Source organism: Methylocapsa acidiphila B2 (assembly GCF_000427445.1).
Taxonomy (GTDB): domain Bacteria; phylum Pseudomonadota; class Alphaproteobacteria; order Rhizobiales; family Beijerinckiaceae; genus Methylocapsa; species Methylocapsa acidiphila.
Map to the genome: position 1 here is coordinate 3,441,347 of NZ_KE386496.1, position 55,786 is coordinate 3,497,132.

General features: G+C 62.2%; 53 protein-coding genes, 2 tRNA genes and 1 pseudogene (2 of these 56 cut by a window edge). 20 read left to right on the top strand and 36 right to left on the bottom strand.

From position 1 onward, the window contains the following. A protein-coding gene (locus METAC_RS0118975) for an Hsp20 family protein (protein WP_026608225.1) crosses the window boundary here: on the bottom strand, positions 1–261 show its 5' portion. It extends 219 nt beyond the left edge of the window; only the first 261 of its 480 coding nucleotides appear in the window; it begins with the start codon at positions 259–261; its stop codon lies beyond the left edge, outside the window. 360 nt (positions 262–621) lie between these two features. Here METAC_RS0118975 and METAC_RS24560 point away from each other — a divergent pair, with 360 nt between their 5' ends. Beyond that, entirely contained in the window at positions 622–1,611 is a 990-nt protein-coding gene (locus tag METAC_RS24560; protein WP_051335690.1) for an alpha/beta fold hydrolase, read from the top strand. Between the two features lie 20 nt (positions 1,612–1,631). On the opposite strand, the gene dprA is transcribed toward METAC_RS24560, so the two are convergent. The 5 genes from dprA to METAC_RS0119010 all read right to left on the bottom strand — a co-directional run bounded on the left by dprA (position 1,632) and on the right by METAC_RS0119010 (position 4,971). Then, positions 1,632–2,966 (bottom strand): DNA-processing protein DprA, encoded by a 1,335-nt coding sequence (gene dprA / locus METAC_RS0118990; RefSeq protein ID WP_051335691.1) that lies wholly within the window; start codon positions 2,964–2,966, stop codon positions 1,632–1,634. Next, positions 2,967–3,548, bottom strand: a complete 582-nt coding sequence (gene plsY / locus METAC_RS0118995; RefSeq protein WP_026608227.1) for a glycerol-3-phosphate 1-O-acyltransferase PlsY — start codon at positions 3,546–3,548, stop codon at positions 2,967–2,969. It lies immediately after the preceding gene. 79 nt (positions 3,549–3,627) lie between these two features. Then, positions 3,628–3,963: a hypothetical protein gene (locus tag METAC_RS0119000; protein WP_026608228.1), complete on the bottom strand. Its 336-nt coding sequence runs from the start codon at positions 3,961–3,963 to the stop codon at positions 3,628–3,630. A gap of 129 nt (positions 3,964–4,092) precedes the next feature. Continuing rightward, entirely contained in the window at positions 4,093–4,494 is a 402-nt protein-coding gene (locus tag METAC_RS0119005; protein ID WP_026608229.1) for a nuclear transport factor 2 family protein, read from the bottom strand. A gap of 57 nt (positions 4,495–4,551) precedes the next feature. After that, positions 4,552–4,971, bottom strand: coding sequence for a hypothetical protein (locus METAC_RS0119010; RefSeq protein WP_026608230.1), 420 nt, complete (start codon positions 4,969–4,971; stop codon positions 4,552–4,554). Positions 4,972–5,240: 269 nt separating this feature from the next. Here METAC_RS0119010 and METAC_RS0119015 point away from each other — a divergent pair, with 269 nt between their 5' ends. Next, a complete protein-coding gene (locus tag METAC_RS0119015; protein ID WP_026608231.1) occupies positions 5,241–7,265 on the top strand; it encodes an ATP-binding protein in 2,025 nt (674 codons plus the stop codon). 106 nt (positions 7,266–7,371) lie between these two features. On the opposite strand, the pseudogene METAC_RS27235 reads toward METAC_RS0119015, so the two are convergent. From METAC_RS27235 to METAC_RS0119030, 3 genes and pseudogenes are all read right to left on the bottom strand, one after another. After that, positions 7,372–7,581, bottom strand: a pseudogene (locus METAC_RS27235) (amidohydrolase family protein); the annotation flags it as partial. 23 nt (positions 7,582–7,604) lie between these two features. After that, complete coding sequence (locus tag METAC_RS0119025) at positions 7,605–8,216, bottom strand: c-type cytochrome (RefSeq protein ID WP_026608233.1); 612 nt, start codon at positions 8,214–8,216, stop codon at positions 7,605–7,607. A gap of 35 nt (positions 8,217–8,251) precedes the next feature. After that, entirely contained in the window at positions 8,252–8,902 is a 651-nt protein-coding gene (locus METAC_RS0119030; RefSeq protein ID WP_036255724.1) for a c-type cytochrome, read from the bottom strand. Between the two features lie 788 nt (positions 8,903–9,690). Here METAC_RS0119030 and METAC_RS27240 point away from each other — a divergent pair. After that, on the top strand, positions 9,691–10,074 hold the full coding sequence (locus METAC_RS27240; RefSeq protein WP_245257524.1) for a c-type cytochrome: 384 nt from the start codon (positions 9,691–9,693) through the stop codon (positions 10,072–10,074). A 400-nt stretch (positions 10,075–10,474) separates the two neighbouring features. Here the strand turns inward: METAC_RS27240 and METAC_RS0119045 are convergent, their stop codons facing one another. The 3 genes from METAC_RS0119045 to METAC_RS0119060 form a co-directional block, all read right to left on the bottom strand. Further along, complete coding sequence (locus tag METAC_RS0119045) at positions 10,475–11,959, bottom strand: arylsulfatase B (protein WP_026608237.1); 1,485 nt, start codon at positions 11,957–11,959, stop codon at positions 10,475–10,477. 232 nt (positions 11,960–12,191) lie between these two features. Further along, positions 12,192–12,267, bottom strand: a tRNA-Phe gene (locus METAC_RS0119055). Between the two features lie 140 nt (positions 12,268–12,407). After that, positions 12,408–13,301 (bottom strand): alpha/beta fold hydrolase, encoded by an 894-nt coding sequence (locus METAC_RS0119060; RefSeq protein ID WP_026608239.1) that lies wholly within the window; start codon positions 13,299–13,301, stop codon positions 12,408–12,410. A 256-nt stretch (positions 13,302–13,557) separates the two neighbouring features. Between METAC_RS0119060 and METAC_RS0119070 the strand changes: the two genes are divergently transcribed. Beyond that, a complete protein-coding gene (locus tag METAC_RS0119070) occupies positions 13,558–13,938 on the top strand; it encodes a response regulator (RefSeq protein WP_026608240.1) in 381 nt (126 codons plus the stop codon). 86 nt (positions 13,939–14,024) lie between these two features. Here the strand turns inward: METAC_RS0119070 and METAC_RS24565 are convergent, their stop codons facing one another. After that, positions 14,025–16,205 carry a lytic transglycosylase domain-containing protein gene (locus METAC_RS24565; protein ID WP_051335692.1) on the bottom strand — a complete coding sequence of 727 codons (2,181 nt, stop codon included), beginning with the start codon at positions 16,203–16,205 and terminating at the stop codon, positions 14,025–14,027. A gap of 247 nt (positions 16,206–16,452) precedes the next feature. Here METAC_RS24565 and dapA point away from each other — a divergent pair, with 247 nt between their 5' ends. The 5 genes from dapA to METAC_RS0119100 all read left to right on the top strand — a co-directional run bounded on the left by dapA (position 16,453) and on the right by METAC_RS0119100 (position 19,764). Continuing rightward, entirely contained in the window at positions 16,453–17,346 is an 894-nt protein-coding gene (gene dapA / locus METAC_RS0119080) for a 4-hydroxy-tetrahydrodipicolinate synthase (protein WP_026608241.1), read from the top strand. 25 nt (positions 17,347–17,371) lie between these two features. After that, on the top strand, positions 17,372–17,848 hold the full coding sequence (smpB, locus tag METAC_RS0119085) for an SsrA-binding protein SmpB (RefSeq protein WP_026608242.1): 477 nt from the start codon (positions 17,372–17,374) through the stop codon (positions 17,846–17,848). A 203-nt stretch (positions 17,849–18,051) separates the two neighbouring features. Next, positions 18,052–19,155 (top strand): chorismate synthase, encoded by a 1,104-nt coding sequence (gene aroC / locus METAC_RS0119090; protein ID WP_026608243.1) that lies wholly within the window; start codon positions 18,052–18,054, stop codon positions 19,153–19,155. Further along, positions 19,152–19,577 carry a GFA family protein gene (locus METAC_RS0119095; RefSeq protein WP_026608244.1) on the top strand — a complete coding sequence of 142 codons (426 nt, stop codon included), beginning with the start codon at positions 19,152–19,154 and terminating at the stop codon, positions 19,575–19,577. The genes aroC and METAC_RS0119095 overlap by 4 nt, the downstream gene beginning before the upstream one ends. A gap of 19 nt (positions 19,578–19,596) precedes the next feature. Beyond that, a complete protein-coding gene (locus tag METAC_RS0119100) occupies positions 19,597–19,764 on the top strand; it encodes a hypothetical protein (RefSeq protein ID WP_156898280.1) in 168 nt (55 codons plus the stop codon). Positions 19,765–20,493: 729 nt separating this feature from the next. Here METAC_RS0119100 and METAC_RS26025 read toward each other — a convergent pair. Then, positions 20,494–21,260 (bottom strand): IS5 family transposase gene (locus tag METAC_RS26025; RefSeq protein ID WP_245257393.1). Its coding sequence is split into 2 segments (ribosomal slippage): positions 20,494–20,948 and positions 20,948–21,260, totalling 768 coding nucleotides; the frame shifts between segments, so codons are not numbered across the junction. Positions 21,261–22,119: 859 nt separating this feature from the next. After that, positions 22,120–22,527, bottom strand: coding sequence for a hypothetical protein (locus METAC_RS0119125; protein WP_026608246.1), 408 nt, complete (start codon positions 22,525–22,527; stop codon positions 22,120–22,122). A gap of 27 nt (positions 22,528–22,554) precedes the next feature. On the opposite strand from METAC_RS0119125, the gene METAC_RS26615 reads away from it, so the two are divergent. Beyond that, the gene (locus METAC_RS26615) at positions 22,555–22,854 is read left to right on the top strand and encodes a hypothetical protein (RefSeq protein WP_156898281.1); all 300 of its coding nucleotides are present in this window, start codon (positions 22,555–22,557) and stop codon (positions 22,852–22,854) included. Between the two features lie 254 nt (positions 22,855–23,108). Beyond that, the gene (ribB, locus tag METAC_RS0119130) at positions 23,109–24,398 is read left to right on the top strand and encodes a 3,4-dihydroxy-2-butanone-4-phosphate synthase (protein ID WP_026608247.1); all 1,290 of its coding nucleotides are present in this window, start codon (positions 23,109–23,111) and stop codon (positions 24,396–24,398) included. Positions 24,399–24,423: 25 nt separating this feature from the next. Here the strand turns inward: ribB and METAC_RS0119135 are convergent, their stop codons facing one another. Then, a complete protein-coding gene (locus METAC_RS0119135; RefSeq protein ID WP_026608248.1) occupies positions 24,424–25,353 on the bottom strand; it encodes a histone deacetylase family protein in 930 nt (309 codons plus the stop codon). A gap of 255 nt (positions 25,354–25,608) precedes the next feature. On the opposite strand from METAC_RS0119135, the gene METAC_RS0119140 reads away from it, so the two are divergent. Continuing rightward, on the top strand, positions 25,609–26,226 hold the full coding sequence (locus METAC_RS0119140) for a L,D-transpeptidase (RefSeq protein WP_051335693.1): 618 nt from the start codon (positions 25,609–25,611) through the stop codon (positions 26,224–26,226). Positions 26,227–26,250: 24 nt separating this feature from the next. Here the strand turns inward: METAC_RS0119140 and METAC_RS0119145 are convergent, their stop codons facing one another. The 3 genes from METAC_RS0119145 to METAC_RS26030 form a co-directional block, all read right to left on the bottom strand. Continuing rightward, positions 26,251–27,213, bottom strand: a complete 963-nt coding sequence (locus METAC_RS0119145) for a metallophosphoesterase (protein ID WP_026608250.1) — start codon at positions 27,211–27,213, stop codon at positions 26,251–26,253. A 78-nt stretch (positions 27,214–27,291) separates the two neighbouring features. Beyond that, entirely contained in the window at positions 27,292–27,486 is a 195-nt protein-coding gene (locus tag METAC_RS0119150) for a hypothetical protein (protein ID WP_026608251.1), read from the bottom strand. A gap of 159 nt (positions 27,487–27,645) precedes the next feature. Beyond that, a protein-coding gene (locus METAC_RS26030; protein WP_245257393.1) for an IS5 family transposase occupies positions 27,646–28,412 on the bottom strand; the annotation gives its coding sequence in 2 pieces (ribosomal slippage) (positions 27,646–28,100 and positions 28,100–28,412; 768 coding nt in all). 566 nt (positions 28,413–28,978) lie between these two features. Between METAC_RS26030 and METAC_RS24570 the strand changes: the two genes are divergently transcribed. Then, complete coding sequence (locus METAC_RS24570; protein WP_036256830.1) at positions 28,979–30,025, top strand: lysylphosphatidylglycerol synthase domain-containing protein; 1,047 nt, start codon at positions 28,979–28,981, stop codon at positions 30,023–30,025. A gap of 116 nt (positions 30,026–30,141) precedes the next feature. Here the strand turns inward: METAC_RS24570 and METAC_RS0119170 are convergent, their stop codons facing one another. Continuing rightward, positions 30,142–30,744 carry a hypothetical protein gene (locus METAC_RS0119170; protein ID WP_156898282.1) on the bottom strand — a complete coding sequence of 201 codons (603 nt, stop codon included), beginning with the start codon at positions 30,742–30,744 and terminating at the stop codon, positions 30,142–30,144. Between the two features lie 207 nt (positions 30,745–30,951). Between METAC_RS0119170 and METAC_RS0119175 the strand changes: the two genes are divergently transcribed. The 3 genes from METAC_RS0119175 to METAC_RS0119185 all read left to right on the top strand — a co-directional run bounded on the left by METAC_RS0119175 (position 30,952) and on the right by METAC_RS0119185 (position 33,718). Beyond that, entirely contained in the window at positions 30,952–31,902 is a 951-nt protein-coding gene (locus METAC_RS0119175; protein WP_026608253.1) for an aspartate carbamoyltransferase catalytic subunit, read from the top strand. Positions 31,903–31,916: 14 nt separating this feature from the next. Beyond that, a complete protein-coding gene (locus tag METAC_RS0119180) occupies positions 31,917–33,236 on the top strand; it encodes a dihydroorotase (RefSeq protein WP_026608254.1) in 1,320 nt (439 codons plus the stop codon). Between the two features lie 194 nt (positions 33,237–33,430). Next, entirely contained in the window at positions 33,431–33,718 is a 288-nt protein-coding gene (locus METAC_RS0119185; protein WP_026608255.1) for a heavy metal-binding domain-containing protein, read from the top strand. A 55-nt stretch (positions 33,719–33,773) separates the two neighbouring features. Here METAC_RS0119185 and METAC_RS0119190 read toward each other — a convergent pair whose 3' ends face one another. Then, on the bottom strand, positions 33,774–34,166 hold the full coding sequence (locus tag METAC_RS0119190) for a winged helix-turn-helix transcriptional regulator (protein ID WP_245257525.1): 393 nt from the start codon (positions 34,164–34,166) through the stop codon (positions 33,774–33,776). Between the two features lie 80 nt (positions 34,167–34,246). On the opposite strand from METAC_RS0119190, the gene METAC_RS0119195 reads away from it, so the two are divergent. Beyond that, on the top strand, positions 34,247–34,870 hold the full coding sequence (locus METAC_RS0119195; protein ID WP_026608257.1) for an FMN-dependent NADH-azoreductase: 624 nt from the start codon (positions 34,247–34,249) through the stop codon (positions 34,868–34,870). 11 nt (positions 34,871–34,881) lie between these two features. On the opposite strand, the gene METAC_RS24575 is transcribed toward METAC_RS0119195, so the two are convergent. The 8 genes from METAC_RS24575 to fabA form a co-directional block, all read right to left on the bottom strand. Further along, on the bottom strand, positions 34,882–36,192 hold the full coding sequence (locus tag METAC_RS24575) for an alpha/beta hydrolase (protein ID WP_051335695.1): 1,311 nt from the start codon (positions 36,190–36,192) through the stop codon (positions 34,882–34,884). A 139-nt stretch (positions 36,193–36,331) separates the two neighbouring features. Next, positions 36,332–37,198 carry a transglutaminase-like domain-containing protein gene (locus METAC_RS0119205; protein WP_026608258.1) on the bottom strand — a complete coding sequence of 289 codons (867 nt, stop codon included), beginning with the start codon at positions 37,196–37,198 and terminating at the stop codon, positions 36,332–36,334. Positions 37,199–37,390: 192 nt separating this feature from the next. Beyond that, a complete protein-coding gene (locus METAC_RS0119210; protein WP_026608259.1) occupies positions 37,391–37,828 on the bottom strand; it encodes an EamA family transporter in 438 nt (145 codons plus the stop codon). 5 nt (positions 37,829–37,833) lie between these two features. After that, positions 37,834–38,907 (bottom strand): peptide chain release factor 1, encoded by a 1,074-nt coding sequence (gene prfA / locus METAC_RS0119215; RefSeq protein WP_026608260.1) that lies wholly within the window; start codon positions 38,905–38,907, stop codon positions 37,834–37,836. 552 nt (positions 38,908–39,459) lie between these two features. Then, positions 39,460–39,549 (bottom strand) — tRNA-Ser (locus tag METAC_RS0119225). A gap of 105 nt (positions 39,550–39,654) precedes the next feature. Further along, positions 39,655–40,500, bottom strand: coding sequence for an enoyl-ACP reductase FabI (gene fabI / locus METAC_RS0119230; RefSeq protein WP_051335696.1), 846 nt, complete (start codon positions 40,498–40,500; stop codon positions 39,655–39,657). Further along, positions 40,487–41,710 carry a beta-ketoacyl-ACP synthase I gene (gene fabB, locus METAC_RS0119235; protein WP_026608262.1) on the bottom strand — a complete coding sequence of 408 codons (1,224 nt, stop codon included), beginning with the start codon at positions 41,708–41,710 and terminating at the stop codon, positions 40,487–40,489. The genes fabI and fabB overlap by 14 nt, the downstream gene beginning before the upstream one ends. A gap of 181 nt (positions 41,711–41,891) precedes the next feature. After that, positions 41,892–42,404 (bottom strand): bifunctional 3-hydroxydecanoyl-ACP dehydratase/trans-2-decenoyl-ACP isomerase, encoded by a 513-nt coding sequence (fabA, locus tag METAC_RS0119240; protein ID WP_026608263.1) that lies wholly within the window; start codon positions 42,402–42,404, stop codon positions 41,892–41,894. A 475-nt stretch (positions 42,405–42,879) separates the two neighbouring features. Here fabA and METAC_RS0119245 point away from each other — a divergent pair, with 475 nt between their 5' ends. Continuing rightward, a complete protein-coding gene (locus tag METAC_RS0119245; RefSeq protein WP_342446955.1) occupies positions 42,880–43,701 on the top strand; it encodes a Tim44 domain-containing protein in 822 nt (273 codons plus the stop codon). Positions 43,702–43,808: 107 nt separating this feature from the next. Here METAC_RS0119245 and METAC_RS25405 read toward each other — a convergent pair whose 3' ends face one another. From METAC_RS25405 to mntR, 3 genes are all read right to left on the bottom strand, one after another. Continuing rightward, positions 43,809–44,411 carry a hypothetical protein gene (locus METAC_RS25405; RefSeq protein ID WP_051335697.1) on the bottom strand — a complete coding sequence of 201 codons (603 nt, stop codon included), beginning with the start codon at positions 44,409–44,411 and terminating at the stop codon, positions 43,809–43,811. Between the two features lie 631 nt (positions 44,412–45,042). Beyond that, positions 45,043–45,879, bottom strand: a complete 837-nt coding sequence (locus tag METAC_RS0119260) for a tetratricopeptide repeat protein (protein WP_051335698.1) — start codon at positions 45,877–45,879, stop codon at positions 45,043–45,045. A gap of 752 nt (positions 45,880–46,631) precedes the next feature. Then, on the bottom strand, positions 46,632–47,102 hold the full coding sequence (mntR, locus tag METAC_RS0119275; protein WP_051335699.1) for a manganese-binding transcriptional regulator MntR: 471 nt from the start codon (positions 47,100–47,102) through the stop codon (positions 46,632–46,634). A 220-nt stretch (positions 47,103–47,322) separates the two neighbouring features. Between mntR and METAC_RS0119280 the strand changes: the two genes are divergently transcribed. Next, positions 47,323–48,645, top strand: coding sequence for an Nramp family divalent metal transporter (locus METAC_RS0119280; RefSeq protein WP_026608269.1), 1,323 nt, complete (start codon positions 47,323–47,325; stop codon positions 48,643–48,645). A 30-nt stretch (positions 48,646–48,675) separates the two neighbouring features. Here METAC_RS0119280 and METAC_RS0119285 read toward each other — a convergent pair whose 3' ends face one another. The 4 genes from METAC_RS0119285 to METAC_RS0119300 all read right to left on the bottom strand — a co-directional run bounded on the left by METAC_RS0119285 (position 48,676) and on the right by METAC_RS0119300 (position 54,969). Next, entirely contained in the window at positions 48,676–51,423 is a 2,748-nt protein-coding gene (locus METAC_RS0119285; RefSeq protein ID WP_026608270.1) for a valine--tRNA ligase, read from the bottom strand. 400 nt (positions 51,424–51,823) lie between these two features. Continuing rightward, on the bottom strand, positions 51,824–52,339 hold the full coding sequence (locus tag METAC_RS0119290; protein ID WP_245257526.1) for a PopZ family protein: 516 nt from the start codon (positions 52,337–52,339) through the stop codon (positions 51,824–51,826). A 253-nt stretch (positions 52,340–52,592) separates the two neighbouring features. Next, positions 52,593–54,014, bottom strand: coding sequence for a TolC family outer membrane protein (locus tag METAC_RS0119295; RefSeq protein WP_026608272.1), 1,422 nt, complete (start codon positions 54,012–54,014; stop codon positions 52,593–52,595). A 238-nt stretch (positions 54,015–54,252) separates the two neighbouring features. Next, positions 54,253–54,969, bottom strand: a complete 717-nt coding sequence (locus METAC_RS0119300) for a protein-L-isoaspartate O-methyltransferase family protein (RefSeq protein WP_026608273.1) — start codon at positions 54,967–54,969, stop codon at positions 54,253–54,255. 338 nt (positions 54,970–55,307) lie between these two features. On the opposite strand from METAC_RS0119300, the gene METAC_RS0119305 reads away from it, so the two are divergent. Further along, positions 55,308–55,786, top strand: the 5' portion of a protein-coding gene (locus METAC_RS0119305; RefSeq protein WP_026608274.1) for a DUF4337 family protein. The gene runs 85 nt beyond the window's last position; the window shows 479 of its 564 coding nt (coding positions 1–479); it begins with the start codon at positions 55,308–55,310; its stop codon lies beyond the right edge, outside the window.

Here is a 55,786-nt window from a genome sequence, read left to right on the forward strand (position 1 = left end):
CTTGACGCCGCCGTTCTCGCTCACCGCCTCGCGTGAACCCTTGACCGTCAAAGTGTTCTCGCGGGTCTCGATCGAAAGGTCTTTTTCGGCGAAGCCAGCGACCGCGATCGAGATTCGATAGGCGTCATCCCCGGTGCGCTCGATGTCATAAGGCGGATAGCTCGGCGCGGCCTCGACGCCCGCGGCTTGGTCGATCAAGCTGAACAGACGATCAAAGCCGATGGTCGAGCGATAAAGCGGGGAAAGATCAAACTGACGCATTACGCATCCTCCATGATGAAGCGATTCGATACGGACCCGGCGATTCGCCCATGGCCCTGCTCACTTTTCAGCGCGTCCTCGATCGGCCCGCGCCAGAATGATGTGGGAGCGCCGGGCGCCGTTGCAAGAGGTCGCGGCGCGCGAAATTCGGCCTATTCAAATCGAGACAGCGCCCTAAGTCCGGGCTAAATAACGAAACGCCGAGCCGGCTTTCGCTCCGCCGCTTCACTCTTCTCGAGGGTGGATGAGACGGCCGGAACGCCGCGCTCGACGGCGTGAGATTTCGAAGCTAGGCGAGATCTTCGGAGCCGTTCGGTCCGCGGAGGTCGTCGCTCCAACTCTTGGAACGCGAATTTCCCTATGGATCTCCGTTCGACCGCCGATAATCCCGTTCCGCCCGACGCCGCTGTCGCTTGGATGAGAACGCGCGACAAGCTGACCCTCCGCGCCGCGTGCTGGACAAGCGGCCCGGCCGCGCGCGGCACGGTCGCGATTCTGCCTGGGCGCGCCGAATTCATCGAAAAATATTTCGAGGTCATCGGCGAATTGATCACGCGCAATTTCGACGTGGCGATCCTCGACTGGCGCGGGCAAGGCCTTTCCGACAGGCTCCTCGGCAATCGCCGCAAAGGCCATGTCCGGCGTTTCGGCGACTATGAAGCGGATCTCGACGCGCTGCAGGACGAGGTTCTCGCGCCTTTTTGTCGCAAGCCCTGGTTCGCGCTTGGCCATTCCATGGGCGGGGCGATCGCGCTGGCCCAGGCCCGCGCGGGCCGATCTCCTTTCGATCGCATTGTCGCGACGGCCCCCATGATCGATCTCAAGGGGCTACGATTCCCGCGCATGTCTCGATTTTTGGCGCGCGCCCTTTCGCTATGCGGCTTCAAGACCGCTTTTGTGCCGGGCGGCGGCGGCAGGCCTTACATGTCCTCCGGATTCCAAGGCAACTTGCTGACCTCGGACCCGGAGCGTCATGTCCGTTTCGCCTCGATCCTCGATTTCGCCCCGGAACTTGGCATTGGCGACCCAACGATCGGATGGGTGGACGGAGCCTTCCGGCTGATGCGCGGCTTCGAGGACGCCGAGTTTCCACGCCGGATCCTGACTCCGACCTTGATCATGGCCGCTGGCGACGACAAAATCGTCGACACGGTGGCGACAGAAACCTTCGCCGGCCGGTTGAAGGCTGGGCGGTTCATCACGCTGCCGCATGCGCGGCATGAAATTCTAATGGAGCGCGACGCCTTTCGGGAACAGTTCTGGGCGGCCTTCGACGCTTTCGTTCCGGGTCAGGACGAACCCAAGCAGCGTCGGATCCGCGCCGCCGGAGACCAGCGCGCTTCGGCCTGAGCGACGTCCCTCGGCCTTGCTCACGAGGCGCGGCCGCCAGAGTCTCCGCGAGGCTGAAAGTTCCCCAGCATGGCGACCAGATCGCCGCCGCGCCATTCGAGCCGACCGGCGAGCTCGAGTTCGAGCAATATGGCGCGAACCTCGCGCGCTTGACCTTCCGAGGCGCGCACCAACTCGTCGACCGAAACGGGCGTCGGCCCGAGCAGCTCGACGACGCGGGCCGCGAGATCCGTCGGCGATGGCGCGGGCCGCGTTTCGGCGGGGACGGTCCATGGACCAGGGGCCTCTACGGGCGTCGGGCTCCTGATGGCGCGCGGCGGAGCAAGATCGCGGAGCGTCGGATCTGCGCTGGCGTCGAGGGCTGCGCCGGCCTCGCCCGGCAGATCGAGCTCCTCCCAGAGCGGCGCGTCGAGCCCTTCGGCGAGGCCCGGCTCGAAAAGGCTGAAATGCTCATCCAAATCCCAGTCCTGCTTGGCGAGCGCCTCAATCACGTCTTGCGCGCTGGTGCAGAAGGTCGCCCCGTCGCGCAGCAGATCGTTCGTCCCTTCCGCGCGCGGATCGAGCGGCGAGCCGGGCGCGGCGAAAATCTCGCGGCCTTGCTCGGCGGCGAAGCGCGCGGTGATGAGAGAGCCAGACCGGCGGGCGGCCTCGATCACGACGACGCCGCGCGACAATCCGGCGACGATCCGATTGCGGCGCGGAAAATCGCGTCCGCGCGCTTCCCAGCCGAAGGGCATTTCGCTGATCGCCGCGCCCTGATCGACAAGCCGCTCCAGCAGCCCCGCGTGGTCGGTCGGATAAATATTGCCTAAGCCTCCGACCAGCACCGCAATCGTGCCGGTTTCGATCGTCGCTTGGTGCGCCCGCGCATCAATTCCGCGCGCGAGCCCCGAGACCACGACATGGCCGGCTCGCCCGACGCCGCGGGCGATCTGCTCCGTGAAGGCGAGCCCGGCCGCCGAGGCGTTGCGCGAGCCGACGATCGCGACTTTGGAGCGGGCGAGACAGGCAAGGCTGCCGCGCAGGGCGATCAAGGGCGGCGCGGCGTCGATTCGGCGCAGCAGCGCCGGATAGGCGGGCTCGCAAAATCCGATCAAAACGGCGCCAGCGCGCCGCATCGCCTCCAATTCGCGCTCGATGTCCTCGAAGGTTGCAAGGCGAATGGGCCGGCCCGGCCTGCCGCGCGCGATCAGATCCGGCAAAGCCTCGAGCGCGGCGGCGGCGGCGCCATAGCGGTCCAAAAGGACGCGAAACGTGCGAGGCCCGATATTCTCGCTGCGCGCGAGCCGCAGCCAGTCGAAGCGCTCCGCCTCGGTCAACGCTCTGGCGGCGACGGAGGCGAGGGGCTCGGCCATTCAGCTTCGCCCGATCTTGGTCTCGGAGCCGGCGCGAAGGCGATTGATATTCGGCGCATGCTTGGCCCAAAGGAGGACCGCTAGAAGCGCAAAAAGCGCCGCGGCTTCCGGCCGGTGGAGGGCGAGCAGAACCAAGGGCGTCGCCGCGCTCGCCGAAAGCGCGGCGACCGAGGAATAGCGCGTGGCCCAGGCGACGGCGAGCCAGCTCAGGCCGAAAGCGAAAGCGGCTGGCCAAGCAAGGCCCAAAAGGCAGCCGATGAAGGTCGCGACGCCCTTGCCGCCCTTGAACCCGAGCCAGACGGGAAATAAATGGCCCAAAAACGCGCCGAGCGCCGCCGCGAGCGGGGGGTGGCCAGGCGCAAGGGCCGCGACGAGCAGGACCGCGGCGGTTCCCTTCAGCAGGTCGAGCAAGAGGGTCAGCGCCGCCAGGTCCTTGCGCCCCGTGCGCAGGACATTAGTCGCGCCGATATTGCCCGAGCCGATCGAGCGCAAATCCGCCGTGCCGCCGAGGCGCGTGAGGATCAGGCCGAACGGAATCGAGCCCAGGGCGTAGCCAAAGAGGAAGGCGAGGAGGAAAGGCACGTCGGCGACCGGTTTTCAGAGGCGAGGGACGGCTAGAGCCTAACCTTCCCGCGCCGGCGCGGCAACCGCGCGCCTCCGCTCAGTCGTTGGCGACCGTCCGCGTCTCGTAGGACGAGCCTTCGAGGGCGGTGAAAACGGAGAGGCTGTCGATCGCGCTGCGCAGGGCGCTGAGCGCCGTCGCCACGGCTTCCAGGTCCTCGCCGACATTGGCGTCGTCGAGATGGGCGGTGATCGCCTCCTCGGATTCGGCGGCGAGGTCGCCGATCTGCTTCAAGGAGTCGGCGAGAGGCTGCGGCATGTCGCGGCGGCCTTCGGCGGCGCGAAAGATCGTCTCGGCGAGCCTTTCGAGCCCTTTGGATTTTTCGAGCAGCGATCGCCGCGCCTCGGCTTCTTCTTCGCTATGCTGTCCGCTCATTCTATCCACTCCGCTTGATCGAAACGCCGGGCGCGGTCGCGCTGGCGCGCCCAATTTAATGGGGCTTGAAGACAATCGGTTCGGCGCCTGTCGTCTTCCGCGCTGCTGTAGCAGTCTCCAGGACGCGCCTCAATTGAGCCGCCCCGACGCCGGCCGCTCCGGCTCCTCGACAAAGACGGCGAGCGGGCTCGCCTGATGATGGACGAGCCGCCATGCGCCGCCGACGCGCCGGAACCAATTGGTCGAGGCGAGGGCCGAGCCGCCGACGATCTCGACGCAAAAGACCCGCGCCTCGTCGCCCGAGGCCATGACCTTTTCGTCGCGATGCTCGATCGGCTCCTGCATGGGATTGCTCAGGATCTCGCGATAGGAGTCGAGCACCGCCTTGCGGCCGATCAGCACCGGCCAGCCGGGATGGATGCAGGAAATCTCATCCTCGGCCCAGATGCCGCTCATGCGCGCGAAATCGGCGCCGACGAAGGCCTGGTAATAGGCGGAATTGGCCGCCAGGATCGCATCCAAATCTTTCATGGCGGGCAGGGCGCCTCAAACAGTCGAGGAAATCAAGCGGGGAGGCGTTTTTTCATCTTATAAAGAGGCGACCGCTTCCCGCGCCTTGGCGATGAGATCCTCCGCGCTGAGGATGGCGTCGGCGTCGGGGTCATGCAGGACGGCGCCGAACGACTTGGCGAGAGCCGCGCCGACGATCATGGCGCTGGCGAATTCCCGCACATCGCCGCTCCAACGAAAGGCGATCGCCGCGTCGCGCGCGCCGATCTGCGCCTGAAGGGCTGGAAATTTGGACAGATCCGCGTCGACGTCCTGAAAGCGCATGTCGAAGCCCGCGTCCTCGCCTTCGAGCGTGCAAGGCAGATAGCCCGCGGTTTTGAAGGGCGCATAGGCGTGATCAAGCTCGAGCTTGAATTTGAGGCCCGTGATCGCCTGCTGCAGATCCTTGCGGCTCGGCGCGTCCTTGCGGTCCAGATAGGCGGTTTGGCTGCGCGGCATTGGCTCTCCCTTTGTCGATGGGCCGCCAAGCTGAAGCAAGAAGCTGGCCGGGAGTGGGCGGATAGAGGGCCACACGGCGGATCTGTTCGTTTTTGGTGTGGAGGTGCCAGAAGCGGCTCTTCGACCGCTTGGCGGGATCCATTTCAGCTCCAGTAAAGGATCCCCGGCTCGAGCCGATTCATTTCCGAAAACATTGGAAATCTGTAGAATGCCGCGCTTGCGGCGGAAGACGCATGTCGCCAGCTTCGGAAGCGCCGTAGGACATTGTCATGAACCCGGTTGAAACCGTCGAACCACTTGTCGAGGCCACCTTCGAATTCGATCTCGTCGGTCGGGTCCGCAACCTCGGTCTGCCAGCCTCCGCCACAAACTCATTGCTCCCATTGTTCGAAGCAGTAAGCAATGGGCTCCACGCCATTGATAGCCGCTGGAAGGACATGGCGTCCTCCGCTGGCGAGATCAAGATCACAATCCTACGGCGTGGTGACAGGGAAGACGGCGGCATTGTGGGATTTAAGGTCACCGATAATGGCGTCGGTTTAACAGAGGAGAACTGGAAGTCATTCCGGACATCCGACTCAGACTTGAAGATCACTCGGGGCGGTAAGGGCATAGGTCGGCTTGCTTGGCTCAAGGCATTCAGCGATTGTGAGATAATCAGTCAATTCGAGGGCGTCGACGGCTGTATGCAACGGTCGTTCTCGTTTACACTGCATAAGGGGCGGAATCCCATCCATTCTCACGAACTGAAGCGGATGACACCGCAAAGAGAGATTGGCACCACTGTTCATCTCTGTCCGTTTGAGATAAGTTTCGAAGCGCATTGCCCCAGGAAGGCATCGACTATCGCCGCAAAGTTGGTTGGACACTTCCTAAGCTACTTCGTGACTGGAAGCCTCCCGCGGATAACGCTGATCGATGGCGTAGAGACTATCAACCTGCAAACCTACTACTCAGACAACCAACAGCGGCATGACCATAAAATACTTGAAGTTACCCTCGACCTACTAGAAAAGCCGTCGAAATTTGACATCTACCATGTGCTCCTCCGCAAGCAGCTCAAATTCCAAGAGGGTGGGCATCATTGGATTTTCTATGCAGGGAACGAGCGCGTCGCTGACCAGGAGATGATTGACAGTCAACTCGGGCTCAAATACCTCGGTGAAAACGGTGATTGCGTATATGTCGGACTGGTCACTGGGGAATACCTAGATAACCATGTGAATCAAGAGCGGACTAGCTTCACCTTTTCTAGGGAGCAGATGGCCGAGATCCACAAGGCGGCGATCGCGTCGGCCAAGGAATTTCTTAAACAATACATCGACCGCATCCGCGAACAGCAGGTCGAGACGACGGATCGCATCATTCGGAATAACCCGCAGTTTCTACCGTTCCGTGATGCCCTCGCTGATTTCGTGGAAAACAACTTGTCGTTGAATACCCAGGGCGAGGAAGAGAAATTTCTTGAGCTGAGCCGCAGGAAACTACGTGCAAAACGCCGGCTGGATGGGCAACTAAAGACGCTGAAAGATGAAGGTCCTGATAGCGTTCAGGCCAGCGTCGAGCAGATCACGAAGGCTCTCAACGATGAGAAAAAAGGCAGTCTTGCTGAATATGTCGTTCGGCGTAAGGCGATTCTCGACCTGCTGGATTCTTCATTGGCTTTCAAAGACCAAGCAAAACGAAAGCACTACAAGGAAGAGGTGATTCACGATCTAATTGTCCCTCTACGATCAAATTCAGAAGATCTAGACTACAACCAACATAACCTTTGGATACTTGACGATAGATTGGCGTTTTATTCGTTTTTCCGTAGTGACAAGCCATTCAGCACCTTCACCGACGGAGACAGCGGGCGGGAACCTGATCTCGCTATCATTTTTGAGCAGTCTCTTGCCTTTCGTCGGGAGGGGAGGGATGAGCCGGTTGTAATCATCGAATTCAAGCGACCAGGCCGAACCGAATATGACGGCAACTCAAACCCTGTGACTCAGGTACTTGAGTACGTAGACCTTTTTCGTGCTGGAAAAGCAGTAATGGACAAGAACGGTAACCTAATTAAGCCGATCACTATGGCAACCCGGTTCGTCTGCTTCATCGTGGCTGACTTTACCGACAACCTGAAAAAAGTCCTTCGTTACTCGATCGCCTCACATCCGACAGCCGACGGTGAGGGCTTCTTCGGAGTGTCGACGGAGCACAACGCCAGCATCGAGGTTCTGCCGTACTCGAAAATACTCCGCGATGCAAAAATCAGAAACGAAGCATTTTTCAAGCATCTCGGTTTGGATTGATAGCTGGACGAGCGACGCAGGAATTCGCAAGCCTGAACCCAAAATTTTGTACCGTCTGGTTTGCCTCCTTTAGACCGACCCTCACTCCCCGCCAAACACAATCTCCCCCCGCCACGAGCGTCAGCTTCACTTTTCTCTCCATCCGCGCCTCATCGAACGGCGTGTTCTTGCAGCGCGAATGGAGTTTCGCCGGATCGACCACATAGGGCTCATCGGGATCGAAGCGGATGAGATCGGTCGGCGCGCCGATTTTCAGCCGTCCTTGCGGGAGGCCCAGGATCTCGGCGGGGCGGATCGTCATGGCGGCGAGCAGGCGGCGTTCCAAAAAAGCTCCGATGATCATTCAAGGGACTCGTAGGCGACAAAGCTCAGATATGAGGCGAGCGCGTCAATTTCATTTGGGGACAATGCGCGCGTAATTTGAGGCATGGGCTCAGCCGCTGCATGAAACCCTTGGCCCCACTGCTCGAGTCTTCTTTTCAAATAGGCATGGGACAGCCCGCCCAAACGCGGAATTTCTCTGATCCCCTCGGCATTGGGACCGTGGCAGACAAGGCACGCGGCGACATTGGCCTCGGCGATCCCCAGCTCATAGATCGCTCGCCCCTGGGCCGCGAGCTGCGGATCTCCGTCATTGGCGGCTTTGGGCGGCAATGACGAGAAATAGGCAGCGAAATCCCGCATCGCTTCGGGACTGAGATTTGCTGTAGCGCCCCACATATATTGTTGCGACAAAGGATTGTCGCGGATATGCGCGCTAAAGCTCAGAAGCTGATTCTCGATGTATTTTTCTCTTTGTCCGGCCAGTCGCGGCGCCGTGGAAAATCCCTGCGCCGACGATCCATGACACCAGGTGCAATTCCGGATCGGAAGAGACTCGCCTGCTGACAGCGGACCGGCAAGGGAAAAAACAATCGCCACGATCGCCGTTTTCGACTTGATGCGTTTCATGATCCAAGCTCTCGCGGCCTGTATGGCGATTGGATTCATCTGAGACTGCCGACATAGGCCGCGATGGCGGCGACCTGCGCCTGCGTCAGATTATGCGTCGTCGCCGCCATGATGAACGACGTGTCGTCCTTCGCTGGACCTTGACCTCGTTCTTTGCTCCAATTGCCCAATGTCTTGACTGTGTAGGGAAAGAGCTGGCCCGCCAACCGAGGAATTTCGCCTTGGCCCTTGGCCTCCGGACCATGGCACGCGGAGCATGCTGGTATATTGGCTTCGGGCAATCCAAGTTCATAAATTGTCTTTCCTAAGGCCACGGGCTCCTTTGGCGCTCCGCCTATAGGATTCGTATTGAGATCCTTGAAATGGGCCGCCAAGGCCGCGACCATCGACGGACTGAGCGCATGCGCCACATTGGCCATGACGGGGTTCGACCGTCTGCGTTCATAAAAAGCCCGCAACTGATTCTCGAGATATTTGGGCTGCTGCCCAGCAAGTCTCGGCATGGGAAAATATCCACGATATCCCTGTCCCGACAGCCCATGACAGGTTTTGCAATAGTCGAGCTTGGCCCGAAGCTCTTGCGATGAAAAGCCGGGCCCGCCCATCTCGTCGGCGCGGCTTGGCGCCGAAAGAACAAGCGCTAGGACCGCTGCTGGCAAAGCCAATCGTAAACCAATGACTTTCATGATCCGGCCTCCGCGTTCTTCGTTTGCTGTTATTGCTCAATGATCTTCTTGCGACTCGGGAGACGCCGAGTTCATGCGGTTTTTTGCTCTCCTTGGCCAGGCGCGGCGCGCCGACGCCGGAATGGAGGCGCTGACGATTTTTGTATGTTTCAGACAAGGCGTGGCGCCCCTTTTCGCTGCTACTTCAAGGGCGGGCCACAGCTATCGACGAATTCGGCTTTTTCAGCGCTCCAAGATGGCTTTTGGCGGATGCAACGTTCTTTTCTGGATTGGCGGCCTCGATCAGATAGCAATATGTGCTCAAATGGTCCCGTCATGATAAGCAGCTATGAAGACCGTTGTGCGTTCAAAGCCTCAGGCCGGCCAAATTTTGTTGATGTGATCCTCTTCGGCAACACATGCCCGATGCCGACGATTCCCCCCCAGAACGCTCGACTGGCTTGCGTCGCGGCAATCTCTGGATTTTGGTTTGGATCAGCTCTCGGACAGTCATTGCGCGAGATAATGGTGGACGCCCGATCATGAAGATCTTCAGCTTACAGCCCCTTTTGCAAGCGGCGATTCTCGCCATCGTTTTTTCTGCGACGGGTCGCGCCGAGGACAGCGTTCCGGCGGCGTTCTCCAAGCAAGAGCTCGATGCGAAAATAGGATATTGCAAAACATGTCACGGGCTGTCCGGCCAGGGCTTTCGCGGAGCGTCTCCCATGCCGAGACTTGCGGGGCAGCAGCCCGAATATCTCGAAAATCAGCTGAAGGCCTTTATCGAGCGCAGGCGGACGAACCCTGTCATGTTCAACGTGGCCCATGTCTTGAGCCCGTCGATGGTCACGGCTTTGGCCGCGCATTTCAAGGATCTAAATCCCAAGCCGCTGGGCGGCGCGCCACGGGATCTCGCGCCGGCGGGGAAAAAAATCTATGATGAGGGACTGCCCGACGCCAACGTGCCTCCATGCGCCTCCTGTCATGGTCCGGAGGCCAAAGGCGAGGGGGCGTTTCCCCGTTTAGCGGGCCAGCTTCATGACTACCTCTCTAGGAAGCTGGCGAATTGGAGCAAAGAGCGGGGTCAGGACCCGGCAAAGCCAGATACGTCAGCAATTATGGAACCGATTGCCCATGGCCTGACGGAGCAGCAGATGGCCGCCGTCGCGGCCTATCTCAGCGATCTGGAATAGGCCCATCCTTTGATTCGGATCATCTCGCCAATCACCCAACCATAACGCCCCTCTGCGGCGAGTCTTGTCGTTCAGTGGCGGGATACGCGTTTAGGGCTATCGATCAAGCCCGCTGACCCACGCCGCCAAAGGGGTCTCGACGCGCGCCGCCTCACTCCCCGCCAAACACAATCTCCCCCGCCACGAGCTTCAGCTTCACCCCCCACCTCTATCCCCGCGCCTGGTCAAACGGCTGTTCTTGCAGCGCGAATGGAGTTTCGCCGGATAGACCCCATAGGGCTCGTCGGGATCGAAGCAGATGAGATCAGCCGGCGCGCCGACCTTCAGCCATCCTTGCGGCAGCCATAAAATTCTCGGCGGGGCCGATCGCCCACCCCTCGGAGCGCGTACATCTCCTCCCTCATCGCTTCGGCAGCAGCGTCTTCTCACGCGGCACGCCGCCGTCGCCTATGTCGAAGTCTGGATCGAGGACCGTCTTTCCCTGCTCGCCGACGAAGGCCGGCTGCGCCTTGATCCATTCGCTGGGCTTTTGCTGCTTGGCGTAGGCGAGAAGCCGCGCTTCGAGATCCTTCACGATCTCGGGATTTTCCTCGGCGACATTGGTCGTCTCGCCTGGGTCGGCGGCGAGATTGTAGAGCTCGGTCTTGCCCGGCAGGAGGGCGATCTTCACCAATTTCCAATCGCCCTTGCGGACCGCGCCGCGAAAGGCCTCGACATTGATCAGCACATCCTCGTTCGGGCTGGCTTCGCCCTTAGCGAGCGTCGGCCAAATATCCTTGCCGTCAAAAGGATGATCGGGGCTGCCCTCGGCGCCCGCCAAAGCGAGCAGGGTCGGCATGACGTCGACCATTTGAACAGGATCGTCGACGACACGCGGCTTCAGCTTGGCCGGCCAATTGACGATCGCCGGCACGCGCACGCCGCCTTCATAGAGCGAGCCCTTGCCGCCCCTGAATGGCGCGTTGGAGGCGGGCGCCTTCGCGTTCTGGGCGATGCCGCCCTCCTCATGCGCGCGTTCCTCTTGGCTCTTCGCGCCCTGGGCGAAGAGGCCGCTCGTCGCGCCGCCATTGTCGCTGGCGAGAAGGATGATCGTGTTGTCGCGCAGCCCTTTCTTGTCCAATTCGGCGAGGATGCGCCCGATCTGATCGTCGAGGTCGGTGATCATCGCGGAATAGGTTCTGCGCTGCTTGTCCTCGATCGATTTATACCTATCGAGATATTTTTCGGGCGCCTGGAACGGCGCATGCGGCGCGAGCGAAGCGAAATAGAGGAAGAAAGGCTGCCGGCCGTCTTGCTGATCGATGAGCTTGATCGCCTCGTCGCCGATGAGATCTGTGTAATATCCCTTCTCGGCCAGGAATTTCCCGTTGCGCTGCCAATCGATCAGGCCGCCGCGCTCGCGGGTGAAATAATCGACCTCGCCGACGACATTGCCGTAGAAATAATCGAAGCCGCGATTTTGCGGCCAGAATTTTTTATCCGCATGGCCAAGGTGCCATTTGCCCACCATCAGCGTCTTGTAGCCGGCGTCCTTGAGCGCCTGCGGCAAGGTGCGCTCGTCCATCGGCAGGCCATAGGTGTGACTCGGGAAAATGACCAGTGTTTGCAATCCATAGCGCATCGGATAGCGGCCGGTCATGAGCGCGGCGCGCGAGGGCGTGCAGACCTGCTGGCCATAGAAGGACTCGAGGCGGACGCCTTCGGCCGCGAGCCGATCGATATTCGGGCTCTCGATCTTGCCGCCGCGATAACCGAGATCCGCATTGCCGAGATCGTCGGCCATGATGAAAATAATGTTTGGCCGCGGCGGTTCCGCCCGCGCCAGCGACGACGAAAAGATCGATGCGACGAGCGCGCAAAAGAGCGTGGACCGGGTGTGGAGCATTTATTTCCCCTGTTGATCTGCGGGAAGCGATCGAAGTTCGAGCTTGGCGGCTCGGATCTTTCGGTTGCTGACGGCGGGCGCCCGATCGCGAGCGTCAAGCGCGCGGGCTCGTCAGCGCTTTCGTCGACGCCTGCGATGTTCAACGGCTCCGCTTCGGCGCTCGGAGGAAGCCGAACGCGCCCAAAAGCGTCCCCAGTTTTGGGGTCAAAACAGCTTAGTCATTGATTTTAAGTGGTGCCCAGGGGCGGAATCGAACCACCGACACTGCGATTTTCAGTCGCATGCTCTACCAACTGAGCTACCTGGGCGTCGCGTCGGCCGGGGGGCTCAGGCGCGAGTGGGGTCTTATAGAGGAGCCTTGCCGCGATTGTCCAGCCTCGCATGAAGGGGAAATCGGCGAAAGGCGCGCCTCGGTCTTTCCGCTCGCGGCGGGGAGGAGTTGGACGAATTAGCGCGGGTCGGCGGCGGCCACGAATTGGCTGATCCCGTCGATCGACGCCGCGTCGAGGAGAAGCGGCGGGTGGCCCTGGCCTTCGATGACGAGGCTTTCGCAGGAAGGATGCCGGCGCTTCATCTCGGCGAAGGTCTCGGCCGAAAGAATGTCTGAATTCGCGCCTCTAAGGACCAAAAGAGGAACGTTGCGCAGGCCGTCAAATTGCGGCCAGAACGACGGCAGAGGCTGCTCCAGATCGAGGCTTTCGAGCGGCTTCAAAAGCTGTGGATCGTAGCGCGCGCCATAATTTCCCTTTGCATCGGCGAAGCTGAGCTTGGCGTAGAGCGCCCAGTCCTCCTCGCCGACGCTCGTGAATTGCCGACTCATCAGTCGCTTGAGGAGGTCGATCGCGTCGGTCGCCGTATGCGGGGGCGGCAGCTTGCCGACATAGCTGCGGATGCGGGCCATGCCGCGCGGTTCGACGACGGGGCCGATATCGTTCAGAACGACGGCGTGAATGACGCTGGGCCTGGTCGCGGCGAGGCCCATCGTCAGCAATCCGCCGCGCGACGTTCCAACGAAAACGGCGCGCGCGATTCCGGTGGCCGTCAGGACCGCCAGAAGGTCTCCGCTTTCGACCTCAAGGGTGTAATTTCGCCAGTTTCGATCGCGCTCAGAGAGGCCGCGGCCGCGGGAGTCGAGAGCGAGCACCCGGCGCTTTTCGCCTGCCCGGCCGCTGGCGAGCGCGCTGGCGAGCGGCCCGAAATCGGCGGAATTGCGCGTCAGGCCCGGCAGACAAACGACAGGGACGCCCGGATCGAGCGGCGAGCCATAATCGCGGACGTGAAGCCTAAGTCCATCGGGGGCGGAGAAATAGCGGCTTGCGAATGGAAGCTGCGAGATGGTCATGCGACCTCCGAGGGACGGCGGAGCGGGGCGACGAAATAAGCCGGACGAGTTTAGATCAAGATAATTGCACGCGGAATCGCCCGGAAATCGCTCACGGCGCGAGCGGTTTTGACGCGACCGTCGCCGCGGCGCTTGGCCTCGGAAGTCCATGCGGCCGGACGCTTTTGCGATGACGGCTCCGGTATAATCGGCAACGGATTTTTTACCAAAGAACTAACCTAGGGGAACCGTTGTCGACTCGCATGGTTGATGGCGCATGGAACAGGCCGCTAAAATTTCTTCGCCCGTCATTCTTGTCGTCGAGGACGAACCCTTCGTCAGGATGATGGGGGCCGTCGCGCTCGAGGATGCGGGCTTCGGCGTCATCGAGGCTTGCAACGCCGACGAGGCTTTGCGCGTGCTCGAAATTCGTCCCGACGTGCGGGTTGTTTTCACCGATATCGATATGCCGGGGTCCTTGGATGGCTTGGCCTTGGCTCGGCGCGTCCACGAAGATTGGCCGCAAATCGGCGTCGTCGTGACCTCCGCATCGTCCCATGTCTCCGACGAGCGCATGCCCAAAGGCGACTCTTTCGTGGCCAAGCCCTATGCGGTGAAGGCCTTGCTGCGTCGAATCGAGGAGGCCATGCGGCGCTGAGGGGGACTAGCGGCCGGCGAGACTTGAACGTCTCGCCCGAAAGCGGGCAAGTCCTCTCCGGCGCGGCGCCTACGCCGCGGCCCGATTTAAAGTTTGGCCTGTGTTTTTTGCGCCGCCGGGTCGATCGGGGCGCCTTCGCCGAACAGCGTCCGGTAGACCCCGAGGTTTTCAATTACGCGCTGCACGTAATTGCGCGTCTCGGTGAACGGAATGCGCTCGACCCAATCGATCGGATCGACTCCCGGCTTGCGCGGGTCGCCATAGGCGTCGATCCATTGCTTCACGCGCTTTCCGCCGGCGTTATAGGCGGCGAAGGTGAGGATATAGGACCCGCGATGCTCGGCCAGCAATTCGCCGAGATGCGCGGCGGCGAGCTGAGCGTTGAAGGCGGCGTCCGAAAGGAGCCGGCTTTCGTTGAAAGCGACGCCGGCATGGTCGGCCGTGCGCCGCGCCGTCGACGCGATCATCTGCATCAGGCCCTTGGCGCCAGCGCTGGAGACGGCGTTGGGGTCGAAGGCGCTTTCCTGCCGTGCGATCGAATAGACGATCGACGAATCGGCGGAGTTTTGCAAAGGATGATAGGACGGCACGCCGTAATTGGGGAAGGCCAGCCGGTCCAGGGCGATCCCGCGTTGGCTCGCGGCCTTGCCGATCGCGAGCGAGATATGCGCGTCCTGCTGTCTCTCCACGACGCTGGCGAGTGCGGCGATCTGCGTTTGATCGCCAAGGCCGCGCACGGCTTCGATCGCCAGCGCGGTCGCGAGATTTTTCTCGCCGATCGCATAAAGCAGCTCGACGGCTCTGACCGAATCGTCGCGGGCGTCGCCCGTCGCTTCATTGCTCAGCGCGCGGATCGGAAGCGTGGTCAGGCCCAGCCTTCCACGCGCGAGCTGGCCGTAATAGGTGGCCGGATGCGCCGCCGCCTGCAGATAGAAAGATCGCGCGCTCGCGGCTGCATCCTCAGACGGGGAGGCCTCGGCGGCGCGGCCCTGCCAATAGGCCGCGCGGGCGCGCGACATCGGCGTTTCCGCAAGCTTGGCGAGCGCCGCGAAATGTTCCGCCGCGCGCGCGGAATCGTTCAGGAATCGAAGTGCGATCCAGCCTGCGTGAAATTCAGCCTCGAGCTTCATCTCATGCGACATGGCGGAATGTTCCGCACAGAGCTTATAGGCGGTCTTGGCGTCGTCCTGATCGAGGAGCTTGCGGGCGAGAAGGCGGCGTTCGACCCACCATTCGTCGCCATTGACGATAAGCGCGGGGTCGCGGGGCGCGGCGAGCATGATGTCGACGGCCTCGCGGATCTTGTCGGCGCGGCGCAATTTCTGAATTTGCGCGAACATGAACCCGGGATCCGCGCGCAAGGTCGTGGGAACGGCGGCAAGGAGCTTGTCGCTCGCCGCCTCGCTGATCACGGCCGCGCGGGCTTTGGCGAGGGCGATCACATCGGGCCCCGCGAGCGCGGCCATGCGGAGGGCGTTCGCGGTTTGCTCCTTATAAAGGAGACGATCGGCGCGATATTTATGGTCGGCCTTGGTCAGATAGGATCCGTAATCCGCCTTGATCTTGGCTTCGGTAGCAGCGTTGAAGTCGGCCTCGCGCCAAACGTCGCGGACGAGGCCTGCAGCTTCGTCCGTCTTGCCTTCGTCGACGAGAGCGCGGGCCAAGGCGAGCTTGCCGGCCGCGGTCTCCGGGGCCCGCTCATTGAAGAAAGCCTTGATGAGCGCCGGGCTCTTGCGGTCGCCGTAGAGTGCTTCTTCGCTACGCTTGCGCAGCCAGGCGAGCGCCGGCCATGTCGGATGCGCGGCGATGAAGGCCTGGATGCGTTCAAACCCGGCTTCACGCGGAAAATTCCGCAAGGCGACCCATTCGAGCGTCGTCTGAACGGTCTTGTCCTTGGCTGCTTTGGCGGCCGCGTCGCCGGCTGCGATAGAGCCGGCCTTGTAGAAACCGATCGCCTCGGTCAATCCGGTCAGGTCCAGGCCAAGCTCATGTGCGACCAAGGCCGGCGAAATATTGCGCGGAGCGGAGGTTTCCGCCTCTGCAAACCCGCGTCCGGCCGGGCTCGCCTCGTCGTCTTCGGCAAATTCACCTTCATGAAGGAAAGGGACGTCCGGCGGGTCGAAGGCGACGAGGGTTGGCCCATCGTCCTGAAGGCCGAAGAGATCGAACCCAATCCCCCGCTTCTCGATCCAGGCGCCAGCGAGCCCGAAAAGCGCGGAAGCAAAGATCCCGGCCATGAGCCGAGCCGTGGATTGCCTCTTGAGCATGCTTCGTCCGTTCCTAAAAAGCGACGCTGAAGAAGATCAATTTCAAGCCAATCTTTATTAACAAAGGACGCATTTGATAAAAGGCCGCGCCGCGAAGTGATCGTCCGGCCCTTTTCGGACGCGCTTTTGGCGTCTATGTCTGCTGGCGTCTATGTCTGCCTGCGGACGTGATTCCTTTTCAACAGAGGGAATTCAGCCTGCAAATTGCGGCGTCTATCGGGCGGATAAGTGGAAAGGTTGGATCCGGATGACGAAAAAGGCCGAATTTGGAGGTTCGATCACCGCACTTGTGACGCCGTTCCGGGCGGGCAAGTTCGATGAAGCGGCCTTCCGAGCCTTGGTCGATTGGCAGATCGAGTGCGGCACGCATGGCCTCGTGCCGACAGGAACGACCGGCGAAAGCCCGACTCTGTCCCATGAAGAGCATCGCCAGGTTGTCGCCGCCTGCATCAACGAGGCCAAGGGCCGGGTTCCGGTCATCGCCGGCGCCGGATCAAACAATACGCAGGAGGCGATCGACATCGCCCAATTCGCGGAAGGCGCCGGCGCGAGCGGCCTGCTCGTCGTCACGCCCTATTACAACAAGCCTTCGCAGGAAGGGCTTTATCGGCACTATAAGGCTATCAACGACGCGGTCGGCATCCCGATCATCATCTATAATATCCCGCCGCGCTCGGTCGTCGACATGTCGATCGACACGATGAAGCGGCTTTACGAGTTGAAGAATATCGCCGGGGTCAAGGACGCCACCGGCAATCTCGCCCGCACGGCGCTGCAAAGGCAGCAGCTCGGGCCGGATTTCATCCAGCTTTCGGGCGAGGACATGACCGCGCTGGCGGTGAATGCGCTCGGCGGACATGGCTGCATCTCCGTCACCTCCAATGTCGCGCCGAGGCAATGCGCGAAAATGCAGGAGGCGAGCCTCGCCGGCGATCACGCCGCGGCCTTGAAGCTGCACGACAGCTTGAGCCTCCTTCATGCGGCCTTGTTCGTCGAGCCAAATCCCGCCGGTCCGAAATGCGCGCTCGCGGCGCTCGGCAAGATCGTCGACGAGGTGCGGCTGCCCATGCTGCCGGCCTCCGACGTCGCGCGGGCGCAGATCAAGGTGGCGATGATCCATGCTGGGCTCATCAATGCCTGAGCATTTGTCGCGCGGGGTGCGTTGAGTGGCCGAAAAAAAGGAGCGCCTGTTCAAGATCGCCGCCGAAAACCGCCGGGCGCGCTATAATTATGAGATCGGCGAGACTTTCGAGGCGGGCCTGATGCTGACCGGCACCGAGGTGAAGTCGCTGCGCACCGGCAAGGCGACGATCGCGGAGAGCTACGCTTCGGTCGATCGCGCCGGCGAGCTTTTTCTCGTCAACGCCAACATCCCCGAATATTTGCAGGCCAATCGCTTCAATCATGAGCCGAAGCGGCCCCGCAAATTGCTCCTGAAGTCGCGCGAGATCGCCAAGCTCTCGCAGGCGACCGAGCGCGAGGGCATGACCATCGTGCCGTTGAAAATCTATTTCAACGACAAGGGCAGGGCCAAGATCGAGATCGCGCTCGCGCGGGGCAAGCAATTGCACGACAAGCGCGAGACGGAAAAGAAGCGCGATTGGAATCGCGAGAAGGGCCGTTTGCTCAGGGAGAAGGGGTGAGGCGTGATCGCCGGAGCCCCGACGCCAGAAATCTCAGCTATCCATTCGTCTTACGGCTGGCATTATCGGCGAGACTCGCCCCGCTCGCCAAACTCGCCGCCATGAGATGAAGGTCGAAATCCGACGCTCGGCGGCGGAATTCTTCTAATCCCAAGGCGCGATCGACCGTTCTAACCTCGGCGGCGCCAAATCAAGTCCGGCTCATGTCCCACAACACATTCGGTCATCTTTTTCGCGTGACGACCTTTGGCGAGAGCCATGGGCCGGCGATCGGCTGCGTCGTCGACGGCTGTCCGCCGCTCCTTGAACTCGAGGAAGCGGACATTCAGCATTTCCTCGACCAGCGCCGCCCCGGCACCTCGCGCTTCACCACGCAGCGGCAGGAGGCGGACCAGGTCAAGATCCTTTCCGGCGTCTTTGTGGACGATAAAACCGGCCGCCAGGTCACGACCGGAACGCCGATCGCGCTCATGATCGAGAACACGGATCAGCGCTCCAAGGATTACGACGACATCAAGGATAAGTACCGGCCGGGCCATGCCGATTTCGCCTATGACCTGAAATATGGAATCCGCGATCCGCGCGGCGGCGGACGTTCGTCGGCGCGCGAGACGGCGAGCCGCGTCGCGGCGGGCGCCGTCGCCCGCAAGGTGATCGCCGGCGTGCGCGTGCGCGGCGCTTTGGTGCAGATCGGCCCGCATAAGATCGACCGCGCCCGCTGGGACTGGGCGGAGACGCAAAAAAACCCGTTCTTCTGCCCCGACGCCGAGGCCGCCGCATTCTTTGAGACCTATCTCGATGAGATCAGGAAGGCCGGCTCCTCCATTGGCGCGGTGATCGAGATCGTGGCCGAAAATGTTCCCGTCGGCTGGGGCGCGCCGATCTATGGCAAGCTCGACGCCGAGCTCGCGGGCGCGCTCATGTCGATCAATGCGGTCAAGGGCGTCGAGATCGGCGACGGTTTCGCCGCTGCTGAACTTTCGGGCGAGGCCAATGCGGATGAGATGCGCGCGGGGAACGAAGGCGCGCCGCGGTTTCTTTCAAACCATGCCGGCGGCGTGCTCGGCGGCATCTCGACCGGCCAGCCTTTGGTCGCGCGCTTTGCGGTGAAGCCGACCTCCTCGATCCTTCAGCCTCGCTTGACCATCGATCGCGGCGGCGCCGAAACGGAAATCGTCACCAAAGGCCGACATGATCCCTGCGTCGGCATTCGCGCCGTGCCGGTGGGCGAGGCCATGGTCGCCTGCGTGCTGGCAGACCAATTCTTGCGCCATCGCGGGCAGGTGGGGGAGGGAGCGAAATCATGACCAGCTATAAGGGCGCCTGTTTCTGCGGCGCGGTCGAAGTCGAGGTCAGCGGCGAGCCGACGGCGATGGGCTATTGCCATTGCCGCTCGTGCCGGTCCTGGTCGGCCTCGCCCGTCAACGCCTTCACGCTCTGGAAGCAGGAACAGGTGAAAGTGACCAAGGGAGCCGAGCATCTCGGCGCCTATCAGAAGACGGAAAAGAGCGACCGGAAATTCTGCTGCCTTTGCGGCGGGCATGTGCTGACCAGCCATCCAGGTCTCGGCCTCATCGACGTCTACGCCGCGACCATTCCCGATCTTCCCTTCCAGCCGCAGGTCCACGTCAATTATGCCGAGACGATTTTGCCGATGCGCGACGGGCTGCCGAAACTGAAGGATTTTCCGGCGGAGTTTGGCGGTTCGGGGGAGGTGGTTGGGGAATAGGGGGCTGGGCACCTGGCCAATGCTCGTCACGCCCGAGGCCGTTATGTTCTTTGGCGTGGCCTATGCGCCGATAGGCAGGCGGAGGGGGCGAGAAAAGGATTTGCCGGCGCTGAACCGGATCAGACGAGCCGCCCCTGTATCCAGACTTCAGCTTGCGACCGATATTGTTGAAAAAGTCGAAAAATGAGCGGGGACGAAAATCCCGACTTTGCGCGCGGAGGGTCCTTGCAGCTAATGATCGTTATGCAGAATCTCGTACGAAGACTGCACGCTGCAAAACTCGTCGCTCTGCTGAACCCTTGGCGCGATTTTCTTTAAGCCCGCCTTGGGCCTTGAGAATCGTGATCCACGACAAAATTCGAGTTTTTCAACGATATCGACCCAAAGCAGCCTTTCAGCGTAGTGAAAATATCAAGATATATGGAACACGCAAGGTATAGTTATTTTACAAGCATATCATTACGATTTGCCCCCCCAAAGACGTGAGCGGAGCAATAATTAGAATTCCTGTCAATTTCACGGATGGTCGCGATAGCCCGAGGACCTTTCGCATTATATAGAAGTTTGAGTGGCAATTCTCCTTTCGGTCCTTCTGTCGCGATAGATTGAGAAGGTGTGATGGCCACTTCAAAACCTTCGGCAGGGGTGGTCATGGGCAGGCGTTTTCGTTGCGGGCTACTCACTACGTTACTGGCCCTCAGCTTCGGCGTTGGGAGCGCCTTCGAATCAATGGCTCAGCAGCCGCCAGACCTGTTTCGGTTGTTCAACGGCGTCATTCAAGGGGTTGCAGCGCGAGCGGCTCAAACAGAATGGAGAAAGCTGTCACAGAAAGAAATAGGATGCATTGATAGTAAACTTCGTCCCAATCGGAGTAGCGCCGCACAATTGATCCGGAGCGGTATTCAACCTAGCGACCCTAGGTCCTGTTGACAAATATGCGCATCCAGATCCTGATCGCGGCGATTTGGACGAACCCGAGATAGCTGGCTGCGGTTTTGTCGTAGCGGGTTGCGAGGCGCCGAGAGTTTTTGAGCTTGTTGAAGCAACGCTCGACGCGGTTGCGCAAGGCATAGATGTGACTGTCGATCTGGATTTGGATCTTGCGGTTTCGGCGCGTCGGAATGATGGCCGCAGCGCCTGTTTTCTCCAGCGTTTCGCGAATATGATCGGAATCATAACCACGATCGGCGAGCAGGACTTTGGCCTCAGGTCCTTCCGCTTCCATCAAGGGGGCGAAGCCCGAATAATCCGAGACCTCGCCTGCGGTGATCTTTGCGGCTATCGGCAGTCCTTCGCCGTTCGTGCGGAGGTGAATCTTTGTCGTGAAGCCACCTCTCGAGCGGCCAAGACCCTGACGCGGAGTCCCCCTTTAGCGCCGGCGGCGCAGTGATGCGCCCGGATGATGGTCGAGTCGATCATCTGGACGGTCTCGCCAACGCCCTCGGTTTCATTCAGGGCTTCCAGAAGGAGCTCCCACAGCCCACTGAGAGTCCAGCGCCGGAACTGCCGATAGACCGACGACCATTTGCCGAAATGCTCGTGCAGGTCCCGCCATTGCGCGCCGGTGCGGGCAATCCAGAAAATCCCATCGAGAACGAGGCGGTGGTCCTTCGGCCGTCGCCCGCTATGCGCGCCGCGAACCGTCACGAACGGCTCGAAACACGCCCATTCCTCATCCGACATCAATCCCCGAATCAAGCCCGCCTCCTTCCGAAAGCGACCTTGAATCAGAACCTTACCCTAATGGGAATCCTATTTGTCAACGGGACCTAGGCTATCGGCGGTTCGCAATGAATGTAGATCAGAATTGCGGCAAGCGGAGGCAAAACCAAACCAAAATCCGAGTCCAAATCCTCAACGAGCGATGCGCTCAACATTTGCAGTTGCAGGAATCCGTCTTGGTGATTTGATCGTAAACGAACTAGCTTACAGGCGATACAAATGTTCCCCAAGCGAGCAATTCAGTTCGTTCATTTTTTGCACGAGCAGTGAGGAGTTGTCAGGTCAAAACGGGCGATTCGCGCGCGGCAATTCCTTGCTACATTCTCAAAATGGAACGGCAGTCTATGTCTCGGAGAATATTACCCCCGCCTTCTTTGGCCCTTCTGACGTCGACAATGAGTTAAGGCGGCTCGCTGCTCATTATAAGGAGCAGCCAAGGATTTTCTTAATGCGTGCGGAACCGGGGCTTCCAAGTGGGGTGATTGCTACGTGGGGCAGTGTTGTATTGGAGCCGTTGGATGCGGACAGCGTCAACTTTTTGGCGGCCGGCAAACACCCGCAGAAGGGATTTTTAATTGATTTCTTGGGGAACTTCCGGCGATCCGCTCAGCTTGGATTGCCAATTTACAAAATGACGGGTGGTGCGGGAATATTATGGAGTGCAAGCTACGATACCTCGGGCAAAGGAAATCTGCGGATCACGGCTATAGATCCTTCTCAATTTGGAGTCAGTGGACCGCCAACTACAGCACTGACGGCTGCGCCGCCATTTGATCCCGCGCAATTCGATGGAAGGGTCGAAATAGCTCGGAATCCAAGCTCAGCTTCGCCACCCCGTCAACAAGACGAAGAGATGCCAGCCGCCGTGGTGCAGCAAGCCGATCAGCAACGGCTCGCGCAGGCTGACGAGCAACGTCGTGTTGAGCAGGCGAGGCAACAAGCCGATCAGCAACGGCTCGCGCAGGCTGACGAGCAACGTCGTGTTGAGCAGGCGAGGCAGCAAGCCGATCAGCAGCGGCTCGCGCAGGCTGACGAGCAACGTCGTGTTGAGCAGGCGAGGCAGCAAGCCGATCAGCAGCGGCTCGCGCAGGCTGACGAGCAACGTCGTGTTGAGCAGGCGAGGCAGCAAGCCGATCAGCAGCGGCTCGCGCAGGCTGACGAGCAACGTCGTGTTGAGCAGGCGAGGCGGCAGGCCGATCAGCAGCGGCTCGCGCAGGCTGACGAACAACGTCGTGTTGCACCCGCGAGTGGTGACATGGCGACCACTATTCTTGGAGTTTTGTCGGTTTTTTACATCGTCGCAGCGGCCTTCCGAGTCCTGCCTATTGTGCGGCGGCCCTTGATGCATTGGTACAATTCCCAAATGTGGATTATTAGTGGAACCGGCCCGGTAGATATATTATTGAAGCAGATTGGTTTTCGTTTAACTTTCGAATTGTTCATATTTGGGATTGCCTGCGTATTTGGTGCTCTCGGCGGATGGCTGCTAACCATAAGAAAAAACCCAAGGGGCGATCAGGCTGATATCGGCGGGTCAAATCAGGCCAATGGATAGTCTTTCGTTTCAGCGGATTTTATAGAATGAAGAGCGCCTTCAAGGTTTGTGCACGGTGAGGCCGACCACTTACAGCGTGCAGATATCGGGAGCCAATGTCCGCGTTCCACCCTTTGCAGCGATCTAATAGAGCTACGAACTGCGCTGGTTCCAACAGGCCTAATGACGGCGGTGACCTCGGTTCGCCCTTTCCAAATGCCCCCTCACATATTAGTTTAGCTTCACTAAACTAACCCCGCCGCCCAAGGCGCCCTATGAAGCTCGGCGATTGGCTAAAACTAAACAATCTCAGCCGCGCGGAGTTCGCCCGTCGGACCGGCCTTTCGAAAGGCGCGGTCTCGCAGATCTGCAATCAAGAGGACGCCTGGGTCTCGCGCGAGACCGCGCAGCAGATTTTGCGCGAGACCGGCGGCGCCGTGACGCCGAACGATTTGCTCGACGCCCATAAAACCAAGGAGCTTGCGCCCATGGCCAATTCGGTCACCCAGGCCATCGAGGCCATTGCGCGGGGCGAGATCGTCATCGTCACCGATGACGACGACCGCGAGAACGAAGGCGATCTGATCTGCGCCGCCGCCCATTGCACGCCCGAGAAAATGGCCTTCATCATCCGCAATTGCTGCGGCATCGTCTGCGCGCCGATCACCGGCGACGAGGCCAAGCGGCTGAACCTTCAGCCCATGGTGGCGACCAATGACGCGCCGCATGGCACGGCCTTCACCGTCTCGGTCGACGCCAAGCACGGATTGACGACAGGCATTTCCGCCGAGCAGCGCAGCAATACGGTGCGCGCCCTGGCCAATGGCAATATGGGCGCGTCGGATTTTGTCCGCCCCGGCCATGTTTTTCCGCTGATCGCGCGGGACGGCGGCGTGCTCATGCGCTCCGGCCATACCGAGGCCGCCGTCGATCTCTGCCGCCTCGCCGGCCTGCCGCCCGTCGGGGTGATTTGCGAGCTCGCCAATGACGACGGCACGGTGATGGCCGGGCCGCAAATCGTGGCTTTCGCAGAAAAACACGGCCTGAAGCGCATTTCCGTCGCCGATCTCATCGCCTATCGGCAGGCGCGGGAAAAAATCGTGCAGCGCGTCGGGGCCTTTTCGGTCGAGGGGCCGAGCGGGCCACTGATGGGCTACGCCTATGTCACGCCCTTCGATCAGGTCCAGCATTTCGCCTTCGTTCAGGGCGAGATCGGCGATGGGCGCGAGGTGCCGACGAGGCTGCATCGCGTCGACATTGTCGCCGACCTGATCATGGGAGGTGATACGGTCCGCAAGACCTTCGCCTGCTTCAAGAAGGAGGGGCGCGGGGTCTTCATCTTCTTGCGGGACGGGACGGCGGGCGTGCCGGTCAATATTCCGGGCGCGCCAAAGCCCGATTTGGAGGCCCTGCGCCATAAGGAATGGCGCGAGATCGGACTCGGCGCGCAGATCCTGCGCGATCTTGGCGTTTCCTCGATCCGGCTGCGGGCGTCACGGCCGATGACTTATGTCGGCCTCTCGGGCTTCGGCATCGAGATCGTCTCGAGCGAGGGCCTGGAGTAGGCGGGGTTTTTCTCACGCCCCCTGTTTAGGCGCCCATGAGCGTGATCACATGGGCCGCGGCGCAACGCGCCAGCGCTTCGAGGTCATAGCCGCCTTCGAGGATCGAGACGATGCGGCCCTTCGCATGTTTCTCGGCGATCTCCATGAGCCTTGTCGTCACCCAGACGTAATCGGCTTCGACGAGCTTGAGCCCGCCGAGCGGATCGTGGCGATGGGCGTCGAATCCGGCCGAGATCACGATCAAATCGGGCGCGAAAGCCTCGACGCGCGGCAGGATCTTCGTCTCCCATGCGTCCCGGAACACGGCCCCGTCATTGCCCGCGGATAGCGGAGCATTGACGATATTGTCATGCTCGCCGCGCTGGTCCACGGCGCCGGTGCCCGGAAAGAGCGGCATTTGATGCGACGAGGCGTAAAGGACCGTGGGATCGGACCAGAAAATATCCTGCGTCCCATTGCCATGGTGAACGTCGAAATCGACGATCGCCACGCGCTCTGCGCCATGGACGGCTTGCGCGTGGCGCGCCGCGATCGCCGCCGTGTTGAAAAAGCAGAAGCCCATGGGCGTCGCGCGCTCGGCGTGATGGCCAGGCGGGCGGGCGGCGAGAAAGGCGTTCTTGGCGTCGCCGCGCATCACCTCATTGACGCCCGCCGTCGCCCCGCCGACGCAATGGCAGATGGCCTCCCATGTCCCCGCGCTCATGATCGTGTCGGGATCGAGATTGATGCGCCCGGTCTTCGGCGCGGCGGCTTCGATCGAATTGACATAGGCTTCGGGATGCACGCGCAGGATGGCGGCGCGGTCATTGCCCGGGGCTAGCGCGCGATGGAGCAGATGAAAGCGCTCGTGCTCGAACAATTGATCGATGACGCGAATGCGGTCTGGACGTTCGGGGTGGCCGGGCCCGGTATCGTGCTCGAAACTCGAAGGATGGCTCAGGAAAAGCGTCGTCACGATGGGACACTCGACGGATCTTGCGGGCGCGCCGGATTGGAAGCCGCTTCCTTTATGGCCTTCTTCGCCGCATGTCCACGAAAACTCAAATGCTGCGCCTCTCGAAGGGCGCATAATTTCGTGTCCTTTCCGCCACGGACGTAAAGCAATTCGCCGAATTGCCGTCGTCAGACGATCGCGATCATAGTACAAAAAGGTCTAATCAAATATATCTCGCGCGATCCACCCGATACCAATCAGGCTCGCGCGAATTCCATGACCCGCACAGCTCAGCTTCTTTTCGGCGTTCTCGCGCTGCCCTTCGTGGTCCTGGTCGCCGGGTGCACTTACCAGGCTGTTCCGGATCCGGCGGTTTCAGCGAAGGACGCCGAATTTCTCGCTGTCGTCGCGACAGCCGACATAGACCCCGATTTCCACCGCTACAGGGTGGACGATCCGACGGGGCAGGACCCCGGCACGATCGTCGTCGACACCCAGCATCGCTATCTCTATCTCGTCGAGCCGAACAAGAAGGCGATCCGTTACGGGGTCGCGGTCGGCTCGGAAGCCTATGGCTGGACGGGAACGGCGAGGGTTGCGCGAATGGCGGAATGGCCGCGTTGGGTGCCGCCGGCCGATATGGTCGAGCGCTGGCCGCATTTGCGTCCGACCCTGGCTGCGGGAGGCGTCGAAGGCGGGCCAGACAATCCGCTCGGCGCGCGCGCGCTCTATCTCTATCAGGGCGACAAGGATACGCTCTATCGGATCCATGGCACGAATGAGCCGTCTAAGATCGGACGGAGCGTTTCCTCCGGCTGCATCCGCATGACCGACATCGACGTGATCGATCTTTATAATCGGGTCAAGGTCGGGGCCAAGGTCATCGTTATGTAAGGCCCGCCGTTCAAGGAGGCAGGATTAACTTTGGCCCGGCGCGTTGGCTCGAGCCTGCAAGCCCGAGGCAATGGGGCTCCCGCCGAGCGTCAACTCAACGATTTCCGGCGGCCGCATGAAGCGAACCGGAATATGCGACGTGCCGAGACCGCCCGAGATAATGAGATGGCGGCCGTTCTGGACGATATGGCCGTAAACGAGATCGGTGAATGTCGCGCCGAATCGGCGAAGCGACAGCGGCGTGCCGAGAAACGGGAGATTTATCTGTCCGCCATGCGTGTGGCCGGAGAGCGTTAGAGAGACGCGATCGGGGACGCGACGGAAGATGTAGGGTTCGTGGGCGAGGAGGATCACCGGTCCGCGATCGGTGATCTGGGCGAGCGTCCCCGGCAGGTCGTCGGCGCCCTCGCCCATATGGCGGCCAAAGACGCCGGCGAGCTGGTCGCCAAGGCCGGCGACCCAGAAATGCCGTCCGCCCTTGCTAATGCGCACGACGTCATTTTCGAGGAGCCTGATCCGCGCCGCCGCCAAGGCTTGGCGTATCCCGGCGGCGTCGTCGCTCGGCATGCCTGGAAGCGCGCCATGCCACCAATCATGATTTCCAAGGATCGAATACACGCCGAGCGGCGCGTCCAGGACGGACAGCGCCTCGCCCCATTCCGGCGGGGTCACCGGGCGGACGAGATGTCGTTGCGAACCGTTGAAGTCGCCAAGGATGAAAATAATGTCTGGCGAGAGCGCATTCGCGGCTTCCGCGATGGAGCGAACGCGCGCCGCCGGCGTCCAAGGCTCGCAGGCGTGTATATCCGAGAGTATCGCGGCTCTGACCGTCAAGCCTTCGGGCCAATTCGGCGGGGTGAGCCTGTAGGAGGTGATTTGAAGGCTCAGACCTGGCTCGAGGGCGAAAGCGTAGGAGCCGAACCCGGCGGTCGCCAAAGCGAATCCGCCGGCGCCCTGCAAGAAAAGCCGGCGGCTGAGGTCAGTCATGCCTAACCTATACCGCAAAGCGAAAAAGGAGCCAAACTATAACTCGACGTCTTCCGTCCGCGCGCGCTTCCGAGCCGGTCACGCCGCCTCGTCGTCGCGAAGGATCGCTGGAAGCGGCTGGGTCTGGACCTGCGCCGGCTTTTGAGGCTTGCGCGTGGATTCCAGCGCGGCGGCGACAGCGGAGATGCCGATTTCACGATAGAGCCGGGAGAGAAGGTCATGGGCGCCGTTCGAGCGAGTCGCCGTATTGGAGGCTGCGTCTTGCTGGGTCATCGTCTTTACTCGTGAAGTCTGGAGGGGGGCTGAAGCTCGCGGAGCTCCCATGGAATGATCATCGGGGAAGATTAACGCCTTCTAACCATTTTTATTTTGATTCGGCTCATTTCGGCTTCGCCTGAGCTGTCGATCGTCACGGAAACATCTTTAAAGAGCCTAGGTCCTGTTGACAAATATGCGCATCCAGATCCTGATCGCGGCGATTTGGACGAACCCGAGATAGCTGGCTGCGGTTTTGTCGTAGCGGGTTGCGAGGCGCCGAGAGTTTTTGAGCTTGTTGAAGCAACGCTCGACGCGGTTGCGCAAGGCATAGATGTGACTGTCGATCTGGATTTGGATCTTGCGGTTTCGGCGCGTCGGAATGATGGCCGCAGCGCCTGTTTTCTCCAGCGTTTCGCGAATATGATCGGAATCATAACCACGATCGGCGAGCAGGACTTTGGCCTCAGGTCCTTCCGCTTCCATCAAGGGGGCGAAGCCCGAATAATCCGAGACCTCGCCTGCGGTGATCTTTGCGGCTATCGGCAGTCCTTCGCCGTTCGTGCGGAGGTGAATCTTTGTCGTGAAGCCACCTCTCGAGCGGCCAAGACCCTGACGCGGAGTCCCCCTTTAGCGCCGGCGGCGCAGTGATGCGCCCGGATGATGGTCGAGTCGATCATCTGGACGGTCTCGCCAACGCCCTCGGTTTCATTCAGGGCTTCCAGAAGGAGCTCCCACAGCCCACTGAGAGTCCAGCGCCGGAACTGCCGATAGACCGACGACCATTTGCCGAAATGCTCGTGCAGGTCCCGCCATTGCGCGCCGGTGCGGGCAATCCAGAAAATCCCATCGAGAACGAGGCGGTGGTCCTTCGGCCGTCGCCCGCTATGCGCGCCGCGAACCGTCACGAACGGCTCGAAACACGCCCATTCCTCATCCGACATCAATCCCCGAATCAAGCCCGCCTCCTTCCGAAAGCGACCTTGAATCAGAACCTTACCCTAATGGGAATCCTATTTGTCAACGGGACCTAGCTTGTGCAAAATCGCTCATCTCGAAAAACTTTTATCATTTGGACCTGTTTGGCAGGCGGGATCTCTCTCGGCTGCGGGGCCGCTCGCGGCTTCGCGCGGGATCGGGTTTGCGCCGCCTGATCAGGTCGGAGGTCGCGGCGGCATTTCAAGCGCAAGCGCCGCGGGCCGGCATCAATAAATCGTTATGGAAAGATCAGAAGGGATCCGCGACGCGTAGAGCAATGCTCTTGCGCGCGGCGTCGAATGTCGTCTCCAGGAAATCGAGCATTCAAACAGAGGTCTTGCTAGTGTCGCGATCGCGCCGCATAACCGCTCGCGGAAGAGGCACCGGGCCAAAGGGAGGACGCGTCACGCCCCTCGACGGGCGAGACGGAGACAAGGAACAGGCATTGGATCAAAGTCATTTCTGCAATGACGCTCATATGGGGGCCGACGGGGCCAGACCCGCGGCTGCATTCCCCCGCAAAAGGGGGGCGATGTCCCAAAGCCTGCCATTCGACGAGACCGATGCAGTCGACGCGGGCCATGAGAAAGCGCGACGCTCCTCCGTCGGCAGGAGGATCGCGGCCGCCTGCAGCATCGCGATCGCGATTTTTTCGGTCTATGTCTTGGCGCGGACGTTTTCGGCCGTCAGCTTCGCCGATTTACGGCATGCAATCGCCGCGACGAGCGGGGAACAGATCGCGATGGCCGCTCTCTTGACCTCTGTCTCCTTTCTCGCCTTGACGGGCTATGACGCGCTGGCCCTTCGCCAGCTCAAGACGCGCGTGCCCTATCCGACCACTGCGCTCGCCTCCTTCACGAGCTACGCCATTTCCTTCACGCTGGGCTTTCCGCTGATCACCGCGGGAACGGTGCGCTACTGGATCTATTCCCAAGCGGGCCTCGCGCCGAGCAAAGTCGCGAGCCTGACCATTGTGGCCGGCGTGACCTTTTGGTTCGGCATGGTTTTCGTGATCGGGGCCGGATTGGCCTTTCAGGCGGAAGCCATCAGCGCGCTCAATCATTTGCAGCCGGCCTTGAACATGCTGATGGGCCTCGGCGCGCTCGCCGCGATTTTCGCCTATCTCATTTGGGTGACGATCCGCCGGCGTCACGTCCGCATTCAGGGATTCCGGCTCGAATTACCGGGGCTCGGCCTCACCCTCGGCCAGGTCGCTCTCGGGGTCATCGACCAATGCGCCGCCGCCGGCGTCTTATTCTGGCTGCTGCCGAACCATGCCGCGCTCGATTTCTTCACTTTCGCCGCGACCTATGTTTTTGCCTGCATCCTCGGCGTCGTCAGCAATGCGCCGGGTGGCATCGGGGTCTTCGAAGCGGCGATGCTGAAGGCCGTGCCGATCGTGTCGCAGGAGTCGCTGCTCGCGTCCTTGCTGCTGTTTCGCCTGATCTATTATTTGGCGCCCTTCCTTCTGGCTCTGGCCTTCCTCGGCGCACACGAGGGGTTCCGGCGCCAAAAGAGCCTTCGCGAAGCCATGCGGCAAAGCGATGAGGACGCGCCGATCATAGACGACATCGGCTGAAGGATGTTTCGGTCAGATTGAAGCAATCTGACCGCCCGGAACATGCTCGGGTCTTTGAAGCGGAAGCGATGGCTTGGACCCGTGACCTGCAAAGCCAGGCCGGGGATTCGCCATAATCAGCGCGGGATCTTGACGCTCTGGAACGTATCGCCCGGAGCGGGCCCGGATTCCGGCGAGACGTCGAAGGCGAAGCTCGACCCCAGCCCGTCGTTCACGAAATCGAAAGTGGCGTTTCCGTCCCCTTTGTCGTCGGTCTTGATGACGCCGAGCTGCTTGCCGCATTTCAGCTTGACGCGATAGGTCGAGTTGGGCTTCGTCGCGCCCGTCAAATGCACGCTGGCGCCAGTGGTCTGGCTCGACGCGCGGAAGACCGTCACCGAGCCGCCCAGCGTTGCGGGTTCTGCGCCGCTGACCTCGTCATTGGTGCAATTCGCTTCGTCCTGACGCACCAGCGCGGACGTCTTCGCGGATTTCGTGCCGAGCGGCACCTGATAGGGGCAAGCTGCGCCGCTGCGCCCCGAAATAACATAGGAATAGGCCTTGTCGCCGCTGTCGCCGGTGCGCAGCACCGCGCCGAGCGTCGCGCTGGCGGGGGCGGCCTCGGCGGCGGCGAAGGCGCCATTGTCATTATACCAGCAGACGAGAGTCTGATCCGCGGCGAGCGACGGGGCGGTTTGGAGCGCCGCGACGGAGGCGGCGGCAAAGAGGAGCTTTCTCATAGCGTTCCGGGTTCCGATCAAGATGACGGTGGAGTGACCGACGTCGCTCATAGCATGCGGAATCGCAGCTGAATATTCCCGCCTCGCTGACGCCTTGGGCCCTCTAGGGGGAGATCACGAGATAATCCGAGAAAATTATTGGGTCTATCGGCTGAGACCGATCAAACCTATGTGACGCGGCCGTTGCGCTCCTGTAAAACCCGCCGCATGCCAAGCTTGCCCCGAGACCTCAAATTTCCGCACCGGCATTTGCTCGGGATCGAAGGCCTTTCGCCGCTCGACATCGCCGCTCTGCTCGATCTCTCCGAAGAGGCGATCGAAGTCTCGCGCCAGGTCGAGAAAAAGCGCTCGACCCTGCGCGGCCGCACGCTGATCAACCTCTTTTTCGAGGCCTCCACCCGCACGCAATCCTCCTTCGAACTCGCTGGCAAGCGGCTCGGGGCGGACGTCATGAACATGTCAGTCGCGACCTCCAGCGTGAAAAAGGGCGAGACCCTGGTCGACACGGCCATGACCCTGAACGCCATGCGCCCCGACATAATCGTGGTGCGGCACGCCCAAGCCGGGGCGGTTCATCTTCTCGCCAAAAAGGTCGATTGCTCGGTCGTCAACGCCGGTGACGGGGCGCATGAGCATCCGACCCAGGCGCTTCTCGACGCTTTGACGATCCGCCGTAATAAAGGCTGCGTCTCCGGTCTCGTCGTCGCGATCTGTGGCGACATTCTTCATTCCCGCGTCGCCCGTTCGAATATCCTGCTTCTCTCGGCGCTCGGCGCGCGCGTGCGGGCCGTTGGACCTTCGACCTTGTTGCCGGCCGGGATCGAGCGCATGGGCGTCGAAGTGTACCGCGACATGCGCGGCGGCCTCGACGGCGCCGACATCGTCATGATGCTGCGGCTTCAGCGCGAGCGCATGCAAGGCGGCTTCATTCCCTCCGCCAAGGAATATTTCCGCTTTTTTGGCCTCGACGAAGAGAAGCTCCGTTTCGCCAAGCCGGATGCGCTCGTCATGCACCCCGGCCCGATGAACCGGGGGGTCGAGATCGATTCGAGCGTCGCCGACGGCGCCCAGAGCCGCATCCGCGAGCAGGTCGAGATGGGCGTCGCCGTGCGCATGGCCGTGCTCGAGGCTTTAGCGCAACATCTGCCGAACGGATGAGAGGGCGCGACGACATGAAGGCTCTAACCTCCGCCTCGATCGCGCATCAGCCGCTCGCGCTCGTCAACGCCCGGCTGATTGACCCGGCCGAAGAAACCGAGACGTTGGGCGGCGTCCTCATCATCGACGGGCAGATCCGCGATCTCGGCGCGAGCGTCGTCCCGGCCAATCTGCCGCCCTATGCGCGCGTGGTCGATTGCGCCGGCGATTGCGTCGCGCCCGGCCTCATCGACATGCGCGCTTTTGTCGGCGAGCCGGGCGCCGAGCATCGCGAGACCATCGCCACGGCGACGGCCGCCGCCGCCGCGGGCGGGGTCACGACCATTCTCGCCCGGCCGGACACCAATCCGCCGGTGGACGAGGCCGCCGTCGTCGATTTTCTGTTGCGCCGCGCCCGCGACACCGGCCGCGTGCGGGTTCTGCCTTCGGCGGCCCTGACGCGCGGCCTGGAAGGCGAGGAAATCGCTGAGATCGGCCTGTTGCAGCAAGCGGGCGCGGTCGCCTTCACCGATGGCGCGCGCTCAATCCGCAACGCCCGCACGCTGCGCCGCGCCATGGATTACGCGAAGGATTTCGACGCGCTCATCATCCATTACGCCGAGGATCGCGATCTTGCCGCCGAAGGCGTGATGAACGAGGGCGAGTATGCCTCAAGGCTCGGCCTGGCCGGCGTCCCGCGCGAAGCCGAGGCCATCATTCTCGACCGCGACCTGCGCCTCGTGAACCTGACAGGCGCGCGCTACCATGCTGCTCTGGTGACGACGACGCTCTCGCTGGACATCATCGCGAAGGCTAAAGCGGCGGGCCTGCCGGTGACTTGCGCGACCTCGATCAATCATCTGACCCTCAACGAGAACGACATCGGCGATTACCGTACGTTCTTGAAGCTCGCCCCGCCTTTGCGGCGGGAGGACGAGCGTCGCGCTTTGGTCGGAGCTCTGGCTTGCGGCCTCATCGACGTCATCGTCTCGGATCATAATCCGCAGGACGTCGAGACCAAGCGCCTGCCGTTCGCCGAGGCCGAGGACGGCGCGATCGGACTCGAGACTATGCTGTCGGCCGGCCTTCGTCTCGTCAGCGCGGGCGACCTCTCGCTCCCCCGCCTACTCGCCGCCATGACGACCCGCCCGGCCGAGATTCTGGGCCTGCCGCAAGGACGGCTGAAAATCGGCGCGCCGGCAGATCTCATTCGCTTCGATCCCGATGAGCCCTATGTCGTCGATCCGGCGAAACTCCATTCGCGCTGCAAGAACACGCCGTTCGACGAGGCGCGGATGGAAGGGAAAGTGAAGCTGACGCTGGTGTCTGGCGAGATCGTGTTTGGGATAGGCTGAGGCGAAAGGCCCGCCGGCGCGGCTCCTGAGCCAAGTTTGCATGATCACGACAAGTTTGAGGCCGTGCTGCGGCTCACCTCCCGTTCATCTCAACCCTGCCATATTGCCGCTCCAAAGGATGGGCCCAGAGACAGCAATTAAGTCATGGGAAACCTTCCGGGGGTAGGGTTTCTGCGAAATTCGGAGACGGCGTCATGCGTATCAGCTCCACCAACGACATTGAAGGCGGCCGCGTTCTTTACAAGATCGGCAAGATCCGCGCGGCCTCCGCCTGGCATGCCGCCACCGGCGGCGTCTTGAGCGAGGATTGGCGGGAGCGCGCCTTGCGCGAGCTCATCCGCCGGGCCGAGGACATCGACGCCGACGCGATCATCGGCGTCCAATACGAGACCGACGGCGTCGGTCCGATCGAGGCGACGGGCGTGCGCCTCAACCGCGTCTTCGCTACTGGCGTCGCAGTCAAGCTGTCCTGCGCGGCCTGACATTTCTTGCCGAAATGCGTCTGGCTTTTCGGGGAGCTTCCGCGCGGAAGCGCAGTCAAGTTCGTTCAACGCGTCGATCGAACTTGACCCTCGCCTCTTCTATCTCCGCCATGTGAGTCTGCGCCCATTGGCCGAGCCCTAAGACTGGCTCGCGCAGCGAGCGGCCGAGATCCGTCAATTCATAATCGACGCGCGGCGGGATCGTCGGAAAGACGGTTCGCGTCACCAAGCCGTCGCGCTCGAGCCCCTTGAGGGTGAGTGTCAGCATCCGCTGCGAGATGCCCCCCACCATCCGTTTGATCTCATTGAAGCGGTGCGGCCCATCCCCCAGCAACATTACGATCAGGACGCTCCATTTATCGCCGATGCGCGCCAGAACCTGGCTCACTTTGCGGCAGTCCACATGGAGTCGCGGGTCGGGGACGGTCACCTCTTTGTGCTCTAGCACCAAAAATGTGCCTCCTTGTGCGCTGCAATTGAAGTCACGTATTTAGTTTAAGTTACAAACTTATACCAACGGTGGATTCAATGAAGCTCCTTCACATCGATTCGAGCATCCTCGGCGCGCATTCCGTCAGCCGGCCGATCGGCCAGGCGGTCGTTGACAGGCTACGTCGCGAGCGGCCTGATCTCGCCGTGACTTATCGGGATCTGGCCGCCGCTCCGTTGCCGCATTTGTCGCCGACGACCGCCCCCAGCGCCCATCCTCTCTCAGGCGCCGCTCAAGGCGCGGACTCGTCCGTGATCCGCGAGCAAGCCGAGAGCCAAGCCGTGCTCGAAGAATTTCTCGCCGCCGACATCGTGGTGATCGGCGCGCCAATGTATAACTTCACTATTCCGACCCAGTTGAAGGCCTGGGTCGACCGCATTCTCGTTCCTGGAAAGACATTCGCCTATGGGGCGGAGGGTCCGAAGGGCCTCGCCGGCGACAAGCGCGCCATCATCGTCGCCTCGCGGGGCGGCCTTTATGGCGAAGCCGCGCCCTTCGCCGCCGCCGAGCATGGGGAGGCCTATCTCCGCACGGTCCTCGGCTTCATCGGAATCCATGATCCGGAGGTCATCGTCGCCGAAGGGATCAATATGGGGCCGGAGCAGCGCGATAAAGCGCTCGCCGAGGGTTTGCGCTCCGCGGCGGATCTTCGCGCGGCCTAAGCGCCAGCCTCCTATTGCGGCGCTGCGGCGGAATTGACAGAATGCGTGAAAGCGTCGACCTCGTCGGAGAAATGCTCGCGCGTCATAGGATCGACGACGGCGACTGGCGCAGTCACGACTAGGCTCGCGGCATGGCCGATCGAGGAGGCGGCGCCCGCCGTCGTCGTCATGATCCTTTCGCCGAGCCCGACGCGCGAATCCGTCAGCGTCTGACCGCTCTCCAGGCTTTGCCCGAGAATAGCGACCGCCTTCGGATTTCCGGCATAGGTCCCGTGGTCGAATTTGTCGGTCGATTGGAAGTTCGTCAGGTTGACCACCTGGATCTTCTCGCGCGCGAGATCTGTCTTGAAAGGCTCGACATAGGGGTCGATGGCGCCGAGCCGCGGCCCGCCCCAGAGTTCCCGAGAAACCGCGAGGGCGCGATCATTTTCGGACAGGAAGAGGATGAAATTCGGCCGCTCCGGCCCCATCGTGGCGATCTGCTCGCGCGCGAGATCGACGTCGACGTCGGGAGCCGCGAGCAGAACGGTGCGGATCTTCGCCGCGACGCGCCCGTCCCGGATCGCCATCTGGCGAAGCGCTTCGAGCGTCACCCAATTGCCCATTGAATGGGCGAGGACGGTCACCTGATCCACTTTCGGGTTTGACGCAAGCCAACGCAGGAGGTTTTCAAGCGCGTCGCGCGAATAGCTCGAGCTTTCTCGGTCATATCCATAGGCTAGGACGCTGCCCTTGGATGGCCAAGTGAACAGGACCGGCACGAATTCGTCTCCGCTGCCGGTGTCGTGGACAATCTGGGCGAAGCGGAAAACAGCATCGTCGAAGCGATTATTGAAGCCATGGACGAATACCAGCGCCTGCTTTTTCGGGGCTTTCTGGAGCAGGCGCGAGAATTCGGCGATCGCCGCCTTTTTGTCCGTGATGTCGGCCTTGAGCGTCACGAAGTCCGTCGCCGGATTGCCGGGAAGCTGTTTCGGCCATTCGACTTGGCCGACTTGATGGGCGCCAGGTGGAGGAATTGACACGATAATGTCGGCGAAGCTCGGCTCCCGGCTGCGATAGCCCGAGAACATCTCGCCTGGGGAGTCGGCTTTCAGCCGGGTCGTCGCGACCACCATCTCGACTTGGCTTGTCCCCGGCGCGCCTTCAGCGACAGGCAAGAGAAACCCTTTGAGATTGTTGCCGCAGCCGCCGAGGCTCGCGGCCGAGGCGATCAACGCGACGGCGCCGAAGACGCGGTTGCGCCCGGTCGAGGAGACGGAGCCGCTTGGGGCGGAATGGTGTTTCCGGGGCGATCCAATGTTCGACACAATCCGTCCCATGTCTCAAATCGGCGAGGGCGCAGGCGCGGCGCGGCCGGCGGGACCCGTTTTGGCCCAAATGGAACCAAACCGTGGCTTTATTGAGTTCGAAGGATTGCGGATAAATCGTCAACATCCGATGAAGCATCGGCCTCGCCGGTCAAGCGATCGATCGTCGGGCGCCGCTCTCCTCGCGGGTCAGGAGGTCCCGGAGCGTCGCCTCATCGATTTCTTCGGTCCAGACCCGGAAGGTCTTCAAGACATGCGGACCAAAGGAATTGACGAGTGGAATGTCGGTCGCGTCGCGGCCCCGCGCGACGGTGATGCGGCCGATGCGCGGCATATTGTGGCGCGCGTCGAAGGTCCGCCAGCCGCCGTCGAGAAAGACCTCGAACCAGGCGTTGTAATCCATAGGCGCCGGGTCCGGCGGCACGCCGATGTCGCCCAGGAAGCCGTTGGCGTAGCGCGCCGGAATATTCATGCAGCGGCAGAACGCGACGGCGAGATGGGAGAAATCCCGGCAGACGCCGACGCGCTCCTGATAGGCTTCAAAGGCGGTTCGGGTCGGGCGCGCATGCTCGTAGCCGAAGGTCAGGCGATCACAGACAAAGTCGCAAATCGCCTGGACCCGGCGCCAGCCCCGCGGGCTCGATTTGAAATGCTCCCAGGCGATGTCCCCGAGGAGGTCGGTTTCGCAATAGCGGCTGGCAAGCAGGAACTGCAGCGTCTCATTGGGCAATTGCTCGACCGGGACTTCGTTTGCGTCGAGGTCGATCGTCTCGGGCAGACCGCTGTCCTCGATGACAGCGTCGGATGTGATCGTGAGATCGCCGGGCGGCGCGACGAACCGCAGCACCGCATTGCCGAAGCTATCGATATAGGTTGCGGCGGCGACCAGGGGATTGGTTGTCGGCGGGCGCTTATAACGCAGCTGCGGGGACTGGTCGCGATGGGCGTCGAGCAGGCAGACCATCAATGTCGGTTGTGGGCAAGTGAAGGCCAGTTCATAGCCATATCGTATGAGCATGGTGCGGTTCCGACTTGATTTTGGGGGGCGCGCGAACCCCCGCCCCGAAAGGCGCAGCGTCATCGCAGACGTGCGGGGAGGGCCATGCCGGCGGAGCATGAGCGCGAGGGTTGGCGCGCCCGATCAGTGCGCAGGCTAACCCTCCAGGCTAGGTAAGGTTCCCTGGAAAGGCTTGCGCCGGTCGCGTCCGCCTCAGCCTTTATAGGCGACGAGCAGGGCGCCGCAGGCGATCAAGAGAACGCCGAGCCAATTCGGCGCGGAGAGGCGTTCTCCGAGAAAGGCGACGCCAAAAAGCGCGACGAGCACGGTCGAGAGCTTGTCGATCGGAGCGACCCGGGCGGCGTCCCCGAGCTTCAGAGCGCGGAAATAACAGAGCCAGGAGGCGCCCGTCGCGAGGCCAGAGAGCGCGAGAAACAGATAGGTCCGCGCCGAAATTTCGGCCAGGGGCTGAAATTGCCGGGTCGCGGCCAGGATCGCGGCGACCACGGCCAGAATGACCAAAGTGCGGATGAAGGTCGCGAAATCGGAATTGACGTTCTCGACGCCGATCTTGGCGAAGATTGCGGTCAGCGCCGCGAAGCCGGCCGAGGCCAAGGCCCAGAATTGCCAAGCGCCGAGCCAGAGCTTCACGGCGCTCAACCCTCGCTCGCGGCGAGAAGTTGCGCCTGATGATGCGTGACGAGCGCGTCGATCACTTCATCCAAAGCCTCGCCGGTCATGACCTTGTCGAGCTTGTAGAGGGTCAGGTTGATCCGGTGATCCGTCAGGCGCCCTTGCGGGAAATTATAGGTGCGGATCCGTTCCGATCGGTCGCCCGAGCCCACCTGGCTGCGCCGGTCCGCGGCGCGCTCGGCGTCGAGCTTCTGCCGTTCCATGTCATAGATGCGGGCGCGCAAAAGGGCCATGGCGCGGGCCCGGTTCTTGTGCTGCGAGCGCTCGTCCTGAACGAAGATGATTGTGTTCGTCGGGATATGGGTGATGCGGATCGCGGATTCGGTCTTGTTGACATGCTGGCCGCCGGCGCCCTGCGCTCGCATGGTGTCGATCTTGAGATCCGCCTCGTTGATGTCGACGTCGACTTCCTCCGCTTCCGGCAGAACCGCGACGGTGGCGGCCGACGTATGGATGCGGCCTTGCGTCTCGGTGTCCGGCACGCGTTGGACCCGGTGCGTCCCGGATTCGAATTTGAGCCTGGCGAAAACGCCGCGGCCCTCGACCTCGGCGATGATTTCCTTATAGCCGCCGGCCGTCCCCTCGCTCGCTGAGAGGATCTCGACGCGCCAGCCCTTGGTTTCAGCGTAGCGCTGATACATGCGGAAAAGATCGCCGGCGAAAAGCGCCGCTTCGTCGCCGCCCGTCCCGGCCCGGATTTCGAGGATCGCGCTTTTCTCGTCGGCGGCGTCCTTCGGCAGAAGCGCGAGCTGCAGATCGCGTTCGAGCGCCGCGAGCCTTCCTTCGGCCTCGCGCAATTCCTCCTCGGCGAGGCCGCGCATCTCGGCGTCGGTCGCGGGGTCGGCGAGCATGGCCTCGAGCCCGGCGACCTCCTGAGCCTGGGTGCGAAATTCGCGGATGGCCCGGACGACCTCCTCTAGCCCCGCGAGCTCGCGCGACAGGGCGACGTAAACCGCAGCCTCGGGCGCGCCGGCGAGGCGGGCCGAGATTTCGTCATGGCGGCGGAGAATGAGATCGAGCTTGTCTTGCGGCAGCATGTTCGCGCGGTCAGAGAAAAGGCGGCGGAGGCGGAGCGTGCTCCCAAAGGATCAACCCACAGGAGCGAAAACGTGGCGACGGCCGTCACAAAAGCAAAGCGTGTCCTAATCGAAAAAGGCGAACACGCAAAATGCTCCTTTCGACCTGCTGCAGGCTGCGCTCCTGCGAAGCACGAAAGAGGAAAGTAGGCGGCTAACTTTGCAGGGAGCCTTTAGAGCAGGCCCTCGGGCGCGCAGGCTTTCAGCAGCGTCCATTTGGGGAGAAGCGGGCTAGCGAGCGGATCGGCCGGCTGAATTGACAAAGACATGGTCCTGCTGAACCGTGCCCTAATGGCGCCGCTCGGCTAGCCGTATCGCCGTGAACGGCCGGAAACAGAGATGATTTGGAGCGCGTCGGCTGGGGTGAGCCCTAGCGCTTCTCTGCCCAAACGCGGGCGCTTCCGCCGGCTATGCGCCGTGCGAAACTGGGCCAACGCTTCGTCCCGCGCAAAAGTCTGCGCTCGTCGTGTCAGGCGATGGCGGAGCAATGCCGGGTCCACTCAAGGACTGAAATGGCGGAGAGGGGGGGATTCGAACCCCCGATAGGCTTGCGCCTATGCCGCATTTCGAGTGCGGTGCATTCGACCACTCTGCCACCTCTCCACGCGCGGCGGCAAGAACAGCCGCGGATGGTCCGCGCCGCAGATAGCATGCGGCCTTCGCCCTTACAAGCGCGCGCTCTTCGCGCGCGACGCCCGACCAATGCGTCTATTCCGTCGCTGCGCTATCAGCCTTTTGCGCTTCGGGCCGAGGCATCAGGATGATGTTATAGCCGGAATCGACATGATGAATCTCGCCCGTCACTCCGGCCGAGAGATCGGATAGGAGATAGAGCGCCGCGCCGCCGACGTCGTCGATGGTGACCGTGCGCCGCAGCGGCGCATGCGTCTTCTGAAAATTGAACATGAAGCGCGCATCGGCGATTCCGGCGCCGGCCAGCGTGCGCACCGGGCCTGCCGAGATGGCGTTCACGCGAACGCCTTGCGGTCCGTAATCGGCGGCGAGATAGCGCACGCTCGCCTCGAGCGCGGCCTTGGCCACACCCATCACGTTGTAGTTGGGCATGACCCTGGTCGCGCCGCCGAAGGTCAGGGCGACCAGGGCGCCGCCTTGCGGCATGAGGGCCGCCGCGCGCTTGGCGATCTCGGTGAAGGAAAAGGCTGAGATCGTCATCGTGCGCAGGAAATTTTCCCGCGTCGTGTCGGCGTAGCGTCCCTTCAGCTCGGACTTGTCGGAATAGGCGATGCAGTGGACGGCGAAATCTATGCTTCCCCAGGCCTTTTCGAGCGTGGCGAACACGGCGTCGACCGAGTTCAGGTCCTCGACGTCGCAGGGCAGGACAAGGCTCGAGCCGGTCTTGGCGGCGAGCGGCTTGACCCGCTTGCCAAGCGCCTCGCCCTGATAGGTGAAGGCGAGCTCCGCGCCTTGCGCGGCGAGCGCCTTGGCTATGCCCCAGGCGATGGAATGATCGTTGGCGACGCCCATCACGAGGCCGCGCTTGCCGCGCATGAGCGGCCCCGGGCCTCCCGCGCCCTGCGGTTCAGGCGTCGACATGCTTGAGGACAATGCTCGCGTTGGTGCCGCCGAAGCCGAAGGAGTTCGACAATACGGCGCGCAACTGCATGTCGTCGCGGCGCTTGCGGACAATGTCCATGTCCGCGAAGGCCGGATCGAGCTCCTCGATATTGGCGCTCTCGCAGATGAAGCCGCTCTGCATCATCAAGAGCGAATAGATCGCTTCCTGGACGCCGGTCGCGCCAAGCGAATGGCCGGTCAAGGATTTCGTTCCGGCGATCGGCGGCGCCTTGTCGCCCGATCCGAAGACGGCACGGATCGCCTCGATCTCCTTCAGGTCGCCGATGCCGGTCGAGGTCGCGTGGGGATTGATGTAGTCGATCGGCGTCTTGACGGTTTCGAGCGCCATGCGCATGCAGCGCGCCGCGCCTTCGCCGGACGGCGCGACCATGTCATAGCCGTCGGAGGTCAGTCCGTATCCGGCCACCTCGGCATAGATCTTGGCGCCGCGCGCTTTGGCGTGCTCCAATTCCTCCAGGACCAGCACGCCGGCGCCGCCGGCGATGACGAAGCCGTCGCGGTTCTTGTCATAGGCGCGTGAGGCGACCGCGGGACGATCATTATAGGAGGAGGACATGGCGCCCATGGCGTCGAACAGGACGGACAGGGTCCAATCGAGCTCCTCGCAGCCGCCGGCGAACATCATGTCCTGCTTGCCGTATTGGATCATCTCATAGGCGTTGCCAATGCAATGATTTGAGGTCGCGCAAGCCGACGAGATCGAATAGTTGACGCCCTTGATCTTGAACCAAGTGGCGAGCGTGGCCGAAGCCGTCGAGGACATGGCTTTCGGCACGGCGAAAGGACCGATCTTCTTCGGCCCCTTGGTCCGGGCGATGTCGGCGGATTCGATCAGCGTCTTGGTCGAAGGACCACCAGAGCCCATAATGATGCCGGTGCGTTCGTTCGAGATTTCGGCCGCCGACAGGCCGGCGTCCAGGATCGCCTGGTCCATCGCGACATGATTCCAGGCGGTGCCGGTGGCGTGGAAGCGCATTGCCCGGCGGTCGATCATGCTCTCCGGTTCGAGCGTCGGCGCGCCGTGAACCTGGCTGCGAAAGCCGAGCTCGGTATATTTATCGGCTTTGACGATGCCGGATTTGGCCTCGCGGAGCGAGGCCAGCACCTCCTGGGCGTTGTTCCCGATCGAGGAGACAATGCCCATGCCGGTGACGACGACCCGTCTCATGCGTATCTCCCACTTCCGCCGCTCGCCCGTTTGGCGCAGCCCGCGACGATCGATCCCTATTTGGGGGCTTCTTTTACTTCATTCGCGAAACCGCGAAGTTCCAAGAGGCCAAAAAACGCCGTCGCTTGGGCGTCTAAGCCCGCGCGCCGACCGCGTCCAAGGCCCTCGACGCTTGTCTTGGTCAGGCCGCAGCCTGGAACAAGCCGACTTTTAGGTCCTTGGCCTCATAAATGCGAGTCCCATCGGCTTCAAGCCATCCGTCGGCGATGCCGAGCACGAGCTTGGTCTTGAACACGCGCTTCAGGTCGACTCCGTAAATGATCCGCTTGACCGTCGGCAGGACCTGGTCGGTGAACTTCACCTCGCCGACGCCGAGCGCCCGGCCGCGGCCCGGCAATCCGAGCCAACCAAGATAGAAGCCGAGCAATTGCCAAAGCGCGTCGAGGCCGAGACAACCGGGCATCACCGGATCGCCCTTGAAGTGGCAGCCGAAAAACCAGAGGTCGGGCTTGATCGCGAATTCCGCCAGAATCACGCCCTTGCCATTGGCCCCGCCATGCTCGGAAATTTCGGCGATCCGATCGAACATCAGCAAAGGGGGGAGAGGCAATTGCGCGTTGCCGGGGCCGAACAGGTCGCCCCGCGCGCAGGCGATCAAATCCTCATAGTCGAAATTGGCGCGGCGCTCATTCATTTCGCTTCAACTCTCGCGTTTCCGCTCGAAAACCGCAACCCCGGCGCGGCTCGGACCGCGGGCCTTCTAACATAAGCCTCCAAGCGCCGAAAGCGCGAGAATGCGAATTATGGACTTCAAATGACAGAATCGGCGTTCGCCCCAGGCGACGGCGAAGATATTCTGGATTTTCCGCCTCTGAACCTTTGCGCTTATAGGCGTCCGGCCGCGCCCTCCCTTTGCGCTTTGGGCTGCAATTCCCCATATAGTGCCGCGGGGCGAAGGCGCCCGTTCAACGGCAGGATTTCGCGTCATGGCGTTACGCCACAAACTCTCGATATTGATTTTAGCAGCCGCATTCGGCGTGGGGCTCGCCGGCGACGCATTCGCGCGGGCAGGGTCCGGCGGATCCTTCGGCAGTCGGGGCGCGCGCACCTTTAGCGCGCCGCCCGCGACTGCGACGGCGCCACGGAGCGCTTCTCCCATGGAGCGCTCCATGACCACGCCGAACGATAGCACCTTCCGTCGCCCGACGTCGGGCGGCTTCTCGCCCGGCGGCTTCTTCTCTGGCGGTTTCGGACGCGGCCTGCTCGGCGGCTTTCTCGGCGCGGGGCTGTTCGGACTCTTGTTCGGCCATGGATTGTTCGGCGGCCTCGGCGGCGGCCTTTCGATCCTCGGGCTAATTTTTCAGATCGGGATTTTATATCTCCTGTTCCGGCTCGGCTTGGCGCTGATCCGCGGTTGGCGCCCGGCGGTGCCGCGCGGCTTCACGGATCGCGGTCCCTCGGCGTCTCCTTTCGCCGGTCTCGGAAGCTTCGCAGGTCAAGGCGACCAGCGGGGCTTTGGGGGGCAAACCGGTCTTGGCTCAGGCTTTGGGGCAGGCGGCGTCGCCGGCCGCGCCATGCCGATCGAGGTCAATTCCGCCGATTTCGCCGCCTTCGAGCAGAGGCTGGCGGCAATCCAGACGGCCTATGGCGCAGAGGATCTCGGCGCGCTGCGTGCGTTGGTCACGCCTGAGATGGCGTCCTATTTCGCCGAAGAGCTCGCGGATAATGCAAAGAAGGGCCTGATCAACAAGCTTTCGAGCGTGGCGTTCCTGCAGGGCGACCTTTCTGAGGCCTGGCGGGAGGAGGCCAATGAATATGCCACGGTCGCCATGCGATTTTCCTTGATCGACGTGATGGCCGATCGCGCCAGCGGGAAAATCGTCTCGGGAGATTCGACGAGGCCGCAGGAGGCGACCGAGGTCTGGACCTTTGCCCGCCGCGCCGGCGGAGGGCCTGCGGATTGGAAGCTCTCGGCGATCCAGCAGGCTTGATTCTATGGGGCGATCGCCAGAGTTTCGTTAATCATTCCTGGCGCTGCCGACGCGCCGGGAACGGGGACAGGGCCGGCGTCCGGCGCGCTTTGCGACGAAGCCGGCTTTTAGCCGTTCTTGGCCGGCGCCTTCAGCTTCTTGCGGCGTTCGTCCCAGACGTAAAATCCGCCGGCCGCTGCAACGGCTGCGATGGCGAAGGCCAACACATAATACCATTGCTTCGCTCCCTGCTCGACGGTCAGGTCGTATTGGCTCGCCATCGCCATGCCGGCGCCGTCGTCGACGTTTAGAAGAACCGAATATTTGCCGGCCTTGTCGAAGTTCACAGGCAGGGTGACGACGCCCGTCCGATAGGTTTTCGGCGGCAGATAAGCGAGTGTCGCGGCCTCGAGCGCTGCGCCTGTCGGCGGGCTTGCGGTTCCAGTGCTCCTGATGACGCGAACCTCGATCATCATGTCGCGAAGTTCTTTCGAGACGGCGTTGAGGGTGAGCGTGACCGGTCCCGGCGCCGGGATGTCCGAGCACACGTCTTCTCGGGAATCGGAGGCGTGCGAATAAGCGGCCAGCCGCATCTCGTGCATGCCGGCCATCATCATGCATCCCATGTCCATGTTCATGTCCATGAGGCTGCTGTCTTGGGCCTCTGCGCGGGCGCCGAATAGAAAAATCGTCAGGACAAAAGCGCCGACCAGCCGGCTCATTCCAATCATAGGCACGTCCCCTCCGCCAAATTTGTCTCGTGTCTTTGCGCCTCAGGAGAGGCCTAGAGCATTTTCCGATCGGATTGAATAGCTCCGATGAGCTGGATGCTGAAGTTTTTGAATGAGCAGCGATTTCCAGCCAGACAAGCTCTGTTCGGTCGGAAAGCGCTGACCCGCGGGCGAGGATAAAGGGGAAAGCCCGTTCCCGCGCCCATCCCCTCTAAATCATCGTCGGTCTGTGCCAAGGCCGCAAAATGTCGCTTGCGCCGCGGAATTGCCCGGCCCGCGGGGCGCGCATTCCGCAAGGCGCCGGTATTTGGCATCTCGCAGAGGTTCGGGCAACCGGTTTTGGTCGCCTCGGGGGAGCTAGTCCATGTCCATCGGTCGTGGGGGATCGCGCGGGGGGGGCAATTCGAATGGATGCGTTGCGCCCCTGAGCAGCGCGCCACTGGTTCGGCGGGCGCTCCAGCGCGGGCCGGCTGGTTGCGTCGATGGCTTACAGGGAAAGCAGAGCCGCCACGCCCACGGGCGAAACGCCGGCGAGAGTCCTTCCTCGCCTTTGGCGAAGCCGTCTTGGCGAACAGAGCCGGGGGAGGGACTTATCGAATCTCGCGCCTACCCAGAGGCAGTGCGCGAGACTTCAATATTGCCGCTTGAGATGATCCTCGAGATAGACCAAGGCGGCCTGACGATCTTCGTCATTGGCGTTCGTCATGGCCTTTTCGTAAAGATCGACGATGGCCTGATCCTTCTTGGAGTCGCTCGCCGCCTCCCGCGCCAAAGTCAGCCACATCAGGGCGAGCGGCTTTTGCGCCGGAATGCCGTCGACGCCGGTCAGGAGGATTTTGCCCAACAGAGCCTCAGCTTGGATATGCCCCTTCTTGGCGGCGAGGTCGAGCCACTGCAAGCCGCGGCGGGTGTCCTTTTGGACTCCGGCTCCGTCGAGAAGCATCCGCGCCAGATTATATTGCGCATTGGCGTCGCCGAAATTCGTCGCGGCGATCTGGAACATTTGCCGCGCGCGCGCGGCGTCGGCTCTGACGTCGGATCCCGCGATCCCGTTTAGCCGGTAGACGCCGACCGACACAAAGGCACTGGCCACGAGGGGAAGATCGCGCTGGTTAGGGTTGTCCTCGTCATAGCCGGAAACGATCTGCGAGAAATAGTCATAGGCTTTGACGTCGTCCCGCGGAACGCCGTCGCCCGTGGCGTAGATCTTGGCCAATTTCCACTGCGCCAAGGCTTCGCCGCCAGAGGCCGCATATTCCAAAGCCGCTAGAGCGGAACTCGGATTGCCGAGGCGAAAATCCTCGAGGCCTGCCTGAAGCGCGGCGCGCGGCGTCTGATAGGCGCGCATGGGCGTTTTGTCCGCCGCGACGGAGCGGCCGGCGCCTTCCAGCGCTCGAATATGCGTGCCCCAAAGTGTGGCCGCGAGCCCGAGCAGCGCGAAGGTGACGATGCGGCTAGATGTCAACATGGACATTGGCATTTTCCAAGACGGACGTTCTTTTCGCGCCGCCGAAGCGGTTGCGGCTAAAACCAAACAGCTTGCATGCACCCATAACGCGCGCGAACGGTTTCGGTTTGCCGCGCCGCGTGAATTTGTCTGGCGTCCGCGGTTTCCGCATCACCCAAATGGAGGCGAAACGCCCACTTCGCATCGCCGAACGCAAAAAATTTACCACTAGGCCTAAGCGCTGCGGCGCGGCGCGCCGTCGCTCCGGTCCCATGGTCATTCCAATAAGCCGGCGGCTCCAAGCGCGAAGTGCCAAACGTCACGCGCCGTCCGGCGAGATGGGCTTTGGCGAAAATGGGTGTGACCATGAAAGCCATCACATGTTGGGTTGCGACGGAAAAAGGATGAGGGCGAGCCCATCGCCGAAGGCGACGCCGACGCTGTAGGCCCCGCCGGTTGGGCCGACGCCTTTCACGCAACAGGCTCGCCCAGCTCGCCGCCGCGCTGAAATAAGCTTGTTCGAGAGATAAATTAGCGAGTTGTTCGCGCGCAAAAAACATCTTTCTTCTTGCCTGGACAAGTCAAAGCCAACTTGCCGCTGGCTGTGGCGTAAAAAGCACAAAGAATTCCTCATGGGCGCAGTGCGCGCCGCCGGTCGGGGCTCGACCAGCGAAGGCCCGCGCATGGCGCGACTGTTCTGGTTGAGGTTCCGCGCGGCAGGTTAAGAATCAATTAACCACAATCGCGCGCCGCAATGTTTTGTGCGGCCGCGATCAGGACGCTGTGGAATGGCGTTTCAGAAACCGTGCGAAAGCGGCGAGGGCCGCGTCCGACACGTGGTGCTCGATTCCCTCGGCGTCGAGCTCGGCGCATTGGCGCGGCACCCCGACGGCGATCAAGAGATCCACGACGAGACGATGCCGAGCGCGAACGCGGGCTGCCAGGCTATGCCCTTCGGGCGTGAGGAAGACGCCGCGGTAGAGCTTGGAGGTCGCGAGGCCCTCCCGTTTCAAACGGGCGATGCTCTTGATCGCGGTCGCATGCGAGACGCCGAGGCGGCGGGCGATGTCGGTCGGGCGCGCCTCGCCGCCGCTCGCCAGCAGGTCGTCGATCAGCTCGACATAATCCTCGAGAAGCGCGGACGCCTGCGCGGCGCGGGCTTTCTCGAACCGAAGCGCTTGATCGGCTTCGTCCGGCATCTCGACCGGAGCCGCCGTCGCCGCCGCCAATTTTTTTGCGGTCATGCTGCCCGTAATCCTTTTCGACCGCCTGGGTCCAGCTAAGCCAAGTTCAAGGAGGCGCCCAGCATTTTTCGCCGGCGTGTTGGCGGCCGGGAATCGGCGACTTGGCGATGGGCGTGCGCCGCTCCTTAGGTTCTGAGAAACAGCCGTCGTGTCAATATCTAGATCCTTGATGATTTTGTAGCCTGTGCTACATTTTAGGCGTTCGTGACGGAGATCAGATGTGGCTTCAGCACTACAGTCGGCCGCTGCGCCTTCGCTCGGCGCGGCCTATGGCAGCGTCCCTGTTCCGCCGTCCGGTTCGCGCCTGCGACGTTTTCTGAGCTTCGCGGGGCCGGGCTATCTCGTCGCGACCGGCTATATGGATCCCGGCAATTGGGCGACGGCGCTCGCCGGTGGCTCGCGCTTCGGCACGGCGCTTCTGTTCGTCGCGGTTCTCTCGAGTCTGATGGCCGTTGTGTTGCAGGCCCTCTCGGCGAGGCTCGCTTTCGCGACGGGGCGCGACCTCGCGCAAGTCTGCCGCTCTGCCTTTCCGCCTGCGGTCAGCATTGTCTTTTGGCTGGTCATGGAACTCGCGATCGTCGCGACGGATCTCGCCGAGGTCATTGGCACGGCGATCGGCCTCGAACTCCTGACTGGCCTGCCGCTCGGAGCGGGCGTGATCCTCACCGCCTTCGACGCGCTCCTCGTGCTCGCTTTCATGCGCTTCGGCTTTCGCAAGCTCGAGGCTTTCGTCGTCGCGCTTCTGATCTTGATCGCCTCCTGCTTCGCGATCGAGCTCGTTCTCGCCCGGCCGGACATGGCGGCCGTAGCGAAAGGGCTTTTGCCGAGCCGCGAACTCTTCACCAACCCGCAAATGCTCTACATCGCGCTCGGCATTCTCGGCGCGACCGTCATGCCGCATAATCTCTATCTGCATTCTGGAATCGTGCTGACCCGCGCGATAGGTTCGCGCGAGATCGACAAGCGGCGCGCGATCGGCCTCGCCATTCTAGACTCCACGGTCGCGTTGCTTTTCGCGCTTATCGTCAATGCGTCGATCCTGGTCCTCGCCGCGGCGGCCTTTTACGCGCATGGACATTTCGAGGTGGCTGAGTTGCCGGACGCCTATCGGCTGATCGCGCCTCTGCTCGGCAGCACGCTCGCGCCCAAGCTCTTCGCTATCGCCCTGATCGCCTGCGGACTAAACTCCACCCTGACCGCGACCCTGGCGGGCCAGATCGTGATGGAAGGCTTTGTCAAGATCAGGCTCAATCCGGCGGCGCGGCGGCTGTTGACGCGCTCCATCGCCATTGTTCCCGCCGTGGCGGCGATTTTCATCGGCGGCGAGGCGACGACCAATAGCCTGCTCGTCCTGAGCCAGGTCGTGTTGAGTCTGACCTTGCCCTTCGCCGTGGTCCCGCTCGTGTGGTTCACGGCTTCGAGGACGCGCATGGGCGGCCTCGTCGCGCCGCGACCGACGACGGCGGTCGCGGTCCTGATCGCGCTCGCCATTATCCTGCTGAACGGGAAGCTCGTCTTGGACGCGATCGTCGGCGGGGGATGACGTCCCCCCGGCCCGCGCGGCTGCTTCGCCTCAAGCCCCGCCGAGCGTCGCGAGCGCCGCCTCGAGCCGCTCGGTCCGGGCGCGCGCTTCGGCGAGCCGCTCGCGGTTTTCCTCGACGACCTCTTCCGGCGCGCGGGCGACGAAGTCCGCATTGCCGAGCTTGGCCTCGATCTTCGCGGCCTCCCCTTTCAATTTGGCGATCTCCTTCGCGAGCCGCGCCTTTTCAGCCGCGAAATCGATGACGCCTTCGAGGGGCAGGGCGGCGAGCGCGCCGCGCACGATCAACTGGACTGATTTTTCCGGCGCCTCTTTCGAGAAGGCCACATTCGAGACCCGCGCGAGCCGCTTGATCGTCTCCTCCCAGCGGAGAGCCCGCCCCTCCAAGCCGGAGTCCTCGGCGCGAGGAATGAGAACCAAGGGGATCTGCGCGCCCGCCGGAACATTGATTTCCGAACGCGCCGAGCGGATCTCCGAGACGAGATCGATGAGCCAGCCGATTTCCGTCTCGGCCTCGGCGGCTTTGTCGGCGCCGGGCTGGCAATCCTCCGGCTGCGGCCATGGCGCGAGGGTGAGCAGGGTTTGGCGGGGCGGTCCCTCAGCGCCTTTGATCGCCCAGAGCTCTTCCGTAATGAACGGCATGAACGGATGGAGAAGTTTGAGGATCGCGTCGAAGACGAAGGCCGTCGTCGCGCGCGTCTCGTCGCGGGCTTGCGGATCGGCCCCGAGCAGTAAGGGCTTCGCCAGCTCGAGATGCCAATCGCAGAAAATATTCCAGACGAAACGATAGACGGCGTTGGCGGCGTCGTTGAAGCGATAGGCCTCGATCGCCGCCGAAACCTCGCCGACGGCCTTGGCGGTCTCGCCGAGAATCCATTGGTTGAGCGTGACCGCGACCCCGCGCGGATCGAATCCGTCCACGCGGGCGCAGCCGTTCATTTCCGCGAAGCGCGCCGCATTCCAGAGCTTGGTCGCGAAATTGCGATAGCCTTCGACCCTTTGCGTCGAAAGCTTGATGTCGCGCCCCTGAGCCGCCATCGCAGCGAGCGTGAAGCGCAGGGAATCCGCGCCATATTGCTCGATGAGATTCAAGGGGTCGATCACGTTCCCCTTGGACTTGGACATTTTCGCGCCCTTCTCGTCGCGGACGAGCGCGTGGATGTAGACGTCGCGGAACGGAACCTCGCCCATAAAATGGAGGCCCATCATCATCATCCGCGCGACCCAGAAGAAGATGATGTCGAAGCCGGTGATGAGTACATTGGTCGGATAGTGGCGGCCGAGTTCCGGGGTCTTATCTGGCCAGCCGAGAGTCGAAAACGGCCAGAGCGCTGAGGAGAACCAGGTGTCGAGCACGTCCTCGTCGCGGATGAGATTGGTCGGCGCGCCATAATGGGCGAGGGCGGCGATCTCGGCCTCCGTCTCGGAAATCTCGACAAAGACTTTTCCATCCGGACCATACCAGGCCGGGATCTGATGGCCCCACCAGAGCTGGCGCGAGACGCACCAGGGCTGGATGTTCTCGAGCCATTCGAAATAGGTCTTCTCCCAATTTTTCGGAATGAAGCTCGTGTGTCCGGCGCGGACGGCCTCGAGCGCGGGCTCCGCCAGGGTCTTGGCGTCCACATACCATTGGTCGGTGAGCCAGGGCTCGATGATCGCGCCGGAGCGGTCGCCATGCGGAACGGTATGGGGGTGAGGCTCGATCTTTTCGAGCAGCCCGCGCGCGTTCATCAATTCGATAATCTGTCGCCGCGCCGCCTCACGCGACAGACCGTGCAGATTGTCGAGGACATAGCCGGCGTCCGCCGAGGCGTCGAGCCCGAGCAGGAATTCGTCGTTTTCCTGCAGGGAAAGCTTGGCTTCCGCGTTGAAAATATTGATCAAAGCGAGCCGGCGCCGGCGTCCGACCTCGAAATCGTTGAAATCATGCGCCGGCGTGATCTTGACCGCGCCCGTGCCTTTTTCAGGGTCGGAATATTCGTCGGCGACGATCGGGATCAGCCGTCCGACCAGCGGAAGCCGCACCCTGGCGCCGTGGAGATGCTTGTAGCGCGGGTCGTCTGGATGAACCGCGACGCCCGAATCGCCGAGCATGGTCTCCGGCCGCGTGGTCGCGACCGTGATGAACTCGCCGGTCTCGGCGCCGGCGTCGTCGACGACCGGATATTTGAAATGCCAGAGATGTCCCTTGGTCTCGATCTGCACGACTTCGAGGTCGGAGATCGCCGTGAGCAGCTTGGGATCCCAATTGACGAGGCGCTTGTCCTTATAGATCAGGCCTTCCTTGTAGAGCTGGACGAAGACCTTGGCGACGGCGCGGGAGAGGCCTTCATCGAGCGTGAAGCGCTCGCGCGACCAGTCGCAGGAAGCGCCGAGCCTCTGCAATTGCGCCGCGATCGCACCGCCCGACTCTGCTTTCCATTCCCACACGCGAGCGAGGAATCGCTCCCGGCCCATCGTGCGGCGGTCTGGCTCCTGACGCTCCATCAATTGGCGCTCGACGACCATTTGCGTCGCGATGCCGGCGTGATCCATGCCGGGTTGCCAGAGGACGTCGCGGCCGCGCATACGCTCGAACCGGCACAGAATGTCCTGCAGGCTATTGTTGAGCGCATGGCCCATATGGAGCGAGCCCGTGACGTTCGGCGGCGGAATGACGATTGTGAAGGGCGCGGCGTCGTGACGGTCGGGACGTCCCGCCCGGAATGCCTCCGCCTCTCGCCAGGCATCTGCGATGCGGGCCTCGACCGTCGCGGGATCGAACGTCTTCTCCATCATCGAAATTCGCTTCCGTCTCCTGTCCGCCCCGGCCTCGGGGGGCGGATCGCGCCAGACGCGAGCGATCGCAAAGGAGCGCCGAAAAGGCAAGCGATTAAGACCGCATGCAATTGAGATATGGAAGAGTCGAGGAGAAACGCGCCGCGAGAGGCGCGCGGAAAAGAAGCGAAGCTGCTTTGCGCGACGTTTCAAATCGTAAATCAAGAGCGTCAAGCTGGGGCGCTCGGCCGGGATGCTTGATGTTAATGAATGACGGGCAATGGCGTTCGGCGACGCTCCGCCGAAGTCAGGAGCCGATCGGGCGCCGCAACGCATTTGGCAAAACTATCCGCCTATCCGCCACTAGACTACAGACGCCGCCAGTTTTTGCCCTGGGCCCTTTCGATCCAAGTCTTGAAAATTAATCCTGCCGCGCGAGCCGCTCGATCTCGGCGCGGACCAGGCGCTCCACGAGAGCCGGCAGATTTTCATCGAGCCAGGCCTTGAGCATCGGGCGCAGCATGTCGCGGGTCAGGGAGGCGATAGCCTCCGAATTGCGCGCGAAGCGGCTCGCGATCAATAGATTGAATGCGGCGGCGACGGACTTATCGGCCGCCGCAGAAAGAAGGCGTGGCTCGGCGTCGGCTTGCGGCGGCGAACTGGCGGCGGAAAGCTCGGGCTCGGCGTTTTCATCGTCTGGAAGAGCAAGAACCAAATCCGGTGTGCGCGCGGCCTCGCCTGGCTCGGCCTTGGATGCGCCGGGCGCTGGGCGCTGCGGTTCCGCGACGCGCGCGGCTTCGCCGTCGCGGCCGGCCAGCAGAGCCTGATCGTCCGCGATGATTCGCCGAATGGAGAGCAGGATCTCCTCCATTGAAGGCTCATGCGCACGGGGCTCGACTGGATCGCTGATTTTCAGGATGGGATTGGCTGCGTTCATGGCCGCGATTGCTTTCACAAGAGACGGGCGCGTCGTCCGAATTGGCGCGCCGCGCGCCGCCGCCAATTGACTTCGATTCGCGACATCAGGTTAGTCCCGGCGCATTGCGGCTGGCAAGGCGAGCGTGGCCTAAGGTTCCGTGAAATCCGATGCTAGGGCGTAAAGCGGACGATCCGCGCGAGCACGACGCTCTAAAGCGAACCGTCGCACGCGAAGCTTGGCTCGAGCTGGCGCCGGCGCCAACCGCCTGGGTTCAGCGCCCATCCGGCGTGCGAAGGCCGATCCATTTGTCCTTGACCTGATCGAAATGCACGGTCGGGTCATATTGCACGACGTTCAGGTTGAGATTGGCGGCCGATAGGCGGCCGATCGCCGCCATCACCGCATAGGACGCGACGACCCGGTCGCGTTGCGCCGTGACCAAGCTCACCCGCGTGTTCAGCAGGATCTGTTGCTGCTGCAGAACGTCGAAGGTGGTGCGCTGGCCGACCTTCGCCTCCTCGCGGACGCCGTCGAGCGCGATTTCGGCGGCCTTGACCGCCGCTCTGGCGGATTGAATGACCGCCTTCGCGCTGTCGAGTTGGCCCCAGCTCGAGACGACGCCCGCCCGCACCGAATCGCGCTCAAGGTCGGCCTGGATGCGCGCCTGTCCGAGCGTCTCCTTGGCTTGGCGGGCGCGGGCGTAGACATCGCCGCCGCTGTAGATCGGCACGGTGATCTGGCCGAGCACCTGCGCGTTTAGAAGCTGCTCTTTGGGAAACCCGCTATAGGCGCCGCTCGCCTGGACGTTTCCGACGAGGCCCACGGTCGGGTAAAGCTCGCCTTCGACGAGCTTTACCTGCAAAGCGGCGGCGTCGACCGAATGCAGCGCCGATTGAATGACCGGATGTTCGGAAAGCCCGACCAGCACGGCGGTGTCCACATTGCGCGGCAAAAGGCTTTCGATCGTCCGCGCGGGTTCGAGCTTCGTCGGCTGGATGCCGATCACTTGACGAAAATTGGCGATGCTCGTCTGCAGATTGGCCTGGGCCGCGAAATAATCCGAACGCGCGTTCGCAAGGCTGGCTTCGGCTTGGGCGACGTCGGTTCGCGTCACCTCGCCGACGTTGAAACGATCGCGGGTTTGGCGCAATTGTTCTTCGAGAACGGTGATATTGTTGCGGCGCAAGTCGAGTATCGCGGTGTCGCGCAGGACGTTCATATAGACGGTCGCGCCGTTCAGAAGAACGTTGAGCTCGGTGTTGCGAAGGTTCTCGCGCGCTCCCATGATATTGGACTCGGCTTGCCGGACGCCATTGATCGTGCGGTTGCCGTTGTAGACCGTCTGGTTGACGGTGAGGCTGACCGTTCGGGGCAGGGAGCCCGTCCGCTTTCTCGTAAGGCCGTCGGCCTGAGTATAGTCGAGGTAGTTATAGCCGGCGTCGGCGGAAACGCTGGCGCTCGGCCGCCAGCTGGAGCTGGCCTGCGGCAACGTTTCATCGGTTGCGCGCACGCCCGCGCGCTGCTGGTTCATGTCGGGGTTGCCGCCATAGGCGAGCGCCAAGGCGCCCGACATTGTCTCGGCGGCGATCGGCGTCGGCGCGAGACAAAGCGCCCCGATAATCGCCGCTCCGGCGGCGCGCGCTATAGTGATGCGTGATTTAAGTTTGATGTTATGAAAAACGGCGCGGCGCATGGCTGGCGATCAATCCTTCGGCTCCGGACCCATCTCCGCGTCCGAATCGTGCCGCGCTCCGCTCCTCCCCTCGAAACCCACGAATTTCCGCGCTGCGCTTCCCGATGCGCAACGCCAGAAGTTAGTTTCGAGGCGGCTCCGCTTGCAAATCCGTCCAGTCCAAGAGGTAGGGCCTGTCGACTGGCTGATCGTAACTACAGAAAGAAGGCGGAAAAGAGAGAGGGCCGGCCAGGAAGCGTCAAGAAAATGTGAATTCCGCCACTTTTTGGAAGGCCCCGAGAAGCGGCGCGGAAACGTCGAAGAGCGCCCGCGTGCCGATCACTTGGTCGACCTTCTCATAGCGCATGGCCTTGCCCGCTACGCCGCTTGGGTTGTCGGGTTGAAGCTGGATCGTGAGCAGACGCCCGCCTTCCCGCAGTTGCCCGAGCAGCGGTTCCAAATTGGCCTCGACCGCGCCATTGATGAAAATCACGTCGAAAGGGCCGTCCTTGGGCGCGCCTTCCGCGAGCGGGCCCAAAATCGTGCGAACGCGGCCGAGCCCATAGCGATCGAGATTGGCGCGCGTTGCGTCGCGCAAGGCTTGATCAGACTCGAGGGCGACGACCGCGCCGCCGAGCCCGGCAAAAAGCGCGGTTGAATAGCCCGTCGTCGGGGCGACGTCCAAAATCTTGTCGCTCGGATGCAGTCCCGCGCCTTGAATGAGTCGCGCAAGGACGAGTGGAGGTAAAAGAACTCTCGATTCGTCATTGGGCCGGCCGGATTTGATCCGCAGGCTCGCGTCGGAATAGGCGAGGGGCGCAAGCTCGGCGGGAAGGAAAAGCTCGCGCGGGACCTCGAGCAGCCGCTCGAGCAGGGTCTGATCGGTGACGTCGAAGGTGCGGATCTGGCACTCGACCATCGTGCGGCGGAGCAGGGCGGAGTCCGGCAAGAGTTCAGCGACGCTGGCGTCCGGCATAATCTTCGAAGTCCTCATCCAACAGGCGCTGTGGCAGGCCCTTTGATCGCGCAAGCTTATAAATCGAACGCTAGAGCCTGTCCATTCCGGGGGCGGCCAGGCTTGATGCGACGAAGGCTCGTCGAACTGCGGCCCTTTTATCGGTCTTGGAAACTCCGATAAAAGGGCCGCAGTCCGATTTCGAGAAAATATTTCTTTCCAAGTAGCAGAGTCGCGAAAGGCGGCGCTTCTGTTGCGCGCACTTCATGAAAAGGCGCTCTTTTTTCGCCGCGCGGGGTCCCTCTGCGCGGCCTTATAGTCTATGACCCGGCGGCCGAGTTTCTCAAAAGGATAGGTCCATGGAGGAATCTCCGACCGAGCATTTCGACCATGCGCAACATGCCGAGCACGTCGCGCATACGGGCGATTCGTTTCTGACGCGGGTGTCGATCACGATCGCCATTCTCGCCGTCATCGCGGCCACCGTCGGCAGTCTGGAGACGATTGAGACGGCGGCGACGATCGGCGAAAAGAACGCCGCCGTGCTTTTGCAAAATAAAGCGACCGATACGTGGAATTTCTATCAGGCGAAAAGCATCAAGAAGAACATTTACGCGATAGCCGCGGCGCAAGGCGGCGAGGCCGGCGACGACTACAAGAAGCAATCAGAGCGCTATGGCTCAGACGAGAAAGAGCTATTCGCGAAGGGTCAGGAACTCGAGCATCAAACCGAGGAAAAGCTGCATGCCAGCGAGCGCCACGAGCATCGCCATCATATCCTGACGATCTCCGTGACTTTCCTGCATATCTCCATCGCCATTGCGACGATCTCGATCAT

Excerpts from the sequence above, each read along its gene's own strand:
- METAC_RS0119010 (WP_026608230.1), bottom strand. The coding sequence starts at position 4,971 with ATGCCGCGCAGCCAAACCGCCTATCTGGACCGCAAGGACGCGCCGAGC.
- dprA (WP_051335691.1), bottom strand. The coding sequence starts at position 2,966 with ATGGCCGAGCCCCTCGCCTCCGTCGCCGCCAGAGCGTTGACCGAGGCG.
- METAC_RS0119145 (WP_026608250.1), bottom strand. The coding sequence starts at position 27,213 with ATGACTGACCTCAGCCGCCGGCTTTTCTTGCAGGGCGCCGGCGGATTC.
- METAC_RS0119170 (WP_156898282.1), bottom strand. The coding sequence starts at position 30,744 with ATGAGAAAGCTCCTCTTTGCCGCCGCCTCCGTCGCGGCGCTCCAAACC.
- METAC_RS0119095 (WP_026608244.1), top strand. The coding sequence starts at position 19,152 with ATGACCAGCTATAAGGGCGCCTGTTTCTGCGGCGCGGTCGAAGTCGAG.
- METAC_RS0119015 (WP_026608231.1), top strand. The coding sequence starts at position 5,241 with ATGAACCCGGTTGAAACCGTCGAACCACTTGTCGAGGCCACCTTCGAA.
- METAC_RS0119070 (WP_026608240.1), top strand. The coding sequence starts at position 13,558 with ATGGAACAGGCCGCTAAAATTTCTTCGCCCGTCATTCTTGTCGTCGAG.
- METAC_RS25405 (WP_051335697.1), bottom strand. The coding sequence starts at position 44,411 with ATGATTGGAATGAGCCGGCTGGTCGGCGCTTTTGTCCTGACGATTTTT.
- aroC (WP_026608243.1), top strand. The coding sequence starts at position 18,052 with ATGTCCCACAACACATTCGGTCATCTTTTTCGCGTGACGACCTTTGGC.
- METAC_RS0119185 (WP_026608255.1), top strand. The coding sequence starts at position 33,431 with ATGCGTATCAGCTCCACCAACGACATTGAAGGCGGCCGCGTTCTTTAC.
- METAC_RS24565 (WP_051335692.1), bottom strand. The coding sequence starts at position 16,205 with ATGCTCAAGAGGCAATCCACGGCTCGGCTCATGGCCGGGATCTTTGCT.
- fabB (WP_026608262.1), bottom strand. The coding sequence starts at position 41,710 with ATGAGACGGGTCGTCGTCACCGGCATGGGCATTGTCTCCTCGATCGGG.
- mntR (WP_051335699.1), bottom strand. The coding sequence starts at position 47,102 with ATGACCGCAAAAAAATTGGCGGCGGCGACGGCGGCTCCGGTCGAGATG.
- METAC_RS0119150 (WP_026608251.1), bottom strand. The coding sequence starts at position 27,486 with ATGACCCAGCAAGACGCAGCCTCCAATACGGCGACTCGCTCGAACGGC.
- fabA (WP_026608263.1), bottom strand. The coding sequence starts at position 42,404 with ATGAATGAGCGCCGCGCCAATTTCGACTATGAGGATTTGATCGCCTGC.
- METAC_RS0119245 (WP_342446955.1), top strand. The coding sequence starts at position 42,880 with ATGACCACGCCGAACGATAGCACCTTCCGTCGCCCGACGTCGGGCGGC.
- METAC_RS26615 (WP_156898281.1), top strand. The coding sequence starts at position 22,555 with ATGGCGACCACTATTCTTGGAGTTTTGTCGGTTTTTTACATCGTCGCA.
- METAC_RS0119180 (WP_026608254.1), top strand. The coding sequence starts at position 31,917 with ATGAAGGCTCTAACCTCCGCCTCGATCGCGCATCAGCCGCTCGCGCTC.
- METAC_RS0119140 (WP_051335693.1), top strand. The coding sequence starts at position 25,609 with ATGACCCGCACAGCTCAGCTTCTTTTCGGCGTTCTCGCGCTGCCCTTC.
- METAC_RS24575 (WP_051335695.1), bottom strand. The coding sequence starts at position 36,192 with ATGGGACGGATTGTGTCGAACATTGGATCGCCCCGGAAACACCATTCC.
- METAC_RS0119290 (WP_245257526.1), bottom strand. The coding sequence starts at position 52,339 with ATGAACGCAGCCAATCCCATCCTGAAAATCAGCGATCCAGTCGAGCCC.
- METAC_RS0119295 (WP_026608272.1), bottom strand. The coding sequence starts at position 54,014 with ATGCGCCGCGCCGTTTTTCATAACATCAAACTTAAATCACGCATCACT.
- METAC_RS0119025 (WP_026608233.1), bottom strand. The coding sequence starts at position 8,216 with ATGAAACGCATCAAGTCGAAAACGGCGATCGTGGCGATTGTTTTTTCC.
- prfA (WP_026608260.1), bottom strand. The coding sequence starts at position 38,907 with ATGCTGCCGCAAGACAAGCTCGATCTCATTCTCCGCCGCCATGACGAA.
- METAC_RS0119000 (WP_026608228.1), bottom strand. The coding sequence starts at position 3,963 with ATGAGCGGACAGCATAGCGAAGAAGAAGCCGAGGCGCGGCGATCGCTG.
- METAC_RS0119205 (WP_026608258.1), bottom strand. The coding sequence starts at position 37,198 with ATGCTCATACGATATGGCTATGAACTGGCCTTCACTTGCCCACAACCG.
- METAC_RS24570 (WP_036256830.1), top strand. The coding sequence starts at position 28,979 with ATGTCCCAAAGCCTGCCATTCGACGAGACCGATGCAGTCGACGCGGGC.
- METAC_RS0119195 (WP_026608257.1), top strand. The coding sequence starts at position 34,247 with ATGAAGCTCCTTCACATCGATTCGAGCATCCTCGGCGCGCATTCCGTC.
- METAC_RS0119300 (WP_026608273.1), bottom strand. The coding sequence starts at position 54,969 with ATGCCGGACGCCAGCGTCGCTGAACTCTTGCCGGACTCCGCCCTGCTC.
- ribB (WP_026608247.1), top strand. The coding sequence starts at position 23,109 with ATGAAGCTCGGCGATTGGCTAAAACTAAACAATCTCAGCCGCGCGGAG.
- METAC_RS27240 (WP_245257524.1), top strand. The coding sequence starts at position 9,691 with ATGTTCAACGTGGCCCATGTCTTGAGCCCGTCGATGGTCACGGCTTTG.
- METAC_RS0119260 (WP_051335698.1), bottom strand. The coding sequence starts at position 45,879 with ATGTTGACATCTAGCCGCATCGTCACCTTCGCGCTGCTCGGGCTCGCG.
- METAC_RS0119060 (WP_026608239.1), bottom strand. The coding sequence starts at position 13,301 with ATGACCATCTCGCAGCTTCCATTCGCAAGCCGCTATTTCTCCGCCCCC.
- METAC_RS0119100 (WP_156898280.1), top strand. The coding sequence starts at position 19,597 with ATGCTCGTCACGCCCGAGGCCGTTATGTTCTTTGGCGTGGCCTATGCG.
- dapA (WP_026608241.1), top strand. The coding sequence starts at position 16,453 with ATGACGAAAAAGGCCGAATTTGGAGGTTCGATCACCGCACTTGTGACG.
- fabI (WP_051335696.1), bottom strand. The coding sequence starts at position 40,500 with ATGTCGACGCCTGAACCGCAGGGCGCGGGAGGCCCGGGGCCGCTCATG.
- METAC_RS0119045 (WP_026608237.1), bottom strand. The coding sequence starts at position 11,959 with ATGCTCCACACCCGGTCCACGCTCTTTTGCGCGCTCGTCGCATCGATC.
- METAC_RS0119175 (WP_026608253.1), top strand. The coding sequence starts at position 30,952 with ATGCCAAGCTTGCCCCGAGACCTCAAATTTCCGCACCGGCATTTGCTC.
- METAC_RS0119030 (WP_036255724.1), bottom strand. The coding sequence starts at position 8,902 with ATGAAAGTCATTGGTTTACGATTGGCTTTGCCAGCAGCGGTCCTAGCG.
- METAC_RS0119285 (WP_026608270.1), bottom strand. The coding sequence starts at position 51,423 with ATGATGGAGAAGACGTTCGATCCCGCGACGGTCGAGGCCCGCATCGCA.
- METAC_RS24560 (WP_051335690.1), top strand. The coding sequence starts at position 622 with ATGGATCTCCGTTCGACCGCCGATAATCCCGTTCCGCCCGACGCCGCT.
- METAC_RS0119005 (WP_026608229.1), bottom strand. The coding sequence starts at position 4,494 with ATGAAAGATTTGGATGCGATCCTGGCGGCCAATTCCGCCTATTACCAG.